Origin of the sequence: Pseudomonas sp. dw_612, assembly GCF_018449725.1 — a bacterium.
Taxonomy (GTDB): Bacteria; Pseudomonadota; Gammaproteobacteria; order Pseudomonadales; family Pseudomonadaceae; genus Aquipseudomonas.
On sequence record NZ_JAAVVC010000003.1, the window covers coordinates 459,837 to 516,075 of the forward strand.

Genomic DNA, 56,239 nt, shown 5'->3' on the forward strand with positions numbered 1-56,239 from the left:
ACTTCTACATCAACAACGATAACCGCGATTCGGCCGCCAAGACCGCTTCCGGCGTTCAGAGCAAGAACGAAGAATGGGGCCAAGGCTTCGACCTTCGCTTCATCTCCGGTTACACCCAAGGCACCGTCGGCTTCGGTATCGATGCTATCGGCCTGCTGGGTATCAAGCTGGATTCGGGTGGCGGCACCAACGGCGCTACTGCTACCTCGTACGGCGGCACTGTTTTCCCAAGCAAATCCAACGGCGAAGCGGTTGATAACTTCTCCAGCCTGGGTCTGACTGCCAAAGCCAAGATCTCCCAGACCGAACTGAAGCTGGGCACTCTGCAGCCAAAGAACCCGGTCATCGTGACCAACGACGGTCGTCTGTTGCCGCAAACCTGGCAGGGTGGCCAGATCACTTCCGGCGAGATCAAAGATTTGACGCTGGTTGGCGGTCAAATCGAAGCGGTTAAAGGTCGTAACTCCAGCAACAACGAGCAACTGTCCATCGGTGGCGCGAACAGCCCTACCATCAGCGGTCGTGACAGCAACAAGTTCATCTACGCCGGTGGTGACTACAAAATCACCAAAGACCTGACTGCCCAGTACTACTACGGCAACCTGGAAGATTTCTACAAGCAACACTTCCTGGGTCTGGTTCACAACTGGGCAATCGGCCCGGGCGTATTGAAGTCTGACCTGCGCTACTTCAATAGCTCCGACGACGGTGCCAACGGCAATACCCCTGCTTACTACAGCTCCGGTAACTACACCGGTACTGCCAGCGGTCGCGGTAAAGTCGACAACAACCTGTACAGCGGCCTGTTCCTGTACACCGTTGCCGGTCACACCTTCGGTGGCGGTTACCAGGTCAGCAACGGTAGCAGCGACTTCCCTTGGTTGAACCAGGGCGACGGTTCGTCGAACTACACCATCACCGACATGCAGATCCAGAAGTTCGGTCGTGCCGGCGAGAAAACCTGGCAAGCACGCTACTCGTATGACTTCGCTAAAGTCGGCCTCCCAGGCCTGACCGCCGGTATGGTTTACCTGCGCGGCGACAACATCGATACCGTTGGTTCCAACGGCCGCGAGAACGGTTCCGGCCGTTCCGAGTGGGAACGCGACCTGACCATCGGTTACGTGGTGCCAGAAGGCCCGCTGAAAAACGTTGGCTTCATGTGGAAAAACGCTACTTGGCGCAACGACATCCCGGGTCAACGCGACCAGGATGAAAACCGCCTGATCCTCAGCTACTCGATCCCGCTGTTGTAATAGCGCGCTCAAGTACACCTGAGTAAAAAAAGCCCCGCCCGGCACCTCGCCGGGCGGGGCTTTTGCGTTTCCGAGGCGGAGTCACCCCCGTAATCCCGCCCCGAAAATTGCCTCTTTTGCAGCTACTCAAGGCCTTCTCGAACCTTGTGGGCGATGTTCGTCTTGATGGCGACTCAGGTCCAGTGAACAGATCTTTAATATTCAATTGTGATCTAAATAAATCGATATTTATTCTTTTTAATTCAATTGGAATGCAGGCACAGTTGAGCTCAACAAGCACTCACCAGGAGCAGCACCATGAGCCTCAGACTTGGCGATATCGCCCCCGATTTCGAACAGGATTCCAGCGCCGGCACCATCCGTTTCCACGAATGGCTGGGCGATAGCTGGGGCGTGTTGTTTTCCCATCCGGCGGACTTCACGCCGGTGTGCACCACCGAATTGGGCTTCACCGCCAAGCTCAAGGATGAATTTTCCAAGCGTGGCGTCAAAGCCATCGCCCTGTCCGTCGACCCGGTGGATTCGCACCACAAGTGGATCGAAGACATCAACGAAACCCAGAACACCCTCGTCAACTTTCCGATCCTGGCCGATGCCGATCGCAAGGTCTCGGACCTCTACGACCTGATTCACCCGAACGCCAACGACACCCTGACCGTGCGCTCGCTGTTCGTGATCGACCCGAACAAGAAGGTTCGACTGACCATCACCTACCCGGCCAGCACCGGTCGCAATTTCCATGAAATCCTGCGGGTGATCGACTCGCTGCAACTCACCGACAACTACAAAGTGGCCACCCCGGCCAACTGGCAGGACGGTGATGAAGTGGTGATCGTGCCGTCGCTCAAGGACGAAGACGAAATCAAGAAACGCTTTCCGAAGGGGTATCGCGCGGTGAAACCTTATCTGCGCCTGACGCCGCAGCCGAACCGTTAAACCATCCAATGCGGCGTGGCTGATGCCGCCTTCGCGAGCAAGCCCGCTCCCACAGTAGACCGCGTACCAATGTGGGAGCGGGCTTGCTCGCGAAGGGGCTCTGGCAGGCACCGCAGAATCAGGATTGAAACGCATCCACAAAGCAGGGGATTTTCAGGCCGTTACGACGGCCTATTTTTTTGCTCGGAATAAGGTATTTCGCATAGATCAACAAAGAATAACCAAATGAATAAATATGATTTATGGATATATAAATCACCTGTTAAGGTCACTCCATCGAAGCGAGATCGCACACTGCGAATCGCCAACACCGCTCAAGGAATTACCTGAATGCTGGTCGTCTCACTCGGTGGCAGCCCCAGTCAACGCTCTCGTTCCGGGGTGCTGCTGGAGCGTTCGCAACGCTGGTTGCAAGAACAAGGGGTGGAAGTGGTGAGTTATCAGGTACGGGACTTCCCGGCCGAAGACTTGCTGCACGCACGTTTTGACAGCCCGAAGGTGATCGACCTGTTGCAACAGATTGAAAACGCCGATGGCCTGCTGATCGCCACGCCGGTCTACAAGGCGTCGTTTTCCGGCGCGTTGAAAACCGTGCTGGACTTGCTGCCTGAGCGCGCTTTGGCCCACAAGGTTGTCTTGCCGATGGCCACTGGGGGCAGCATCGCCCACATGCTGGCGGTGGATTACGCGCTCAAACCGGTGCTGTCGGCGTTGAAAGCCCAGGAAATGCTCCACGGGATTTTCGCCGTGGACAGCCAGATCGCCTACGGCGAAGGCAGTGCCCAGGCGCAATTGGCGCCGGAGCTGGAACAACGACTGAATGAATCGCTGGAGCTGTTTTTCAGCGCCATGGCGCGACGGCCCAAGCCGATCGACCCGCACCTGTTGAACGAACGTTTGTTGAGTGCTCGCTGGAGCATTTGAGCCACATCTGAATTTGAAGTACTCGCCTTACTCAGCCGCTAACGGCCAAGCAGGTGCAGCCAAAACCCAACAGCAAATAGGAGAGCGCTATGCGCACTGTCATTTTGCGTCGTGGTCTGGTCGCTCTGTTTGTGGCGGCTGTGTCCTTCGGCGTTATTTCCCAAGCACAAGCCGAGACTTTGCGCATCGGCTATCAAAAGTACGGCACCCTGGTGCTGCTCAAAGCCAAAGGCACGTTGGAAAAACGCCTCGCCGCCCAAGGCGTGGACGTGCAATGGACTGAATTCCCCGGTGGCCCGCAACTGCTCGAAGGCCTGAACGTAGGCTCGATCGACTTCGGCGTCACCGGCGAAACACCACCGGTCTTCGCTCAAGCGGCTGGCGCCGACCTGCTTTACGTCGCCTACGAACCACCCGCGCCGCACAGCGAAGCGATCCTGGTGCCGAAGGACTCGACGATCAAATCCGTCGCGGACCTCAAGGGCAAGAAAGTCGTCCTGAACAAGGGCTCCAACGTGCACTACCTGCTGGTCCGTGCACTGGAAGACGCCGGCCTCAAATACACCGACATCCAGACCGTGTTCCTGCCACCCGCCGATGCCCGCGCCGCGTTCGAACGTGGCAGCGTCGATGCCTGGGTGATCTGGGACCCGTACCAGGCCGCAGCCGAACAACAACTGCAAGCGCGCACCCTGCGTGATGGCCAAGGCATCGTCGACAACCATCAGTTCTACCTCGCGACCAAGCCTTACGCGCAGAAAAATCCCGAGGTGATCAAGACCCTCGTCGAAGAAGTGCGTGCAGTCGGTGAGTGGTCCAAGGCCAACCCTGAAGACGTGACCAAGCAGGTTTCGCCACTGCTTGGCCTGCCGGCGGACATCACCCTGACCTCGGTAAAACGCCAGGGCTACGGTGCGCTGTTCCTCACGCCTGAAGTGGTCGCCGCCCAACAGAAAATCGCCGACAGCTTCTACCAGCTCAAGCTGATTCCCAAGCCCTTGAGCATCAAAGACGTGATCTGGACGCCACCGGCGGCCGTCGCCAAAGCGCAGTAATTCGAATCCCCAAGGAGACCACTCCATGAGCCTCAATATTTTCTGGTTCCTGCCTACCCACGGCGACGGCCATTACCTTGGCACCGCCGAAGGCGCTCGCGCCGTTGACCACGGATACCTGCAACAGATTGCCCAGGCAGCGGATCGCCTGGGTTTCGGCGGGGTGTTGATCCCCACCGGTCGCTCCTGCGAAGACTCGTGGCTGGTGGCCGCGTCGCTGATCCCGGTGACTCAGCGTCTGAAATTCCTCGTTGCCCTGCGCCCCGGGATCATTTCCCCGACGGTCGCGGCGCGGCAGGCGGCGACCCTGGATCGTTTGTCCGGCGGTCGTGCGCTGTTCAATCTGGTGACCGGCGGTGATCCGGATGAATTGGCCGGCGACGGTTTGTTCCTCAGCCACGAAGAGCGTTATCAGGCTTCGGTGGAATTCACCCGCATCTGGCGCCGCGTGCTGGAAGGCGAAACCGTCGATTACGACGGTCAGCACATCAGCGTAAAAGGCGCGAAGTTGCTCTATCCGCCGATCCAGCAACCGCGTCCACCGTTGTACTTCGGTGGCTCGTCGGAGGCCGCGCAAGACTTGGCCGCCGAACAGGTGGAAATGGTCCTGACCTGGGGCGAACCACCGGCCGCCGTCGCCGAGAAAATTGCACAAGTACGCGCCAAAGCCGCGAAGCTCGGTCGCACCGTGCGCTTCGGTATTCGCTTGCATGTAATCGTCCGCGAAACCAACGAGGAAGCATGGGCCGCGGCGGATCGACTGATCTCCCACGTGGACGATGAAACCATCGCCCGGGCCCAGGCTTCGCTGTCGCGTTTCGATTCGGTCGGCCAGCAACGCATGGCCGCGCTGCACGGTGGCAGTCGCGACAATCTGGAAGTCAGCCCCAACCTGTGGGCCGGTGTCGGCCTGGTGCGCGGCGGTGCCGGTACGGCGCTGGTAGGCGACGGTCCGACCGTGGCCGCGCGCATGAAGGAGTACGCGGACCTGGGCATCGACACGTTTATCTTCTCCGGTTATCCACACCTGGAAGAGGCGTATCGCGTCGCCGAATTGCTGTTCCCGCACATTGACGTGCAGCGTCCGGAACAGCCTCAAGGCGCGAACTTCGTCAGCCCGTTCGGCGAGATGGTGGCCAACGACATTCTTCCCAAAGCCGCGTCCCAGAGCTGAGGCGCCGCCATGAAAAGAATTATCCACAACCTCGCGCCTTGGGCGTTGCCAGTCCTGTTGCTGGCGGTGTGGCAGTTATCGGTGTCGGCGGGTTGGTTGTCGACGCGGATTCTGCCGGCGCCCATCGCGGTGATCGAAGCCGGCGTAAGCCTGGTGCGCAGCGGCGAAATCTGGACTCACCTGGCCATCAGCGGCTGGCGTGCGGCGCTCGGTTTCTCCATCGGTGGCGGCATTGGTCTGGTATTGGGTTTCATCACCGGCCTGTCGAAGTGGGGCGAACGCCTGCTCGACAGTTCGGTGCAGATGATCCGCAACGTGCCGCACCTGGCGCTGATTCCGCTGGTGATCCTGTGGTTCGGCATCGATGAGTCGGCGAAGATTTTTCTGGTGGCACTGGGCACGTTGTTCCCGATCTACCTGAACACCTATCACGGCATCCGCAATGTCGATCCGGCGTTGGTGGAGATGGCGCGCAGTTATGGCTTGTCCGGTTTCAGCCTGTTCCGTCAGGTGATCCTGCCGGGGGCGTTGCCTTCGATTCTGGTCGGTGTGCGTTTCGCCCTGGGCTTTATGTGGCTGACCCTGATCGTGGCCGAAACCATTTCCGCCAGTTCCGGCATCGGCTACCTGGCGATGAACGCCCGGGAGTTCTTGCAGACCGACGTGGTGGTGCTGGCGATTCTGTTGTACGCGGTGCTCGGCAAACTGGCGGACCTCGCGGCCCGTGGACTTGAACGTGTGTGGCTGCGCTGGCATCCCGCGTATCAGGTTGCTAAAGGAGGCGCCGCATGACCGCTCAACAACCTCCACGCCTGCTGCGCGGAATTCCGCTTGCGGTGCGCAAGCTGCAAAAGACCTTTGGTTCGCGGCAAGTGCTGCGCGAGATCGACCTGCACATTCCGGCCGGCCAGTTTGTTGCCGTGGTCGGTCGCAGCGGCTGTGGCAAAAGTACCTTGCTGCGCTTGCTCGCCGGGCTGGACAAACCCACGGGCGGCGAATTGCTTGCCGGTTCCGCGCCGCTGAGCGATGCCCGTGAAGACACGCGATTGATGTTCCAGGAAGCGCGTCTGCTGCCGTGGAAAAAGGTCATCGACAACGTCGGCCTCGGGCTCAAGGGCAACTGGCGGCCGCAAGCTCTGGAAGCGCTGGAGTCGGTAGGCCTGGCGGATCGCGCCAATGAGTGGCCAGCGGCGCTGTCCGGTGGGCAGAAGCAACGTGTGGCCCTGGCCCGCGCGTTGATCCACCAACCGCGTTTGCTGCTGCTGGACGAACCCCTGGGCGCGCTGGATGCCCTGACCCGAATTGAAATGCAGCAACTGATCGAGCGGCTCTGGCAAAAGCACGGCTTCACCGTGTTGCTGGTGACCCACGACGTCAGCGAAGCGGTGGCGATTGCCGATCGGGTGATCCTGATCGAAGAGGGCGAAGTCGGCCTCGACCTGCAAGTGGAACTGCCGCGCCCTCGGGTTCGCGGCTCCCATCGGCTGGCGGCGCTGGAAACCGAAGTCCTCAACCGCGTGCTGTCACTGCCCGGCGAACCGCCGGAACCGGAACCCGTTTCACCACTGCCTACGCAACTGCGTTGGGCGCAATAGAAGCAGCGGCAAGTTGCAAGCTTCAAGCGGCAAGAGGAAGCAGAACGCTTTTACTTGCGGCTTGTAGCTTGCCACTTGCAACTCATTTCGACTCGAGGAGAAATCGCATGACTATCAAAGCCATCAACGTTCGTAACCAGTTCAAAGGCTCGATCAAGGAAATCGTGCTGGGTGACGTGCTGTCGGAAATCGACGTACAAACCGCATCCGGCATCGTCACGTCGGTGATCACCACCCGTTCGGTGAAAGAGCTGGAACTGGTGGTCGGCAGCGAAGTGATCGCCTTCGTGAAATCCACCGAGGTGTCGATCGCCAAGTTGTAAGGGCGTGCATTGCGAACAACCCCGGAGGGTGTGAGCCCTTCGGGGTTTTTTGTGGGTGTGAGTTAGTGAGTCAGTGAGTCCGGCGGTGCGGCATTCGCGAGCAAGCCCGCTCCCACAGGGGATTTGTGCCGAACCCCAATTCTGTGTTCGCTGAAGATCAACTGTGGGAGCGGGCTTGCTCGCGAAGAGGCCAGTAAAGCCAGCAGAGAAATCAGGCTGACAGGCTGCGCTTGGGCAGGTAGGGCGGCAGGTACAGTCCAAGATACGCATCAAACACCCGCATCCCTTCCTCTGCCATGCGCGGCGTGATCTGCCCGTGCTGCTGCACCGAGCGCGCATAGACGCGGTCACCCAATTCCATCGCCAACGCGAACACATCAACGTCCATCGGCAGCCTCGGCAGTTCGAAGTGGTGGTCGAACAGCGTGTGCATCAGGTCGCCCAGCTCAAGGTCGTGTTGACGGTCGGCCTGGGTGACTTCGGTCAGGCCGTGTTGCGCGAGGATCAACTGGCGGGCGGCGGCGTCTTCGTCATAGATATCGAGCATGCGTTGCTCGACCAGCCGCGACAGGTCGCGCCAGTCGCGCAGCGCATCGTGATCGATCGGTTCTTGCAGGCAGGCGCGGAACGCCGCGTGGACATCGGCCGTCAGCCCTTCGAGCAGCGCCGGGACGCTGGCGAAGAAGTGGTAGACCGAGGACGGCGGAATTTCCGCACGCTCGGCGACGCTGTAGATCGACAGGCTGGCCACGCCCTCGGCGGCCAGCAGCGTACGGGCGGCATCGAGGATCGAATCGATTCGCGCCTGGCTGCGTGCGCGGGGTTTGCGTGGGGTGGCGAGTCGGGTCATCGAAGTCTCCTGCGGGGGCAGCGGGCATTGTACGAGGCGGGCATCTATGTTGTCTGCCCGGACGCCTTCGCGAGCAAGCCCGCTCCCACCGTTGATCTTCAGCGAACATAAATTTTGTGTCCGCAGAGAATCCCCTGTGGGAGCGGGCTTGCTCGCGAACCGCCGAAGGCGGCCATAAAAAAACGCCGCCGGCTTCATCAGCCCACGGCGTTCCTTTTTACCGCAACCGCTTAAACGGTATGCAGATACCAGTTGTACTCAAGGTCGGAGATGGAGTGTTCAAACTCTTCCAGCTCACTTTCCTTACAGGCCACGAAGATATCGATGTATTTCGGATCGATGTACTTGGCCATGACTTCGCTGTCGTCCAGCTCACGCAGTGCGTCGCGCAGGTTGTTCGGCAGGCTTTGCTCGTTCTGCTCGTAGGAGTTGCCTTCCACGGGCGCGCCCGGCTCGATCTTGTTGGTCAGGCCGTGATGCACGCCTGCCAGGACCGAAGCCATCAGCAGGTACGGGTTGGCATCGGCACCGGCAACGCGGTGTTCGATACGCACGGCATCGGAAGAACCGGTCGGGACGCGAATCGCCACGGTACGGTTGTCCAGGCCCCAGCACGGCGAGTTCGGCACGTAGAACTGTGCGCCGAATCGACGGTAGGAGTTGACGTTCGGGCAGAGGAAAGCCATCTGCGCCGGTAGGGTCTCGAGCACACCGCCGATCGCGTGACGCAGTGCGGCGTTCTGCTCGGGATCCTCGCTGGCAAAAATATTCTTGCCGTCTCGGTCGAGAATCGAAATGTGGACGTGAAGACCGTTACCCGCCTGGCCTGGATAAGGCTTGGCCATGAAGGTGGTGTCCATCTCATGGTCGTAGGCGATGTTCTTGATCAGGCGTTTGAGCAGTACGGCGTAGTCGCAGGCCTTGATCGGGTCGGCCACGTGGTGCAGGTTCACTTCGAACTGCGCCGGGGCACTTTCCTTGACGATGGCGTCGGCCGGGATGCCTTGCTCTTTCGCACCTTCCAGAATGTCCTGGAGGCAGTCGACGTATTCATCGAGGTCGTCGATCAGGTAGACCTGTGTCGAATGCGGGCGTTTGCCGGAGATCGGCGAGCGTGGCGGTTGTGGGCGGCCGTTCACGTTCTCCTGGTCGATCAGGTAGAACTCCAGTTCGAACGCGGCGCAGATGGTCAGACCCATGTCATCGAACTTGGTAACAACTTGACGCAACACTTCACGGGGATCCGCGAAGAAAGGTTCACCTTCGATTTCGTGCATGGTCATCAGCAATTGCGCGGTAGGGCGCTTCTGCCAAGGCTCATTGCACAGGGTGTCGGGGATTGGATAGCAGATTCGGTCAGCATCGCCGATGTCCAGGCCCAGGCCGGTGCTTTCCACCGTCGAGCCATTGATATCCAGAGCAAATAGAGAGGCCGGCAGGTTGATGCCTTTCTCGTAAACCTTGTGGAGGCTGGTGCGTTCAATGCGCTTGCCGCGCACCACACCATTCATATCCGCAATCAGAAGGTCAACGTACAGAACCTCAGGATGTTCCTTAAGGAACGCGTTCGCTTCGTTAAGCTGAACGGCACGCGGGGGTACCGACATGATGCAACACCTTTGTTGTTAAAAATATCAATCATTGATCTCTTCGGGTTTCAGTCAACCCGAACGGCATGCCGAAGTCAAGCGAGGCCTTTTTTGCCCTAAAAAAGCGCTCGCGAGGCTTTTTTGAGGCACTTTGGGGCGTTTTTATGCCATTGAGCGCTTTGGCGCCCGCGGGTTTGAGCGGGCCGTGTTGTATTTTTTACGGGGGTGTTGTGTAAAAAAATGAACAAGGCTAAGCTCGATTCAAACCCATAACAGCAATAATACCGGGGTGCTTCATGTCTCGCCTGCCGTTAATCGGCGTCGCCGTCTGCTCTGGGCAGAACGGTCTGCATGCTTATCACATCAGTGGCGATCGTTGCGTTCACGCCAAGGCTCATATTGCCAAAGGCGTGCCGTCGACTCTTCCTTCCCCGGTGGCCTCGCTGGCCCCGTCCGATATTCTGGACGGTCTGCACGACATTCTCTTTGCCGACCTTACTCCCACTATAGAACCGTTTCACTTCAGTGGCCCGACCCATGCGTCGAGCCCTGCTCATGATTCTGCACGCCCGACTACGCTCTCCCTGACCACGCCATGGTCGCGGCGGGTGTTTGTGCGCGGCCCTTGCAGTGGCAATCTGTAACACGCGACGCCGACGCGTCAAACAACGCCTGACTTATAAGAGTCAGGAAACTCAGCCCAGAGGCATTTATGAGTAACAACCTCGACCAGCTCACCGATTGGTTGAAAGACCACAAGATCACAGAAGTCGAATGCATGATCGCCGACTTGACCGGGATCACCCGGGGCAAGATTTCGCCGACCAACAAGTTCATTGCCGAAAAAGGCATGCGCCTGCCCGAGAGCGTTCTGTTGCAGACCGTGACCGGCGACTATGTCGAAGACGACATCTATTACGAACTGCTCGACCCGGCCGACATCGACATGATCTGCCGTCCCGACCAGAACGCGGTGTTTCTGGTGCCCTGGTCCATCGAGCCAACCGCTCAGGTGATCCACGACACCTACGACAAGCAAGGCAACCCCATCGAGCTGTCGCCGCGCAACGTGCTCAAGAAGGTCCTCAAACTCTATACCGACAAGGGTTGGCAGCCGATCGTGGCGCCGGAAATGGAGTTCTACCTGACCAAGCGTTGCGAAGACCCGGACTTCCCGCTGCAACCGCCGATTGGCCGCTCCGGTCGCCCGGAAACCGGTCGCCAGTCGTTCTCGATTGAAGCGGCGAACGAATTCGACCCGTTGTTCGAAGACGTCTACGACTGGTGCGAACTGCAGGAACTGGACCTCGACACGCTGATCCACGAGGACGGCACGGCGCAGATGGAAATCAACTTCCGTCACGGCGATGCCTTGTCCCTGGCCGATCAGATCCTGGTGTTCAAGCGCACCATGCGCGAAGCCGCGCTCAAGCACGATGTGGCGGCGACCTTCATGGCCAAACCCATGACCGGTGAGCCGGGCAGCGCGATGCATATTCACCAGAGCATCATCGACATCGAAACCGGCAAGAACGTCTTCTCTAATGAGGACGGGACCATGAGCCAGTTGTTCCTGCACCACATCGGTGGCTTGCAAAAACTGATTCCGGAATTGCTGCCGCTGTTCGCGCCTAACGTCAACTCGTTCCGCCGCTTCCTGCCGGATACCTCTGCACCGGTGAACGTGGAGTGGGGTGAAGAAAACCGTACCGTGGGCCTGCGGGTGCCGGATGCCGGGCCGCAAAACCGTCGGGTGGAAAACCGCCTGCCGGGCGCCGACGCCAACCCGTATCTGGCGATTGCCGCGAGCCTGCTCTGCGGTTACATCGGCATGGTCGAAGGCTTGAACCCGAGTGCACCGGTAGTCGGTCGTGGCTATGAACGCCGCAACCTGCGCCTGCCACTGACCATCGAAGACGCGCTGGATCGCATGGAAAACAGCGCGACTGTCGAGAAATACCTGGGCAAGAAATTCATCACGGGCTACGTCGCGGTCAAGCGGGCCGAGCATGAAAACTTCAAGCGCGTGATCAGTTCGTGGGAGCGGGAATTCCTGCTCTTCGCCGTCTGATGCGCCGGGGCGCGGACGGAATTTTCCGCGCCTCTCACTGCAAAAACAGGAGAATTCGCATGACCAGCAACAACCCGCAAACCCGTGAATGGCAAGCCTTGAGCAGCGATCACCACTTGGCGCCGTTCAGCGATTTCAAACAGCTTAAAGAGAAAGGCCCGCGCATCATCACCAGCGCCAAGGGCGTTTACCTCTGGGACAGCGAAGGCAACAAGATCCTCGACGGCATGGCCGGCCTGTGGTGCGTAGCGATCGGATACGGTCGTGATGAACTGGCCGACGCCGCCGCCAAACAGATGCGTGAACTGCCTTACTACAACCTGTTCTTCCAGACCGCTCACCCACCGGTGCTGGAACTGGCCAAAGCCATCTCCGACATCGCGCCTGAAGGCATGAACCACGTGTTCTTTACCGGCTCCGGCTCGGAAGGCAACGACACCATGCTGCGTATGGTCCGCCACTATTGGGCGATCAAAGGCCAGCCGAAGAAGAAAGTCATCATCAGCCGCAAGAACGGCTATCACGGTTCCACCGTGGCCGGCGCAAGCCTGGGCGGCATGACGTACATGCACGAACAAGGCGACTTGCCGATCCCGGGCATCGTCCACATCGCCCAGCCGTACTGGTTCGGTGAAGGTGGCGACATGAGCCCGGATGAGTTCGGTATCTGGGCCGCCAATCAACTGGAAGAGAAGATTCTGGAAATCGGCGTGGACAACGTCGGTGCCTTTATTGCCGAGCCGATCCAGGGTGCCGGTGGCGTGATTGTTCCGCCCGACAGCTACTGGCCGCGCATCAAGGAAATCCTCGCCAAGTACGACATCCTGTTCGTGGCCGACGAAGTGATCTGCGGTTTCGGCCGTACCGGCGAGTGGTTCGGTTCCGATCACTACGACCTCAAGCCCGACATGATGACCATCGCCAAAGGCCTGACCTCCGGCTACATCCCGATGGGTGGCCTGATCGTGCGCGACGACGTGGTGGCGGTGCTCAACGAGGGCGGGGATTTCAACCACGGTTTCACCTATTCCGGGCACCCGGTGGCCGCTGCGGTGGCGCTGGAAAACATCCGCATCCTGCGCGAAGAAAAAATTATCGAGCGCGTGCATGCCGAAACGGCACCCTATTTGCAAAAGCGTCTGCGGGAACTGAGCGATCACCCGCTGGTGGGGGAAGTGCGCGGAGTAGGCATGTTGGGGGCCATCGAACTGGTCCAGGACAAAGCCACTCGCAAACGTTACGAAGGCAAGGGCGTCGGCATGATTTGCCGCACCTTCTGCTTCGACAACGGCCTGATCATGCGCGCCGTGGGCGACACCATGATCATTTCCCCGCCATTGGTGATTACACCGGCGGAAATCGATGAGTTGGTGACCAAGGCACGCAAGTGTCTGGACCTGACCCTGAGTGCGTTGCAGGGCTAAGTGCTAGGCTCTGGGCGAGGTGTGCGGTCGACACTTCGCCCAGTGCAAATAAAGGATGGGTCTTTCCTTGAAAGCCTGCCTCGGAACTTGCCAGACTACCGGTTGTTCGGATGCCCAGTAACAGGCCGCTGAGCGCGTGGTTAAAAAGAAAAATTGGAGCATTACCCACATGAAGGCATTAGGTATGAAGATAGCTGGCAAGACCCTCCTCGCCATGTCCCTGATGGGCGTGATGGCGGGTGCAGTACAGGCCGATGACAAGGTGCTGCACGTCTACAACTGGTCCGACTACATTGCACCGGACACCATCGCGAACTTCGAGAAAGAGTCCGGGATCAAGGTGGTGTACGACGTTTTCGACAGCAACGAAACCCTGGAGGCCAAGTTGCTGGCAGGCAAGTCCGGCTACGACGTCGTTGTGCCGTCGAACAACTTCCTTGCCAAGCAAATCAAGGCCGGGGTTTACCAGGAGCTGGACAAGTCCAAGCTGACCAACTACGGCAACCTGAACAAATCGCTGCTTAAAGCGGTTTCCGTCAGCGACCCGGACAACAAGCATGCCTTCCCTTACATGTGGGGCTCGATCGGCATCGGTTACAACCCGGAGAAAGTCAAAGCCGCGTTGGGCGTCGACACTATCGATTCCTGGGACACTCTGTTCAAGCCTGAAAACATCGCCAAGCTCAAGGGCTGCGGTGTGAGCTTCCTCGATTCGCCGACCGAAATGATTCCGGTCGCTCTGCATTACCTGGGTCTGCCGACCGACAGCCAGAAGAAAGACGACATCAAGAAAGCCGAAGAACTGTTCCTCAAGATTCGTCCTTCTGTCACTTACTTCCACTCGTCCAAGTACATCTCCGACTTGGCCAACGGCAACATCTGTGTAGCCGTGGGTTACTCGGGTGACGTGCAGCAAGCCAAGTCCCGCGCTGCTGAAGCCGGTGACAAGGTCAAAGTCAGCTACGCCATTCCGAAAGAAGGCGCTGGCAGCTTCTACGACATGGTCGCGATTCCGAAAGACGCGGAAAACGTCGACGGCGCCTACAAGTTCATGAACTACTTGTTGCAGCCGAAAGTGATGGCCGACATCACCAACGCCGTGCGTTTCCCTAACGGTAACGCCGAAGCAACCCAGTACGTGAGCAAGGACATCACCTCGGACCCGGGCATCTACCCGACGGCCGACGTGCAGGCCAAGTTGTATGCGATTGCCGATTTGCCGGCAGCCACCCAGCGTGACCTGACTCGCAGCTGGACCAAGATCAAATCCGGTAAGTAAGAAGTAAACCCTGTAGCCGCTGCCGCAGGCTGCGTTGAGGTCCGAAGGACCTCCGCGATTTGAACAGCACAACTGCTTCGCAGTTGAACGCAGCCTTCGGCAGCTGCTACAGGTATCTGCATAAAAGTTTTGCTGGAATGGTTTATCGAGGGTAAGTTGCGCGCCGGTTTTGTTGCCAGGCAGCCACGGCTGTCATGTAACGCTGGGCAACTTGGGCCCAACTAATTTTAGAGGACCTCCACGTGCCTATTTTTTCTTTATTGCGCAATGCCCTGCTGGTCGGTGCCGGGCTGACGCTTGCCGTCAGTGTCCAGGCCGCCGGTACGGTGCATGTTTATAACTGGTCGGATTACATCGGCTCGACCACCTTGGCCGACTTCCAGAAAGAAACCGGGATCAAACCGGTGTACGACGTGTTCGACTCCAACGAAACCCTGGAAGGCAAGTTGTTGGCCGGGCGTACCGGCTACGACGTGGTCGTGCCGTCCAACCACTTCCTCGGCAAGCAGATCAAGGCGGGCGCGTTCCAGAAGCTCGACCGCAAGTTGCTGACCAACTATGCCAACCTCGACCCGGTGCTGCTCAAGCGCCTGGAACAGAATGATCCGGGCAACCAGTACGCCGTGCCGTACCTGTGGGGCACCAACGGCATCGGTTACAACGTCGACAAGATCAAGCAAGTGTTGGGCGTCGACAAGATCGATTCCTGGAGCGTGTTGTTCGAGCCGGAGAACATCAAGAAACTGCACAGCTGCGGCGTGGCGTTCCTCGATTCGGCCGATGAAATGATGCCGACGGTCCTCAACTACATGGGCCTGAATGCCAACAGCACTAACGAGGATGATTACAAGAAGGCCACCGCCAAGTTGCTCGCGGTACGGCCGTACGTGACCTACTTCCACTCGTCCAAATACATCACCGACCTGGCCAACGGCGACATCTGCATCGCCATCGGTTTCTCCGGCGACATGTTCCAGGCCAAGGCCCGGGCCGCCGAAGCCGGCAAAGGTGTGAACGTGGCTTACACGATTCCGAAAGAGGGTGGCGCGCTGTGGTTCGACATGCTGGCGATTCCGAAGGACTCGGCCAACGTCAAGGAAGCCCACGCCTTCATCAACTATTTGCTCAAACCTGAAGTGATTGCCCAGGTCAGTGATTCGGTCGGCTATGCCAACCCTAACCCTGGCTCGGACAAATTGATGGAGCAATCCATCCGCACGGACGAATCGGTGTATCCACCGCAGGCCGTGCTCGACAAGACCTACGTGTCGGTCGAGCTGCCGCCCAAGATTCAACGTTTGATGACCCGCAGCTGGACCACGGTCAAGACGGGTAAATAGCTGCAAGGCTCAAACTATCCAAGGTTGGCCCACCTCGGGCGAACTGCACTCTTTTTTTCTGGGAGTTTCGTAAATGGCAGTTGCCTCCGGCGCCTATAAGAAAGCCCTCGAGGGCGACCAATCACCGAAACAGGTGTTGGTCAAAATCGACCGGGTCACGAAGAAGTTCGACGAGACGATTGCCGTGGACGACGTGTCCCTGGAAATCAAAAAGGGCGAAATCTTCGCCCTGCTCGGCGGTTCGGGATCGGGCAAATCCACCTTGCTGCGCATGCTCGCAGGGTTCGAACGGCCCACGGAGGGGCGCATTTACCTCGACGGCGTCGACATCACCGAGATGCCGCCGTACGAGCGACCGATCAACATGATGTTCCAGTCCTACGCATTGTTCCCGCACATGACCGTGGCGCAGAACATTGCCTTCGGCCTCAAGCAGGACAAGATTTCGTCGTCGGAAGTCGATGCCCGCGTGACCGAAATGCTCAAACTGGTGCAGATGAGCCAGTACGCCAAGCGCAAGCCGCACCAGTTGTCCGGTGGCCAGCGTCAGCGTGTGGCCCTGGCCCGTTCGCTGGCCAAGCGACCGAAACTGTTGCTGCTCGACGAACCGATGGGTGCGCTGGATAAAAAACTGCGCTCGCAAATGCAGCTGGAGCTGGTCGAGATCATCGAGCGCGTCGGCGTAACCTGCGTCATGGTGACCCACGATCAGGAAGAGGCCATGACCATGGCCGAGCGCATCGCGATCATGCATTTGGGCTGGATCGCCCAGATCGGCAGCCCGATCGACATCTACGAAACCCCGACCAGTCGCCTGGTCTGCGAATTCATCGGCAACGTCAACATCTTCGAAGGTGAAGTGGTCGACGACGCCGAAGGTCACGCGCTGATCACCTGCAAGGATCTGGACCGCAACATCTACGTCGGCCACGGCATCAGCACCTCGGTGCAGGACAAGTCGGTCACCTACGCGATCCGTCCGGAAAAACTGCTGGTCACCGCCGAAATGCCGACCTGCGAATACAACTGGTCCAGCGGCAAGGTGCATGACATCGCCTACCTCGGCGGCCATTCGGTGTTCTACGTCGAATTGCCGAGCGGCAAACTGGTGCAGTCCTTCGTCGCCAACGCCGAGCGCCGTGGCCAGCGTCCGACCTGGGGTGATCAGGTCTACGTGTACTGGGAAGACGACAGCGGCGTGGTACTTCGCTCATGAACATGCGCAAATTCAAACGCCGCCTCAATCGAATAATTCCCGGTGGCCGCCAACTGGTCATCGGGGTTCCGTTCATTTGGCTGTTCATGTTCTTCATGCTGCCGTTCTTCATCGTCTTGAAGATCAGCTTCGCCGAAGCCGACGTGGCCATCCCGCCGTACACTGAGATCTACAGCTTCATCGACCAGAAGCTCCAGGTGCTGCTGAACCTGGGCAACTACGCGATGCTGGGCGACGACGAGTTGTACATCGCCGCGTACCTCGGCTCGTTGAAGATGGCGCTGATCAGCACCGTGCTTTGCCTGCTGATCGGCTACCCGATGGCCTACGCCATTGCCAGTGCCCGTAAAGAGCTGCAAACGGTGCTGGTGCTGCTGATCATGATGCCGACCTGGACCGCGATCCTGATCCGCGTTTACGCGTGGATGGGCATCCTCAGCAACAACGGTCTGCTCAACGGCTTCCTGATGACCATGGGCTGGATCGACGAACCGCTGCAAATCCTCAACACCAACCTCGCGGTCTATATCGGGGTTGTGTACTCATATCTGCCATTCATGATCCTGCCGCTCTACGCCAACCTGGTGAAGCACGACAACAGCCTGCTGGAAGCCGCGTCCGACCTGGGTTCGAGCACCTTCAACAGCTTCTGGAAGATCACCATTCCACTGTCCAAGAACGGCATCGTCGCCGGTTGCATGCTGGTGTTCATTCCGGTGGTGGGCGAGTTCGTGATTCCGGAACTGCTCGGGGGTCCGGAAACCCTGATGATCGGTAAAGTGCTGTGGCAAGAGTTCTTCAACAACCGTGACTGGCCGGTGGCGTCTGCCCTGGCGGTGGTGATGCTGGCGATCCTGATTGTGCCGATCATCCTGTTCAACCGCAGTCAGGCCAAGGAAATGGAGGGTAAAGAATGAAGAACTTCCGTTTCTCCAGCCTGATGCTGGTGTTGGGTCTGCTGTTCATCTACGCGCCGATGCTGATCCTGGTGATCTACTCGTTCAACGCCTCGAAACTGGTGACGGTGTGGGGCGGCTGGTCGATCAAGTGGTACGTCGGCCTGCTCGACAACACGCAACTGATGGGCTCGGTGGTGCGCTCGCTGGAAATCGCCTGCTACACCGCGATTGCGGCGGTGGCGCTGGGCACCTTGGCCGCGTTCGTCCTGACCCGGATCACCCGCTTCAAGGGCCGCACATTGTTCGGTGGCCTGGTCACCGCGCCGTTGGTGATGCCTGAGGTGATCACCGGTCTGTCGCTGTTGCTGCTGTTCGTGGCCATGGCGCAGATGATCGGTTGGCCGCAGGAGCGTGGCATTGTGACGATCTGGATCGCTCACACCACGTTCTGTGCGGCGTATGTGGCGGTGGTGGTGTCGGCGCGTTTGCGAGAGCTGGACCTGTCCATCGAAGAAGCGGCCATGGACCTTGGCGCGCGGCCGTGGAAGGTGTTCTTCCTGATCACCATTCCGATGATCGCGCCTTCGTTGGCGGCGGGCGGGATGATGTCCTTTGCCCTGTCGCTGGATGACCTGGTGTTGGCGAGCTTCGTGTCGGGGCCGGGCTCCACGACCCTGCCGATGGAAGTGTTCTCGGCGGTACGCCTGGGTGTGAAACCTGAGATCAACGCCGTGGCCAGCCTGATTCTGCTGGCGGTGTCGATCGTGACCTTCCTGGTTTGGTTTTTCAGCCGCCGCGCCGAAGAAAGCCGCAAGCGTGCGATTCAACAAGCCATCGAAGAAGGCGCTGCCGATTCCTGGAAGCAACCGGACGTGCGCCGGGCGCAACAGGCGCCGGAAGCGGCTTGAAGTGTCGGGTTGGCCACAAATGTGTGGCTAACCCAAATCCCCTGTGGGAGCGGGCTTGCTCGCGAATGCGGTGTGTCAGTCGACATCTTTATCGACTGACACGGCCCCTTCGCGAGCAAGCCCGCTCCCACATTGGTTTTAGGCAATCCAAGGCGATTTGCGGATGATCTCGACGAAGTTCATCGGCTTGAATCCCGGCTCGCTGTCCACCAGCACATCGGCGTTCACCGTGCCGAATGTGGTGTCGGGCTTGTGCTTGAAGCCATTGGCGAACGCACACAGGATGCATTCCTTGAACCCTTCGCCACGCGGGTGGGCATGCACCACCGCTTCGCGTTGTTCGGTCGGGAACGCGGCGTAATCGATACCCAGCACATCCATTTCCACCCCCGCCGTGACCAGCGCCACGTTCGGCCGCAGGTGTTGCGGCACGCCCGGCGTGGTGTGCAGGGCAATCGACAACCACACCTGTTCGATATCGTCGTCGCTCAACCCGTAAGGCTTGAGAAACGCCTTGGCGGCATTGGCACTGTCGACTTCAAACCGCTCGTTGTCGCTGCGCTGACCTTCCACCAGACCCAGGTCGTGGAACATCGCGCCGACGTAGAGCAATTCCGGGTTGTAGGCCAATTGCTTGCGCTCACCGCTCAAGGCGCCGAACAGAAATACCCGGCGGGAGTGGTGGTACAGCAGGTCGGATTCGACGTCGCGGATGTATTCGGTGGTGGCCTTGGCCAACGCGCTGTCGGGGATTTTGATACCGGCAATGATGCTGCTCATGGTGCTTTCCTCGTGGGGAACGCCGTGGCGGCGCTGAGGGGTAAAGTCTGTTCCGGCACCCGCCAGCGGACAATCGATCCATGGCTGCGATCCCGGCCAATGAGCATGCATATCGCGCCAACCTCGCTTGTTGCGCGTGGATTGGCTAGGGTTGGCAGTGATTTCCCGAAAAGATCGCAGCCCTGTAGCAGCTGTCGAGCGGAGCGAGGCAGCGTTCGGCGACGAAGTCGTCGTGAGATCAGGCTATGCGGTATTTCAGGTAGACCGCATGCTCAGGTTTTACGACGGCTTCGCCGCCGAACGCTGCCTCGCTCCGCTCGACAGCTGCTACAGGGGATCAGTTGCCACAGAGGCGTTTCGAACCATGCAAAAAACCGTCGCCATTGTGGTGTTTTCCGGCGTGCAGTCCCTGGACGTCACCGGTCCCATGGATGTGTTCGCCGAGGCCAATCGTTTTCTCGCGCCGCAGGATCACTATCGGCTGGAAGTGATCGGTGTCGAGCGCGGGGTGATGCCGTGTTCCAACGGTTTGTCATTGAATGCGCATCGGCATTTCAGCGAAGCGCTGGAGGCGTTTGACTTGCTGCTGGTGGCCGGCGGGCCGCAGTTGCCGTTCATGAATTTCGGCGCGACGTTCGACGCCTGGCTGCGGGATGCTTGCGCGCGGGCGCAGCGCTTTGGGTCGATCTGTAATGGCGCGTTCATGCTGGCCCGGGCGGGGTTGCTGGAAGGGCGGACCGTGACCACCCATTGGGGCGATGCGGTGGCATTGGCCGCGTTATGTCCGTCGACTCAGGTCGAGGCCGATCGTTTGTACGTGCAGGACGGCGAGCTCTACACCTCGGCCGGGGTTACGGCGGGGATCGATTTGTCGCTGTATTTGCTGGGGCGCGATCACGGCCCGGAAGTCGCGCTCAGCGTCGCCAAACGTTTGGTGGTGTTTACCCAGCGTTCGGGCGGGCAATCGCAGTTCAGCCCGTTCCTCACGCCCCACGCCGAACCGACCTCGGCGGTGGCGCTGGTGCAGCTCTACGTGCTCGCCAACCTCACCGGCGACTTGACCCTCGCCGACCTGGCCAACGCCGCCAACATGAGCGCGCGCAACTTTTCCCGGGTGTTCGCCAAGGAAGCCAAAGTCACCCCGGCGGAATTCGTCGAGCGGGCGCGGGTGGATGCGGCGCGGGTGCTGCTGGAAAGCACCCGTTCACCGTTGAAGACCGTGGCGTATCAGTGCGGGTTTCGCGATGCCCAGCACATGCGCAGCGTGTTCAACCGCCGGCTGGGCGTGACGCCGCAGCAGTTCAGGCTGAACTTCACTGCGATGGTGTGAGCAACCGTGGACCTTGTGGAAGGACTGCAAATCCATTGTGGGAGCGGGCTTGCTCGCGAAGAGGCCGTGTCAGTCGATAGAGATATCGACTGACTGACCGCATTCGCGAGCAAGCCCGCTCCCACAGGGACTGTGTTTCAACCTTTCAAAGAGTCATACGCCTCCAGCGTACGCAGCGAGTAGATGTACGCCGCGCCAGCATTCAGCGAAATCGCGGTGGCCAAGGTCGCGGCCACTTCTTCACGACTCGCCCCAGCCTTGATCGCCGCGTCGGTGTGCGCTGCGATACAACCATCGCAACGGGTGGTAATCGCCACCGCGATGGAAATCAGTTCGCGGGTCTTGGCATCCAGCACCTCATTTTCCGCAGCGGCTTCGCCGAGGGCCATGTAGGCCTTGACCATTTTCGGGTTGCTCTTGCCCAGTGCGCCAAAGGCTTTCTGGATGGTGGGCAGCAGTTCGGACCAGTTATTGAACATTGCATTAACTCCTGAGCGGGTTGGGTGTACTGTTTCGACACGCTCAGTTTTGCCCTTTGGCGCGGTTCGGGTTTGTTCGATCCGCTCAGTCATTTCCTCGATGCGCTCAAATGAATCCGATCGATAAACTCATTACCCTGGCCAACGTTCGCGGCAGCCTGGACTTGCGCTGCCAGTTCCAGGGCGACTGGGCGCTGGCCCACGAGCAACAGGCGTTGGGGATCGCGCCTTATCACATTGTGTTGGCCGGCGAGTGCCGTGTGGAACTCCCCGACGGCCAGCGCCTGCCCATGCGTGCCGGCGATATCCTGCTGCTGCCCGGCGGCACGCCCCACGTGATCCACAGTCCTGGAAAAACCGTCGCGCCCTCAGCGCAGAAGATCATCCGCGGGGGCGCTTTGCCGGTGCATCGCATCGGCGGTGCGAGCCCTGATTTGGATATGCTCTGCGGCAATTTTCATTACAACCGCGCCTCGCTGCTGTTTGCTTCGCTGCCGCACTACCTGGTGATCCCCAGCGGTGCGCTGCCGGCCAACGGGCCGTTGCCGGCGTTGGTCGCGGTGTTGCGCGGTGAGGCGGAGGGCAATCAGGCCGGGGCGAAGTTCTTGCTCGACGCGTTGTCCCAGGCGTTGTTCACCCTGATGCTGCGGGCACATCTGGCCACACTGGGCCCGGCAAGTGGCACCCTGGCGCTGCTCGGCGACAAACGCCTGGGCCGTGCCTGGCAAGCGATGCTGGCCGATCCGGCCCATGAGTGGACCATCGAAAGCCTGGCCGAAACGGCAAGCATGTCCCGAGCGACCTTCATGCGCGCGTTTGTGAAAGTGGCCGGGGTATCGCCGTGGGTGTTGCTGACACAGGTGCGGATGGAGTTGGCGTTCAGTCTGCTGAGCCAGTCACATTTGGGCTTGAGCGATATTGCGTTGCAGGTGGGGTATCAATCACAAGCGGCGTTCAGCAAGAAATTCAAGGAGATTTATGGGGAGGCGCCGGGGCGGGTGCGGCGGGGCATATGAATTTTTGAAGATCAAAAGATCGCAGCCTGCGGTGGAATGCGATCCCCTGTAGGAGCTGCCGAAGGCTGCGATCTTTTGACTTTAGGGCGCAGCCCGCGCCGGCAACAACTTCAACGTACTCCGCGTATTGGCCGTCACTTCTTCATCACTGAAATGCGCCTGCAAATAAACCCCTTCCACATACGCCTCAGCCTGGTCGTCATAGTGACTGTCGAACGGCACGCCACTCTGGCCGACCGGGTTGATGGTCAGGCTGTGGGCCGGGTCGGCGAAGTCGATCAGCCGTCGGGTCGACGGACCATAAGTCACCGGCCACGGCGCCGGGCCGATCCGGGCCGAGAGGTTGTTCGGTACTTCGTGGGTGCCGGGCGCATCGAATGGGCCCACGTTGAAAATCCGGTCCAACGGCTTCTGCACCCCCAGCGGATGACCGTGAGTCAGCGTATGCACCTTGCCCCACTGCCATTGCGCGAAATCAGTACCGAGGACGGTCTTGAGGTGCGCGATGCTCGCCTGCCACGCCACCTTCACCGTGTCGGCACGGGTTTCCTTGGCCGGGGTGTTGCGGTTGTCCCACCACGGCGAATCGGCGCTGGCGGCCAGGCGCGGCAGCGCGGCGTCGATCACCCGGGTCGAGAGCAAGGTGTCAAAAAAGTCATTGCCCAACTCATCGCGCATCGTCGCGTCGGTCAGGTTGAACAGGAACTGGTTGAACACCGTGGCGCTGATGGAGCTGAGCGGGTAGTCGCCTTGCCACTGGGCCAGTTGTTCCACCAGTTTGCGTTCGGCCGGATCGCTCACTACTTCACGCAATACCGGTAGCAATGGCGCCAGCAAACGCGGGCCGTAGGCGGTGGTGGTGCCCAGTTGCAGCTTCTGGTTGGCCTCGTTGCTCCACTTCACGTTCTTGTCGCTGAGCTGGCGATTGAGCTGCTGACCGCGATCAGCGAGGTTGTAGTAACCGGGAATCTCCATGCCGGTCGGCGAAACCGGCTGGAAGTTGGCCGAGACGATATAGCCCCGCGACGGGTTCTCTTCCTGGGGGTTGGCGCTGAACGGGTAGAAGCCTTCCTTGTCCGCCTGATTGCTGCTGCCGTCGAGAATGAAGCCAGGTTTCACTCCGGCCGGACGCTTGGGCAGCAGGGCCGAGGCCCACCAGCCAATATCGCCCTTGGCATTGGCATAAACGATGTTCAACCCCGGCGCCTGCACCTTGGCCGCCGCTGCGCGGGCCTTGGCCAGGGTGTCGGCGCGGTTGAGCTGATAGAAGCCTTCGAGAATCGGATTCGGTGTTTCGAGAAACGCCCACCACATGGCGACTGGGGTCTTGCCGGCAGCGGTGCCGAGCGCGTCGTTGATGATCGGGCCGTGGGGCGACTGGCGCAGGATCAGCGTGACCGGCGGCTGGCCCTTCACGGCGATCTGCTGCTCGGTGTTGAGCATGTCCACCCATTTGCCGCGATACCAGACCTGGTTCGGATTGTCCGGGTTGACCTTCTCGGCGATCAGGTCCAGGTCGTCGTTCTGGAACATGGTCAGGCTCCAGCCGAAATCCAGGTTGTGGCCAAGAAAGGCAAACGGCACCAGCGCCTGATGGTGACCGTACAACTCGAAACCCGGGGCCGACAGTTGCGCCTCGTACCACACCGACGGCACCGAGAAGCGAATGTGCGGATCACCAGCCAGCAACGGCTTGCCGCTTTTGCTGCGGTTGCCCGAGATGGCCCAGGCGTTGCTGCCTTCGAACTGTGGCAAGCCATTGTCGGCCAGGGCTTGTTCGCTGAGGCGGGCGAGGGCGTTCAGGTCTTGCCAGTCGCCGGCGGTCAGGGCCGGGCCGGGCTTTGGGTGTCCCTTGGCGAGTACGCCTTTGGGCTGCCAGTCGAGGTCGAAGATGTTCAGGTAGTCGGGGCCGAGCTGATCGCGCACATAGGTCAGCAACGGTTCGGTGCGAAACGCCGCGGCAAAACTGTAGGCCATGTAGCCGGCGACGCTGATGCTGTCTTCAGCGGTGAAGGTGCGCTTGTGGATGCCCAGCACGTCGAACTCGATGGGCGCGGCGTGGGTGTCCTGATATTGGTTGATCCCGTCCAGGTAGGCTTGCAGGGCCTTCCACGCCGGTGACTGGCGATCAAGGGCGGCCACATAACTTTCGGCGCGCTCGCGGATGCGCAGACTGCGGAACAGTTTGTCGGTGTCCACCAGTTTCGGCCCGAGGATTTCCGCCAGTTCGCCACGGGCGAGGCGACGCATGGCTTCCATCTGGAACAAACGGTCCTGGGCGTGCACGTAGCCGAGGGCGCGGTAGAGATCGGTTTCGTTTTCGGCACGGATATGCGGCACGCCGCGCTCGTCGTAGCGCACGGTCACCGAACCTTGCAGGTGTTGCAGCTCCACCTGGCCCTGGCGCGTCGGCTGCTTGCTGTAGACATACCCGCCAACCCCGATGGCGAGCACGACGATCAGCAGGGCAAGTACGGTCAGGACGCGTTTCATGGTGACTCCTTGTTCTTCTTCGATTGCCGCCCGTGTGGGCTGCAAACATGTAGCACAGACCTCCTGTGCCGGGCACTGCCGTCCTCGAATAGTCCGGAATGCCTTACTTCACTTCCATCGGCCACGGGCAGTAGCAACCCACCGCCAGCGTATGGGTGGCGCTGACTGCGCGGCCTTCGTTCAGGGCTTGCAGGATCGGCTCGATAAAGCTGTTGCTCGAATTGCAGGTCAGGCCTTCGCTGTACGGCCCGAAATACGCAAGCTTGCCGGCGCGGTCCCAGATCGCTACCGCCGGGCTGGCGGGAATCTGCTCGGAGCCGGGCAGCACGGTGATGGTTTTCAGGCTGCTCAAAGTGCTGGGCAACTGGCCGTGGCTGCCGGGTTTTTGTACCGCATAAAACTCGACGCCTTGCGGTACATAGTGCTCGACCAGTTCGGTGAGGTGCTGTTGATTGCCGACGTTGCACGGGCAGGCCGGGTCCCAGAAATGCACGAGGCGGATGGCGCCGGGGCCGGCGAGGTCGTCGGGCAGGCGCAGCGGATCGCCGGAAAACACCGCCGTGTGTTCGCTGAACGCCCGCAGGTAGCGACCCTGAAACCAGTCGTAAGCCGCCCACAATACGCCGGCGCACACGAGGGCGAGCAGGCTGGCAAGCAGTGTGGTGCGGTAGGCCGAACGCATGGGTTTCAATCCTCGAAGGTCGCCCAGCTTGCCATGCTTGCCGCGACAGATGAATATCGCAGGCCTATAAAGTCCGTTTCACGTTCTGGAATAACCATGCCTGCCACTTTCGACCCCGATCATTTGCGCGCCAGCCTGCGGCCATTGGCTCAGTGGCAGCCGTTGTCGACGGAGGGCCTGGCCTATCAGCAGTTCTATGGACTGGATTTCCCCGGACGCACGTTGCGCCATGGTCTGGGGCGTTTTCAGGTGGATGGTTATGAGGTGGTCAGCCAGGTCTGGTGGCCGGAGCGGGCGAAGGCGACGCTGTTTCTGTTTCACGGTTTCTACGATCACACCGGGTTGTATCGGCATGTGATCGAGTGGGCGCTGGATCAGGGCTTCGTCGTGATCGCCTGCGATTTGCCGGGGCATGGGCTGTCCAGCGGCGAACGCGCGAGCATCAAGGATTTCGCCGAGTACCAAGACACCTTGCAAGGCTTGTTCACCGAGGCGCGGTCCCTGGATTTACCGCAGCCCTGGCACCTGAGCGGGCAGAGCACCGGCGGCGCGATTGTGATCGATCATGTGCTCAGCCAAGGGGCGGACAGTCCGGCCCAGGGGCAGGTGATCCTGTTGTCACCGCTGATTCGACCACGGGCCTGGGGTTGGTCGCAGTTGAGTTATTACCTGCTCAAACCCTTCGTCAAAGGCATCGCCCGGCGCTTCAGCGAGAACTCCAACGACCCGGCGTTCCTGCCGTTCCTGCAGGCCGATCCGCTGCAACCGTTGCGTTTGCCTACGGCGTGGGTGGGGGCGTTGGGGCGCTGGATCAAACGCATTGAGGCGGCGAAGAACAGTCCGCGACGGCCGCTGATCGTGCAGGGGCAGGCGGACATGACGGTGGATTGGGAGCACAACCTTGAGGTGTTGAAGGCCAAGTTTGATCGGCCGCAGGTGTTGATGTTGCCGCAGGCGCGTCATCATTTGGCGAATGAGACGGTGGCGTTGCGGGAGGAGTATTTCGGGTTTTTGAGCAAGCGGATCAAAGGCCGGAATCTTTAGCGCCTGTAAGGGCCTCTTCGCGGGCAAGCCCGCTCCCACATTGGATCTCGGGCGTTCACAAAACCCTGTGGGAGCGGGCTTGCTCGCGAAGGCGATCTATCAGGCGCCAAAAATCACTGGCTCGGGTTCGATGTATTTTGCCCCACCGCCAACCCCGCCCGAATCGCCGCCAGCGCTGCCTGGTAATACGCCTTGCCCTCATCCGACTCGGCAAACGTGGCGAATTCTTCCAGTTCGTTATCCGACAAGTCGCGATACACATACAGCAGCGTGTTGTTGAGGTCGGCGCCAATCTGGTCCATCAAGCGCTGGCGCTGACCGTTTAACATTCCGGGGGCCTGACCGCCACCGAGCAATCCGGGGATCATCGAGCTCAAGCTGTCCGCCGCGACACCGGCAATCGCCAGGGTCACTTCAGCGCCGGCCTCGCGAGCCGGCAACGCCTGGGCCAGGTGACCGATGATCAGCAGGCGGGTGTCGCTGGCTTCAATCTTGGGCAAGCCCTTGGCGTTTTTCGCCAGTTGATCGCGCCGGGTCGCCAGCAATTCGGCGGCGACGATTTTCTTGCCCAGTGGTGTTTGAAAGAACGCGAGGGCCGGTTTCGGGTCGGCGAGGGTCTTGCGCAGTTGCGCTTCGGCGCGCTGGTCCATGGCCTGGGGGGCGAAGCGCTGATTGCTGTTGTTGACCAGAGCTTGAAACACAGCGGGCGGCAGGCTGTTCTGGTAGCGCTGCTGAGCGGCAGAGAGGGCGTCGTTGAAATGCGCGCGTTGATCTGGCCAACCGGCGACCTTGTACAACTGGTCGTGGCCGTCTGCCCAAGCGGGCAAAACACAGAACATCAACAGTGAAAAAAGCAAACGGCGCATAGGGACTCCTGTCGGCAGGCGACTATTCTCCGTGCGGTACAAGAACTTGTCGAGAATTCGTATCAGCCCGCTGCGCGGCTCTGTCGGATTTGCAGGCACAGGAATACTATGCGCGCCATGCAAATACCCTCTGATCACCCGCTGCTGTTACGTATCGTCGACGACTTGGCCGAACGGGGCTGGTCGCAGCAGAATATTTTCCTGCCTCTGGATCTGACCCGGCAGTTGGCGGCTGAGTGCCGTAAACGTGCAACCGAGGGTGAATTGGCCCCGGCGGCGGTGGGGCGCGGGCCGACATCGGAGATTCGTGAAGGGATCCGGGGCGATCACATTCAGTGGCTCGAACCCGGTGAAACAGAGTCCTGCGACCGCTACCTGAGCTTGATGGACAGACTGCGCGAGGCCATGAATCGCGGGTTGTTCCTCGGCCTGGAGGATTTCGAAAGCCACTTCGCCCTGTACCCGCCCGGTGCGTTCTACCTCAAGCACGTGGACCGTTTTCGCGACGATGACCGGCGCATGGTCTCGGCGGTCATCTACCTCAACGACGCCTGGCTGCCCGAACACGGCGGCGACCTGCGCATGTACCTCAAGGACGGCGTCGAACACAACGTGGTACCCACCGGAGGCTGCCTGGTGGTGTTCCTGTCGGGCGAAGTGCCCCACGAAGTCCTGCCCGCCACCCGGGATCGCCTGTCGTTGACCGGTTGGTTCCGCCGTCGCGGTAACGAGCCGTTCTGATCATGCAAAAGATTCTGGTGAGCCGCTGCCTGCTGGGCCATCGCGTACGTTACGACGGCGGGGCGAGTGGACCGTTTGATCTGTTGGACCAATGGCTCGCCGAGGGCCGGGTCGTGCCGTTGTGCCCGGAAGTCGCGGGTGGCTTGCCGACGCCAAGGGCGGCGGCGGAGATTCCGGGTGGGCAGGGTGGTGACGTGCTGGATGGGCAGGCGTCGGTGATCACCACCGAGGGCGAGGACGTCAGCGCGGAGTTTCTGTCGGGGGCTTATCAGGCGTTGGAGTTGGTGCAGAAACACGGCATCCGGATTGCGGTCTTGAAGGCCAACAGCCCGTCGTGCGGGAATTTGCTGACGTATGACGGGAGCTTCAGTGGTGTGAAGATCAGCGGAGAAGGCGTGACGGCGGCGTTGCTCAAGCGCCACGGCGTTCAAGTGTTTAGTGAGCTGGAGTTGATTGAGGCGGCGCTGGCTTTGAGAGCTTTGAGCTGATCCTGAATCCACCCCTCACCCTAACCCTCTCCCCAGAGGGTAGAGGGGACTGACCGAGTTGTCCTTGGAGCTACATCGACCTGAATTACCGAGTTGAACTCAAGTCTTGAAAAAAGCAGGTCTACTGCGATCAAACGCCGAACTCAGGCCTTGAAGACCATGGAGATCGGCTCCCTTTCCCCTCTCCCCTCTGGGGAGAGGGTTGGGGTGAGGGGTGGATCTAAAGGCCTCAAAAATCTCAGGGCTTTGGCTCCACGCTCGTATCCACCCCAAACCACTTCTGCGTCAACGCCTCCAGCCGACCATCCGCCTTGATCCGCTGCAACGCGTTGTCGAGGCTGGCGTGGAACGCCGGGTTACCTTTCTGGAACGGAATCGCCAGGCTCACCGGCTCGCTGGCCTTCGGCGCCTCTTCCTTCAGCGTTTGCACCAGCAGCATCGACTGCGGTGGCTCTTCTTTGTGCGCGATCAATTGCGCATCGGTGTGGCTGTAGGGTTCGCTGAAGTCGAAACGATCCTTCAGATCCGCGGTCATTGCTATGTGGTTGATCGCAACGTCGTACTTGCCGGTTTCAACACCTGGCAGCAGATCGCTGGCGTCTGTAACGACGAAGTCGGCCCGCACATCCAGTTCGTTGGCCAGCAGCTGACCCAGCTCGACCTCGAACCCGGTCAGTTTGCCGTCGTCCTTGAAATTGAAGGGCGGTGTATTAGCCTCAAGAGCAATACGTAATTCGCCACGGTCGTACACGTCGTCAATCAGTTCGGCATGAGCCAAAGGGCTCAAAAGGGGTAGCAGGCAGATCAGGCCAGGCAAAAAACGCATGGTCACTCCTTTGAATTCATTATCGCGATGCTCTGGTTCAGGCTCGCTTTGCTATGGTTGTCGAGGTCCTTCGACAACGAATGGCCGTGAAGTTGTCTCGGCCACGCGGATTTTATGGAAAAACTGGAGAAGAGAATGAAAACGTTTATGTCACGAGCAGCATTGGCTGGCCTGTTGATGGGTGTGTCGGTGCTGGCCAGCGCCGCGACTCCGGCGCCCAAGGGTGCGCAAGTGTTCATCGTATCTCCCGAAGACGGCGCGACTGTCCCGGAAACCTTTACCGTCAAATTCGGTGTCAAGGACGTGGCCCTCGCCCCGGCTGGCGATGTCACCAAAAACACCGGTCATCACCATTTGCTGATTGATGTAAAAGAATTGCCTGCCGCCGGCGCGCCAATTCCGCTGGACGCCAACCACATGCACTTCGGCAAGGCGCAGACCCAGACCGAGATCAAACTGGCCCCGGGCAAGCACACCTTGCAACTGGAACTGGGTGACAGCGGCCATATGCCGTTCGATCCGCCGATCGTGTCGAAGAAGATCACCGTCAACGTTAAATGACAGTGTAGCGCCCATGAAAAAGGAGACCCGAAGGTCTCCTTTTTTTGTCGCTCAAATCGCTATCAGAACAATACGCGGCAACGAATGGTGCCGTTGATGTGCTGCAGTTTCTCCTGAGCGATTTCCGAGTAGTCGGCGTCGACGTCGATCACGACGTAACCGACTTTCTCGTTGGTCTGCAGGAACTGACCGGAGATGTTGATACCGTTTTCGGCGAAGACCTTGTTGATCTCGCTCATCACACCCGGAATGTTCTCGTGGATGTGCAGCAGACGGTGCTTGCCAGGGTGAGCCGGCAGGGCCACTTCCGGGAAGTTCACCGACGACACGGACGTACCGTTGTCGCTGTACTTGACTAGTTTTTCTGCCACTTCCAGACCGATGTTGGCTTGCGCTTCAGCGGTGGAACCACCGATGTGCGGGGTCAGAATCACGTTGTCCAGGCCACGCAGCGGGCTCTCGAACTCTTCGTCGTTGGAGCGCGGCTCCACCGGGAATACGTCGATAGCGGCGCCGATCAGGTGCTTGTCCTTGATCGCGTCTGCCAGGGCTTGCAGTTCAACCACGGTGCCGCGAGCGGCGTTGATCAGGATGCCGCCCTTCTTGATGGCGCGGATTTCCTTCTCGCCGATCATCCACTGGGTGGCTGCGGTTTCCGGAACGTGCAGGGTGACGATGTCGGACATACCGAGCAGATCAGTCAGCTTGCCAACCTGCGTCGCGTTGCCCAATGGCAGCTTGGTCACGGTGTCGTAGAAGAACACCTGCATGCCCAGACCTTCGGCCAGGACCGACAACTGCGTACCGATCGAGCCGTAACCGACGATGCCGAGCTTCTTGCCACGGATTTCAAAGGAATTGGCCGCGCTCTTGATCCAGCCGCCACGGTGGCAGGAAGCGTTTTTCTCAGGGATGCCGCGCAGCAACAGGATCGCTTCGGCCAGTACCAGCTCAGCCACGGAGCGGGTGTTGGAGTACGGCGCGTTGAACACCGCGATACCGCGTTCGCGGGCAGCGTTCAGGTCAACCTGGTTGGTGCCGATGCAGAAACACCCTACAGCCACGAGCTTCTTCGCGTGATCGAAGATCTCTTCGGTCAGTTGAGTGCGAGAGCGAATGCCGATGAAGTGCGCATCAGCGATCTTTTCCTTCAGCTGGGCTTCCGGCAGAGAACCGGTGAGGTACTCGATGCTGGTGTAGCCCGCCGACTTGAGAACGTCGACAGCCGATTGGTGGACGCCTTCGAGAAGAAGGAACTTGATCTTGCTCTTATCGAGAGAAGTCTTGCTCATCTGCGTAAACCTGTATCCCGGAGAAAAATGGCAGGAAATAGCCAGCAGACGCTGACCCGGACGGCAAGAAAGCCGTCACCGCAGAATAGCCCTTGGGCACTACCCTGCGGGGTCGGTATGCTAGCATACGCACCCCGCTAAACACTCATTCCTGCGACGTGAAGCGTTCTCAGGATGACCATGAATTGTTCGAGAGTTCTGTCGATGACCAATCCTGCCCTGATTGAAGAGCTGAAGACCCTGGTTGAGCCTGGCAAGGTACTGACCGATGCCGACTCCCTGAATGCTTACGGTAAGGATTGGACCAAGCATTTCGCCCCGGCCCCCACGGCCATCGTGTTCCCCAAGACCACCGAGCAGGTCCAGGCCATCGTGCGCTGGGCCAACGAGCACAAGGTTGCCTTGGTGCCGTCCGGCGGTCGTACCGGGTTGTCCGCCGCTGCCGTGGCCGCGAATGGCGAAGTGGTTGTGTCGTTCGACTACATGAACCAGATTCTCGACGTGAACCTCACTGACCGCACCGCCGTTTGTCAGCCGGGCGTGGTCACCGAGCATTTGCAGAACGTCGCCGAAGAAAAAGGCCTGTACTACCCGGTGGACTTCGCTTCGGCCGGTTCCAGTCAGATTGGCGGCAATATCGGCACCAATGCCGGCGGGATCAAGGTGATTCGCTACGGCATGACCCGCAACTGGGTGGCTGGCATGAAAGTCGTCACCGGCAAGGGCGATGTGCTGGAACTGAACCGCGACCTGATCAAGAACGCCACCGGTTACGACCTGCGTCAGCTGTTCATCGGCGCGGAAGGCACCCTCGGTTTTGTGGTCGAAGCGACCATGCGCCTGGACCGCGCGCCGAAAAACCTCACAGCGATGGTCCTCGGCACCGCCGATTTCGACTCGATCATGCCGGTATTGCACGCGTTCCAGAGCAAACTGGACCTGACCGCGTTCGAATTCTTCTCCGATAAAGCCTTGGCCAAGGTCATGGGCCGTGGCGACGTGCCGGCGCCGTTCGAGTCCGATTGCCCGTTCTACGCGCTGCTGGAATTCGAAGCGACCACCGAAGAAGTGGCCAACCATGCCCTCGAAACCTTCGAGCACTGCGTCGAGCAGGGCTGGGTGCTGGACGGCGTAATGAGCCAGAGCGAAACCCAACTGCAAAACCTGTGGAAGCTGCGCGAGTACATTTCCGAAACCATTTCCCACTGGACGCCATACAAGAACGACATTTCGGTCACCGTTTCGAAAGTCCCGGCGTTCCTGAAGGAAATCGACGCGATCGTCGGCGAACACTACCCGGATTTCGAAATCGTCTGGTTCGGCCACATCGGCGACGGCAACCTGCATTTGAACATCCTCAAACCGGAAAACCTGAGCAAGGACGAGTTCTTCGCCAAGTGCGCGACCGTCAACAAGTGGGTGTTCGAAACCGTCGAGAAGTACAACGGTTCGATTTCCGCCGAACACGGCGTGGGCATGACCAAGCGTGACTACTTGACCTACAGCCGCTCGCCGGTCGAGATCGAGTACATGAAAGCCGTCAAAGCGGTATTCGACCCGAACGGCATCATGAACCCGGGCAAAATTTTCGCTGTTTGAATCAACGAGCAGGAGTCGGTAATGAGCTATCAGCACCAGTATGTCGACGGTACGCGGATTCACTTCCCGCTGGGAAAAGTGGTGTGCATCGGCCGTAACTATGCCGAACACGCCAAGGAACTGGACAATCCGGTCCCTACCGAGCCACTGCTGTTCATCAAGCCGGGCAGTTGTGTGGTGCCGCTGGAAGGCGGTTTTGCCATTCCGACCGAACGTGGTTCGGTGCACTACGAAGCGGAAATCGCTGTGTTGATCGGCAAGCCACTGTCGACCAAGCCGAGCCGTGAAGAAGTACTGGATGCCATCTCCGGCTTCGCCCCGGCCCTGGACCTGACCCTGCGCGACAAGCAGGCCGAGCTGAAATCCAAAGGCCTGCCGTGGGAAATCGCCAAGTCCTTCGACGGCGCGGCGGTGATTGCGCCGTTCGTGGTCGGCAGCACCTTCGCCGACCTGACCGACATCGGCATCCGCCTGACCATCAACGGCGAAGTGCGCCAGGATGGCAACAGCAAGGACATGCTCAACCCGATCGTGCCGATGATCCAGTACATGGCCGGCTGCTTCTCGCTGCAGGCCGGGGACGTGATCCTGACCGGCACGCCAGTGGGCGTTGGCCCGCTGAATGTCGGTGACGACATCGTGCTGGAATTGACCGGCGCCAGCAGCTTCACCAGCAGCGTTCGCTGATTCACACAAAACCCTGTGGGAGCGGGCTTGCTCGCGAAAGCGGCGTGTCATTCGACGATGATGTTGACTGAACCACCGCATTCGCGAGCAAGCCCGCTCCCACATTGGTTTTGGGGATGCCCTGAAAAGGGCTTTCCCGCCATTTCCCGTTTTTTTCACATCCTGTCTGGATAATTCCGCGGTTCCTGGCGTCTGAGCCTGCCCGTTTGTGCTATTACCCTTAGCCTGAATTTCTGGAACGCATCCCCTGATGGCAACGCAACCGCTCCCGACTCTGCACACCTCTCGTCGTCCACGTTTTCTCCTGCGCTGGTATTACTGGCTGTTGCTGGCGGTTGTGGCGGGTTATGGCCTGGCGTTTGCGATGCATTGGGACGATCGCGGCGTGCTCTGGGTCCTGGAGCGTTTCGAAAGCCCGGCCGAGCGCCAGCAAAGTGTCTGGCTGCCGGATTACCGTGCGGTGATCGATGCCAAGCCGCTGTCGGGGATGGAAAAGGATGAAGCCTCGGACCTGGCCTACGATCCGCAGAGCAAAACCCTGTTTTCGGTCATGGGCAAGAATCCGTTCCTGGCCGAACTGACGCTGCAAGGCGACGTGTTGCGCAAGATGCCGCTGGTGGGCTGGAGCAATCCGGAAGGCGTGACCGTCATGGGCAATGGTCTGTTGGCGATTACCGATGAGCGCCAGCACATGCTCTCCATCGTCAAGGTCGATGCCGACACCCGCGAACTGAACATCAACAACTTCCCTAAATATGATCTGGGTCCGTCGAAAGACCAGAATAAAGCGTTCGAAGCCATCGTCTGGGATCCGCGCAATCAGCAACTGCTGCTCGGCGAAGAGCGCCCGCCGGCATTGTTCAGCTGGAAAAGCGATGGCAGCCAGACCCTCAAGGGCGATAAACAGAAACTGGCCAGTAACGAACTGGACATCCGCAACCTGTCGGCCCTGGCCATCGACCCGCGTACCGGTCATACCCTGGTGCTGTCCGCCGACTCGCACCTGCTGCTGGAGCTGGACGAGAAGGGCGAGCAGGTCAGCTTCATGACCCTGCTGGGCGGTTTCAACGGCCTGAAAAACACCATTCCCCGCGCCGAAGGCGTGACCATGGACGAAGCTGGCACGCTGTACATGGTCAGCGAGCCGAATCTGTTTTATCGCTTCGAAAAACAGAAATAGCCTACAGCTTGAGGCTGGCGCGCGGTCACTCGTTCGGGTAAACCTGCTGGACCGCGGTCGAAGGCTTTAAGCTTGAATTCAGATGGCCGTGGTATTTCATCCGCCCGCCCTGTTTTCGAGCTTGCCTGAATGCGTCGACTTGCCCGCCCCAAACCCCTGATTTTGACCCTGTCGGTGATTGCGTTGATCGCGCTCGTCGCGCTGGGCCAGTATCTGCGTCTGTTCGAGCGAGCCTGGTTCAATCTGCACACGCTATGGCAGCCGGCCAGTGAGCATTCCATTGGCTTGGATCAATATCGGGTGGTGATCGAGGCGCACGTGATCGACGGGCTCGACGATGACGTTTCGGCACTGACCTATGATCCGGTGCGTAAAAGCCTGTTCACCGTGACCAACAAGAATTCCGAGCTGATCGAACTGTCTCTGGACGGCAAGATCTTGCGGCGCGTCTCGTTAGTCGGTTTCGGCGACCCGGAGGCCGTGGAGTTCATCAGCGCCGACACCTACGTGATCAGCGATGAACGCCAGCAGCGGTTGATCAAGATTCACCTGGAGGAAGGTACGACGTTCCTCGACGCCGCAGACGCCGAGCAGATGACCCTCGGCGTGCACATGAGCAGCAACAAGGGGTTTGAAGGGTTGGCGTACGACTCGGTGGGCAAGCGGCTGTTTGTCGCCAAGGAGCGCGACCCGATGCTGATCTACGAAGTGCAGGGCTTCCCGCATTACAACCCGGAGAAATCCTACGCCGTACACGTCGTCAACAATCCCAAGCGCGATGCCGGGATGTTTGTTCGGGACTTGTCGAGCCTGCAATACGACGAGCGCAGCGGCCACTTGATGGCGTTGTCCGATGAGTCGCGGCTGATCATGGAGCTGGATGTGGACGGGCGACCGCTGAGCACGATGTCCCTGAACAAGGGGAGCCAGGGCCTGCAAAAGACCGTGCCGCAAGCGGAAGGGATTGCGATGGACGACGATGGCACGTTGTACCTCGTCAGTGAGCCGAACCTGTTCTACACCTTCAAAAAGCCCACACAAAACTAACCAACACCCCAAAACAACTGTGGTAGCGGGCTTGCTCGCGAAGGCGGTGTGTCATCAAACAATGATGCTGACTGACACACCGCCTTCGCGAGCAAGCCCGCTCCCACAGGTTTATCTGTGTGGCGGGCTACTCGGCGCGCAGGGTTTTGACGCCTTCACTCGTTCCCAACAACAGCAAATCCGCCGGACGCGCCGCGAACAAACCGTTGGTGACCACGCCGACGATCGCATTGATCTGCGTCTCCAGCTCCACCGGGTTGGTGATCTGCATGTTGAACACGTCGAGGATGATGTTGCCGTTGTCGGTCAGCACGCCCTCGCGGTAAACCGGGTCGCCGCCCAGTTTCACCAATTCGCGGGCCACGTGGCTGCGGGCCATCGGGATCACTTCCACCGGCAGCGGGAACGCGCCGAGCACCGGCACCAGTTTGCTGCCGTCGGCGATGCAGATGAAGGTCTTGGCCACGGCCGCGACGATTTTCTCGCGGGTCAGGGCCGCGCCGCCGCCCTTGATCAGGTTCAGGTGCTCGTCGCTTTCATCGGCGCCGTCGACGTAGAACTCCAGGTCGCTGACGGTGTTCAGTTCATACACCGGAATCCCGTGGCCCTTGAGGCGCGCGGCGGTGGCTTCGGAGCTGGCGACGGCGCCATCGAACGCGCCCTTGTGCTTGGCCAGTGCATCGATGAAGCAGTTGGCGGTGGAGCCGGTGCCGACGCCGACGACGCTCTTGTCATCGAGTTTCGGAAGGATGAAGTCGACGGCGGCCTGGGCCACTGCCTGTTTGAGTTGATCCTGAGTCATGCGGGCTCCGAAGCGGGCAAGGGGGGAACGGAAAGGCCGGCATTATAGGCTTCGGGGCGGGGAAGGTCATTGCCCGATTGGCAGGTGGCGACAGTTACCTCACCCATAACCCTAACCGTGACGATGACCTGTAGGAGCGAGGCTTGCCCGCGAAGAGGCCGTCACATCCAGCATGAATGTTGGCATTTGGATCGCGTTCGCGGGCAAGCCTCGCTCCTACAAGTGTGGTCGCCCGCCCAACAGCCGGGTTAGACTCCTTGGCCCTGCCCAACCCGCTCAGTGATGCTTTCCGATGCTCGAACAGTACGTCAAAAAGATCCTCACCTCGCGCGTTTATGACGTTGCCGTAGAAACCCCGTTGCAGACTGCTCGCCAGCTCTCCGAGCGGCTGGGCAACAGTATTTGGCTCAAGCGCGAAGACTTGCAGCCGGTGTTCTCGTTCAAGATTCGCGGCGCTTACAACAAGCTGACCCAGTTGAGCGATGAAGAACGCGCGCGCGGCGTGGTGACCGCCTCGGCGGGCAATCATGCGCAGGGCCTCGCCCTGGCGGCCAAGGTGTTGGGGGTGAAAGCGACCATCGTCATGCCCAAGACCACGCCTGAAATCAAAGTCGAAGGCGTGCGTTCCCGTGGCGGCAAAGTGGTGTTGCACGGCGATTCGTTCCCGGAAGCCCTGGCCTACTCGCTGAAACTGGTCGACGAAAAAGGCTACGTCTACATCCATCCGTACGACGATCCCCACACCATTGCCGGGCAGGGCACGGTCGCGATGGAGATCCTGCGCCAACACCCAGGCCGTCTCGATGCGATTTTCGTCCCGGTGGGCGGCGGTGGCCTGATCGCCGGCATCGCGGCGTATGTGAAATACCTGCGCCCGGAAATCAAGATCATTGGCGTCGAGCCGGACGATTCCAATTGCCTGCAAGCCGCCATGGCCGCCGGCGAACGGGTGATTCTGCCGACCGTGGGCATCTTCGCCGACGGCGTGGCCGTGGCGCAGATCGGTCAGCACACCTTTGATATCTGCAAAGACTACGTCGATGAAGTGATCACCGTCAGCACCGACGAAATCTGCGCGGCGATCAAGGATATCTACGACGATACCCGCTCGATCACCGAGCCTGCCGGTGCCTTGGGCGTGGCCGGGATCAAGAAGTACGTGGACCTGAATGGCGTCACCGGCCAGACCTTCGTGGCTATCGACTCCGGTGCCAACGTCAACTTCGATCGCCTGCGCCACGTTGCCGAACGCGCCGAACTGGGCGAGGGCCGCGAAGCCATCATCGCCGTGACCATCCCCGAGAAACCGGGCAGCTTCAAGGCGTTCTGCGAGGCCATCGGCAAGCGCCAGATCACCGAATTCAACTACCGCTACAACACCGGCAGCGAAGCGCACATCTTCGTGGGCGTGCAGACGCATCCGGATAACGACCCGCGCAGTGCGCTGATCGCCAGCCTGAGCGAGCAAGGTTTCCCGGTGCTCGACCTGACCGACAACGAACTGGCCAAGTTGCACATTCGCCATATGGTCGGTGGGCGCGCGGCGCAGGTGGTCGATGAAGTGATTTTGCGTTTCGAATTCCCGGAGCGTCCGGGGGCGCTGTTCAACTTCCTCAACAAACTGGGCGGGCGCTGGAACATCTCGATGTTCCACTACCGCAACCACGGCGCGGCGGATGGCCGTGTGGTCGCCGGCCTGCAAGTGCCCCACGACGAACGTCACCTGGTGCCTGCGGCCCTGGAAGAAATCGGCTACCCGTACTGGGATGAAAGCGACAACCCGGCCTACAAACTGTTTCTCGGCTGAGCGGCTACGCTGATGGGCACGTCATAAGGAAATCGAACCATGGAAACGTTAACTGCCCTGAAAATGGCGCATGTGGTGGCGACGGTGTTGCTGCTGGCCAGTGCGCTGGGCCTCGGGATCTGGGTTTGGCGCGCGCGGCGTCATGGCGATGCGACGGCAGGCAGTCGTACGCTGCAACGGCCACGGGTGTTCGTCTGGCTATTGATGGGTCTGGCATTGCTGAGCATGCCGTTTACCGGCTGGTGGATGGTGCATCTGGTGGGGTGGCCGCTGGGGCAGACGTGGATTCTGGCGTCGAGCGTGCTCTACACCGTGGCGGCGCTGGCGTGGTTCTGGTTGCTGGTGCGGCTGAACAAGCTGCGCACGGCGCCGGGTGGCGTGGGGAAATTCACCTTTGCCTTGGCGTTGTTCAGTTTTGTCTGTTTTATCGCGATTGCGGGGTTGATGGGCGCCAAGCCGGTTTAGCGCGAAATCTGTGTAGCAGCTGCCGAGGTACGAGGCTGCGTTGCGTGTCCGCAGGACCGCCCCCGGGGGCCGCTGCGCAGCCCAACGCAGCCTCGTACCTCGGCAGCTGCTACAGGCGATATCAATCGCGCAGAGACATCACCGGCCAACCACGCTTCTCGGCTTCGGCGCGCAAGTTAGGATCAGGGTCCACGGCCACCGGATTCGCCACCTGCTCCAGCAACGGCAAATCATTTATCGAATCGCTGTAGAAATAACTGTCTTCCAACGAATACCCGGTCTCTTCCAGCCAACGATTCAGCCGCGTGACCTTGCCTTCCTTGAAGCACGGAATGTCGGTGCTGCGCCCGCTGTAGCGGCCGTCGACCATTTCGCATTCGGTGGCGATCAGGGTTTCAACGCCCAGGCGCTGGGCAATAGGCCCGGTAACGAAGCGGTTGGTGGCGGTGATGATCACCAGTTTGTCGCCGGCGTCGCGGTGTTTGGCCAGCAGTTCGATGGCCTTGGGCAGCACGATCGGTTCGATGCAATCGCGCATGTAGTCCAGATGCCATTGATCCAGGGTGGCCATCTCGGTACGGCCGAGGATTTCCAGGCAGAAGTTCAGGTACTCGGCCTGATCGAGCTTGCCCGCCAGGTAATCCTGATAGAACCCGTCGTTGCGCGCCTTGTACGTCACGGCATCGAGAAAGCCGCGTTCGCACAGGTAATCGCCCCAGGCGTGGTCACTGTCACCGCCCAAAAGCGTGTTGTCCAAGTCGAATAAAGCCAGGCGCATTGCAGTTACTCGCTGAAAAGTCTGTAGAAAGGCGTCCAGAATACGTACTTTTCACAAGAGTGCACATAAGGTAGGCCGGCTCGTTGCTGCGCTCACAACCTTTGTGGAACAATGCGGCGACATGCGTTTGCGAGGTTGTTGCCGTGATCGACCCCGATGGTTTCCGCCCCAATGTCGGGATCATTCTCACGAATGATGCCGGCCAGGTGCTATGGGCTCGCCGTATCAATCAAGATGCCTGGCAGTTTCCACAGGGAGGGATCAACCCCCAGGAGACGCCGGAAGACGCCTTGTACCGCGAGTTGAACGAAGAAGTCGGCCTGGAGCGCGAAGATGTTGAAATTCTCGCCTGCACCCGGGGCTGGTTGCGCTATCGTTTGCCGCAACGTCTGGTCCGTACCCACAGCCAACCGCTGTGCATCGGCCAGAAACAGAAATGGTTTCTCCTGCGCCTGATCTCCAATGAGCAGCGGGTGCGGATGGATTTGACCGGTAAACCGGAATTCGATGGCTGGCGCTGGGTCAGCTATTGGTATCCGTTGGGCCAGGTGGTGACATTCAAGCGCGAGGTGTATCGACGCGCTCTCAAAGAGCTTGCCCCGCGCCTTTTAGCGCGCGACTGACGACGGAGTTCGACCCCGAGCCATGCTCAATACGCTGCGCAAGATCGTCCAGGAAGTTAACTCCGCCAAGGATCTCAAGGCGGCGTTGGGGATTATTGTGTTGCGCGTCAAAGAGGCCATGGGCAGCCAGGTCTGCTCGGTCTACCTGCTTGACCCGGAAACCAACCGCTTTGTGCTGATGGCCACCGAGGGCTTGAACAAGCGCTCGATCGGCAAAGTCAGCATGGCACCCAACGAAGGTCTGGTTGGCCTGGTCGGCACGCGTGAAGAACCCCTGAACCTCGAAAACGCCGCGGATCACCCGCGCTACCGTTACTTCGCCGAGACCGGTGAAGAACGCTACGCCTCATTCCTCGGGGCGCCGATCATTCACCACCGTCGCGTCGTCGGCGTGTTGGTCATTCAGCAAAAAGAACGCCGCCAGTTCGATGAAGGTGAAGAAGCCTTCCTCGTGACCATGAGCGCGCAACTGGCGGGCGTGATCGCTCACGCCGAGGCCACCGGTTCGATCCGTGGCCTGGGCCGCCAGGGCAAAGGCATCCAGGAAGCCAAGTTCGTCGGCGTGCCGGGTTCGCCGGGTGCGGCGGTCGGTACGGCGGTGGTTATGCTGCCGCCCGCCGATCTGGACGTGGTGCCGGACAAGACCATCACCGACATCGACAACGAACTCGGGCTGTTCAAGACCGCCATCGAAGGCGTGCGCGCCGACATGCGTGCCTTGTCCGCCAAGCTCGCGACCCAGTTGCGCCCGGAAGAGCGCGCGCTGTTCGACGTCTACCTGATGATGCTCGACGATGCCTCGCTGGGCAGCGAAATCACCACCGTGATCAAGACCGGCCAGTGGGCCCAGGGCGCGTTGCGCCAGGTGGTCACTGAGCACGTCAACCGTTTCGAATTGATGGACGACGCCTACCTGCGTGAGCGCGCCTCGGACGTCAAGGACCTCGGTCGACGCCTGCTGGCTTACTTGCAGGAAGAGCGTCAGCAGACCCTGGTCTACCCCGACAACACCATTCTGATCAGCGAAGAACTGACGCCGGCGATGCTCGGCGAGGTGCCGGAAGGCAAGCTGGTGGGCCTGGTGTCGGTACTTGGTTCCGGTAACTCCCACGTCGCGATCCTGGCCCGGGCCATGGGCATCCCGACGGTGATGGGCCTGGTCGACCTGCCATATTCCAAGGTCGACGGCATCCAGATGATCGTCGACGGCTACCACGGCGAGGTCTACACCAACCCGAGTGACGTGCTGCGCAAGCAGTTCGCCGAAGTGGTCGAGGAAGAGAAACAACTGTCCCTCGGGCTGGATAAGCTGCGGGACTTGCCGTGCGTGACCCTCGATGGCCACCGTATGCCGCTGTGGGTCAACACCGGCCTGCTGGCGGACGTGGCGCGGGCGCAGAAGCGTGGCGCCGAAGGCGTGGGCCTGTACCGCACCGAAGTGCCGTTCATGATCAACCAGCGCTTCCCGAGCGAAAAAGAGCAACTGGCGATCTATCGTGAGCAGCTCGCCGCGTTTCACCCGCAACCGGTGACCATGCGCAGCCTGGACATCGGCGGCGACAAGTCGCTGTCGTACTTCCCGATCAAGGAAGACAACCCGTTCCTCGGCTGGCGCGGTATTCGCGTCACCCTCGACCACCCGGAAATCTTCCTGGTCCAGACCCGCGCGATGCTCAAGGCCAGCGAAGGCTTGAACAATCTGCGGATCCTGCTGCCGATGATCTCCGGCATCCACGAACTCGAAGAAGCCCTGCACCTGATTCACCGGGCCTGGGGCGAAGTCCGCGACGAAGGCACCGACGTGCCGATGCCGCCGATTGGCGTGATGATCGAGATTCCGGCAGCGGTGTATCAGACCAAGGAACTGGCGCGGCAAGTGGACTTCCTGTCGGTCGGTTCCAACGACCTGACCCAGTACCTGCTGGCCGTGGACCGCAACAACCCTCGGGTGGCCGACCTCTACGACTACCTGCACCCGGCGGTGCTTCAGGCTTTGCAGAACGTGGTGCGTGACGCCCATGCCGAAGGCAAACCGGTGAGCATCTGCGGCGAAATGGCCGGTGACCCGGCCGCGGCGGTGCTGTTGATGGCGATGGGCTTCGACAGCCTGTCGATGAACGCCACCAACTTGCCGAAGGTGAAGTGGATGCTGCGCCAGATCAACCTGAGCAAGGCCAAGGAATTGCTCGCTGAGTTGATGACCATCGACAACCCGCAGGTTATCCACAGCTCGCTGCAGTTGGCGCTGAAGAACCTTGGGTTGGCGCGGATGATCAATCCGGCTTCGGTCAAGACCCTCTAAAAGGCGGATGGCCTCTTCGCGGGCAAGCCTCGCTCCTACAGTTATGCGTTGTTCGCGGATATTGCGTACGACGCGAACCCGGTAGGAGCGAGGCTTGCCCGCGAAGGCGTCCTCACATACGCCAAAAATCTAAACCCTGATCTCCACTTCCCCCAGATGCCCGCCATAGGGCCCGAAACTGCGCTCCACCATCACCCTCGACCCATCCGCAGAAACAATCAACGCCGTACTCGCCCTTGTCCCGTAAGTCGGACTGGCAATAAACACACTCGACAACAACGTCTCGGTCGCCAATCCCACCCCGGTGTCCGGCAGCTCCGTTAACGGCGCCGTCTGCGAATCGCCCAAAATGGCCAACAACGCCTCGGGCCGAGGATCGTCCAGCAGTTCACTCAACGCAGCCTTGGCCTTGAGCACTTTCGGCCACGGCGTATCCAGCCCCGCGTTCGACAACCCATACACGCCGGGTGCCAGCATCACCGCCTCGGTGTCCCGGGCATTGAAGTGCCACAGCTCGTTGGAATTGCCGACCAGCAGGTTAAACCCGGCATATTCCCGCGAACGGCTGACAACATCGCCTAAATAGTCATCAATCGACATCTCTCCGCTGAGAAAACCTGCGACCAGTTCACCCCGAGACCTGGGTGACGGCGGCTGATGAGGATCACGAATATTGGTCAGCGCCGCAAAGCGCCCGTTGGCGCTGACACCGATCCAGGTGCCGCCCGCTTCCAGGTCCCGACCGGCATGGACGTGCGGCGCGTGGGGCCATTGCGCCAAGGGCTGGGTAGGCCGGGCATAGAACTCGTCGCGGTTGGCCGCCACGATCAGCGGCTGGGCGTGGCCCGGGCGCCAAGCAAAGACAATCAGGCACATTAAGGTGGTCCCAGTGTGTTTTTGCTCACTCTACGCAGACATCGCCCGTCGATCCATCGCCTTACGTAGTGGAGCCCGAGGCCATGCATCCGTTACCATGCCGCACCTATTTTTGGGGATGCGCGGGGATACGGTCGTGGAATTTCTGCTCTATCTGGCGCTGGGCGCCTGTGCGGGCGTGCTGGCCGGGCTGTTCGGGGTGGGCGGCGGGATCATCATCGTCCCGGTGCTGGTGTTCAGTTTCAAACTGCAGGGCTTCGATCCGTCGATCCTCACCCACCTGGCGGTCGGCACCTCCCTGGCGACGATCATTTTTACCTCGGTGAATGCGATCCGCGAGCATCATCGCCGCGGTGCCGTACGCTGGCCGATTTTTGCCTGGATGACCCTCGGCATTCTCATTGGCGCCGGTTTCGGCGCGCTGACCGCCGAGGCGATCTCCGGCCCGCATTTGCAGAAGATCATCGGCGTATTCGCGCTGATCGTCGCCGTTCAGCTCGCTTTGGATTTCAAACCCAAGGCCAGCCGAACAGTGCCGGGCAAAGTCGGTCTGACCGTGGCGGGCAGTGTGATTGGCTGGGCGTCGGCGATTTTCGGGATTGGCGGCGGCTCGCTGACCGTGCCGTTCCTGACCTGGCGCAGCGTGCCGATGCAACAAGCGGTGGCGACTTCGTCGGCCTGCGGCTTGCCAATTGCCGTGTCCAGTGCATTATTTTTCATGATTCTGGGCTGGCACGATCCGCTGCTGCCGGCCCATAGTCTTGGTTTTGTTTATTTGCCGGCGTTGCTGGGGATCGCCCTGACCAGCATGTTCTTCGCCCGTTTCGGCGCGCGACTGGCGCACAATCTGTCTCCGCGCTTGCTCAAAAGACTGTTCGCCGCTTTGCTGTTCTGCGTCGGGCTGAATTTCCTGCTCTGACGCACCGCACAATCCTGGCTTAATCCTGAGGTGGCAGCGTCCCCCGGGAATTTTGAAGGTTTCAACTCTAACGAGGAGTCGCAATGCTGCCTTACCCGCAGATCGACCCGGTGGCCCTGGCCATCGGTCCGCTGAAAATCCACTGGTACGGTCTGATGTACCTGATCGGCATCGGCGGCGCCTGGCTGCTGGCGTCCCGTCGGCTGAACCGCTTCGACCCGACCTGGACCAAGGAGAAACTCTCCGACATGGTCTTCTGGATGTCGATGGGGGTCATCGTCGGTGGCCGCCTGGGCTATGTGTTGTTCTACGATCTGAGTGCGTACCTGGCCAACCCGACCCTGATTTTCGAGGTGTGGAAGGGCGGCATGTCGTTCCACGGCGGGTTTATCGGCGTGATGCTGGCGGCGTTGTGGTTCGGTAAAAAGAACAACAAGTCGTTCTTCCAGTTGATGGACTTCGTTGCACCGATGGTGCCGATCGGCCTGGGCGCCGGGCGTATCGGCAACTTCATCAACGCTGAGTTGTGGGGCAAGCCGACCGACGTGGCGTGGGCGATGGTTTTCCCGGCGTTCAGCGACCCGGCGCAGTTGCCGCGTCACCCGTCGCAGCTGTATCAATTTGCGCTGGAAGGTGTGGCGCTGTTCCTGATCCTCTGGTTGTTCTCGCGCAAGCCGCGGCCGACCATGGCGGTGTCCGGGATGTTCACGCTGTTCTACGGCATCTTCCGTTTCATCGTCGAATTCGTCCGCGTGCCGGACGCGCAACTGGGCTATCTGGCCTGGGGCTGGCTGACCATGGGTCAGGTGCTGTGCGTACCGATGGTGCTCGCCGGTCTGTTCCTGATCTGGCTGGCGTATCATCGCGCCCCGGCGGCGCCAGCGGCGGCGGTATAAATTCGAATCCCGGGGGCGACGGCTCCCGGGTTCAAGGACACAGGTAACTCATGAAGCAATATCTCGATCTGGTGGCCCACGTCATCAAGAACGGCACCAAACAGGCCAACCGCACCGGCGTCAACACCATCAGCTTCCCTGGCGCGATGCTGCGTTATGACCTGAAGGAAGGCTTTCCGGCGATCACCACCCGCAAAATGGCCTTCAAATCGGCCATCGGCGAAATGTGCGGTTTCCTGCGGGGCGTGAACAACGCCGCCGAATTCCGCGCGCTGGGCTGCAAGGTCTGGGACCAGAACGCCAACGAAAACGCGCAGTGGCTGGCCAACCCGTTCCGTCAGGGTGAAGACGACCTCGGCGAAATTTACGGCGTGCAATGGCGCAAATGGCCGGCGTACAAGCAGATTCCGGTCAGCAACCCGGCCGCCATCGAGCAGACCTTGAAGCAGGGCTACCGCCAGATTGCCGAAGGCGAAGAAGACGGCCAGGCCTACGTGGTGTTGTACAAGGCGATCGACCAGATCCGCCAATGCGTCGACACCATCATCAAAGACCCGGGCAGCCGCCGCATCCTGTTCCACGGCTGGAACGTCGCGCAACTCGATGAAATGGCCCTGCCGCCGTGCCACTTGCTGTACCAGTTCCACCCGAATGTCGAGACCAAAGAGATTTCTTTGACCCTCTACATCCGCTCCAACGACCTGGGCCTGGGCACGCCGTTCAACCTCACCGAAGGCGCCGCGCTGCTGAGCCTGATCGGGCGCCTGACCGGCTACACGCCGCGCTGGTTCACCTATTTCATCGGTGATGCCCACGTCTACGAAAACCACCTGGACATGCTCAATGAACAGCTCACCCGCGAGCCGTTCCCGATGCCGAAACTGGTGATCAGTGATCGAGTGCCGGCGTTTGCCGAGACGGGCGTGTACCAGCCGGAATGGCTGGAGTTGATCGAGCCGAGCGACTTTTCGCTTGAGGGTTATCAGCACCATGCACCGATGACGGCGCCGATGGCGGTTTAAAGCCTCGCGCCGATCCCCTGTAGGAGCTGCCGAAGGCTGCGATCTTTTGATCTTGATTTTCGGCGGCTTTGGCATTGCCAAGATCAAAAGATCGCAGCCTTCGGCAGCTCCTACAGGTTTTTTGGGGGGGGTTAATGGCCGTGGCTGCGTCCTACATGTGAATGCTCAACCTCTGTCGCAACAACCCCGCCACTCACTTCCAAGCGCTGCAAAATCCCGCATTGATCGATATCCGGCCCTTCGCCGCAGCGTTGGCGCAGGTCGAGCAGTTGTGTCTGCAAGGCCAGTAAACCGTCGATCCGGGCCTTTACGTGATGGATGTGTTCGTCGATCAGCGCGTTGACGCTTTCGCACTGGTCCTGCGGGCTGTCGCGCAGGGTCAGCAGGCTGCGGATTTCTTCGAGGGTCATGTCGAGAGTGCGGCAGTTGCGGATAAACGTCAGGCGTTCGGCGTGGGCCTGGGTGTAGACGCGGTAGTTGCCATCGCTGCGGGCCGGCTCTGGCAGCAGGTTTTCGCGCTCGTAATAGCGGATGGTTTCCACCGCGCAGTCAGTCAGTTTGGCCAGTTCTCCGATCTTCATCGCGACAATCTCCAAAAGGTTGCTTGACCCTATAGTGGCTACAGGGTCTTTACTTGGCAACAGGCACCTTTCCTGGACGCGACCCGATGAGCGATTCCCTTCACATTCACAAACCCGAAGACGGGCATGATCACGATCACAGCCACAAGCTGCAGCCTGTGCAGAAGAAGCACGACCATGGCGGCCATGGGGATTCCTGCTGTTCCTCAAAAGTGGCGGCACCGTCGCTGATCAAGTTGAGTGAAACCCCAACGGCAGGCGCACGGCTGAGCAATTTCCGCATCGACGCGATGGACTGCCCGACCGAACAGACGCTGATTCAGAACAAACTCGGAAAATTGACCGGCGTCCAGCAGCTGGAGTTCAACCTGATCAACCGGGTGTTGGGCGTGACCCACGACCTGCCAAATACTGCGCCTATCATCGAAGCGATCAAGTCACTGGGCATGGTCGCCGAGCCGATGGAGCAGGGCGTCGAAACGCCAGCGCCAGTTCCCGAGAAAAAACACTGGTGGCCACTGGCGCTGTCCGGCGTGGGTGCATTGGCGGCTGAAGTCATCCACTTCACCAACGCCGCGCCGAACTGGGTCGTGGCGATCATCGCACTGATTTCGATCCTCAGCGGCGGCTTGACCACGTACAAGAAAGGCTGGATCGCCCTCAAGAACCTCAACTTGAACATCAACGCGTTGATGAGCATCGCGGTAACCGGCGCGATCCTGATCGGCCAATGGCCGGAAGCGGCGATGGTGATGTTCCTGTTCACCGTGGCTGAGTTGATCGAAGCCAAATCCCTGGACCGTGCGCGCAACGCCATCGGCGGGCTGATGCAGATGACCCCGGAACAGGCCACGGTGCAGCAGGCCGATGGCAGTTGGGTCGAACAAGACGTCAAAGGCATCGAACTGGGTGCGAGAGTTCGCGTCCGTCCGGGCGAGCGCATCGGCCTCGACGGTGAAGTCGTATCGGGCACGTCCACCATCGATCAGGCGCCGATCACCGGCGAAAGCCTGCCGATCGAGAAAACGGTGGGCGATAAAGTCTTCGCCGGCACCATCAACCAGGCCGGCTCGCTGGAATACAGCGTGACCGCTGCGGCCAACAACTCGACCCTGGCGCGGATTATCCACGCCGTGGAACAAGCTCAGGGCGCACGGGCACCGACCCAACGTTTCGTGGACCAGTTTTCGAAAATCTACACCCCGGCGGTGTTCGTCCTCGCGTTGGTCGTGGCGGTGATTCCGCCGCTGTTCATGGGGGCCGTATGGTTCGACTGGATCTACCGGGCGCTGGTATTGCTGGTGGTGGCTTGTCCGTGTGCGCTGGTGATTTCCACGCCGGTGACCATCGTCAGCGGCCTCGCGGCGGCGGCGCGCAAAGGGATTCTGGTCAAGGGCGGTGTTTATCTGGAGGGCGGTTACAAGCTGGATTACCTGGCCTTGGACAAGACCGGCACCATCACCCACGGCAAACCGGTGCAGACCGACTACCTGTCCCTCGACCCGACTGCTGATGAAACAGCACCCGCCATTGCGGCAGCGTTGGCCGGTCGTTCCGATCACCCGGTGTCGCTGGCCATCGCCAACGCGGCTGTGGATAAACAATTCGCGCCGCTGGCTGTGGATAACTTCGAAGCCCTGGCCGGTCGTGGTGTGCGCGGCGAGGTCAACGGTAAGGTCTACCACTTGGGCAACCATCGTCTGGTGGAAGAGCTGAACCTTTGTTCGCCGGAGCTGGAAGAGAAGCTGTTCGCCCTGGAAAAGCAGGGCAAATCCGTGGTGCTGCTGCTCGACGCGTCCGGCCCGTTGGCGCTGTTCGCCGTGGCCGATACGGTCAAGGAATCCAGCCGCGAAGCGATCCAACAACTCCACGACCTGGGCATCAAAACCCTGATGCTCACTGGCGACAACGTCCACACCGCCCAGGCGATTGCCGCACAAGTCGGCATCGACGAGGCCAAGGGCGACCTGCTGCCGACTGACAAGCTGCAAGCCATCGAAGCCCTTTATGCGAAAGGCCATAACGTCGGCATGGTCGGCGACGGTATCAACGACGCTCCGGCGCTGGCGCGGGCGGAAATCGGTTTCGCCATGGCCGCAGCGGGCACCGATACGGCCATCGAGACCGCCGATGTCGCCCTGATGGATGACGATCTACGCAAGATTCCGACCTTTATTCGCCTGTCGCGGCAGACATCGAGCATCCTGAAACAGAACATCGCCCTCGCTTTGGTCATCAAGGTGATCTTTCTTGGGGTAACCTTCGCCGGGATCGCCACCATGTGGATGGCGGTGTTCGCCGACATGGGCGTGAGCCTGTTGGTGGTGTTCAACGGTTTGCGCCTGTTGCGCAAATAAGGATGAGGATCGGGTGTGCTGAGTGCCGAGCTGAAGGCGTTTTACATGGTGGCCCGCCTGGGCAGCATTACCCTGGCGGCGAAGAAGCTTGGCCTGAGCCAGCCCACCGTGACGACTCAGATTCGCAACCTGGAAAGCCAGTATTCGGTTGAGCTGTTCTACCGTGGCGGCCGCCGCCTCAGCGTCAGCGACGAAGGCGCGCGGCTGCTGCCGATGGTCAAGACGCTGTTGCAGCAGGAAGCCGACATCGAGTTTTTCCTGCGCAACAGCGGCCAGGTCCAGGGCACGCTGCGCATCGCCGCCACGGCACCGTATTACATTCTCGACCTGGTGAAGACCTTCCGCGAGCGTTTGCCCCAGGTGGAAGTGTCGGTGGAAATCGGCAACTCCCAGCAAGTGCTTGAAGCGCTGGAGGATTACCGGGTGGATGTCGCCGCGTCTTCGCAGTTGCTCGACGATGCGCGGCTGATCCGCAGGGTGCTCGGCAGCGATCCGCTGGTGCTGGCGGTGCATCGTAATCATCCGTTGGCGGTGCACGATCACGTGCCGCTCAGTGCATTGGCCGGGCATACCTTGTTGATGCGCGAGTCGGGCTCGACCACGCGGCGGCTGACTGAAGAATTGCTGGCCAGTGCGGGGGTGAGTTTCGGGCCGTTGCTGGAGATTGGCAGTCGTGAGTCGATTCGCGAAGCGGTGCTGCGCAATATCGGGATCAGCATTATTGCGCGGCAGGAAGTGCCCCATGATCCGCAATTGCGGGTGCTGACCATCGAAAATGCGCCGCAGATTCCGGAGTACTTGTACTGCCTCAAGGAAAGAAAGGGCGCTCGGTTGCCGGCGGCGTTTCTGGGGTTGGCGCAGGAAATGGCGCCAGCCTGACATCTGCGTTACCTGTGCTGGCCTCTTCGCGAGCAAGCCCGCTCCCACAGGGGAGCGCATTCCAAAATGTGGGAGCGGGCTTGCTCGCGAAGGCGTCAGTTCAGGCACCATCTGACCCCAACCCAAATCCCCGAATACCACTATCAGCCGTTTTTGCCTCCCTGCCACATGACGGACGCATTACAAACCTAGGATGACCCTCATCTGCTTGATGAGGTCTGTCCATGAACCACTCGATCGCAACTGCCCTGACCAACCCCGGCGCACCCATGAAAGTGCGCGGCGTGCAGAAACGCTTCGGCGCGTTCACCGCGCTGGATAACGTTTCCCTCGATGTGGCGGCCGGTGAGCTGGTGTGTCTGCTGGGCCCGTCGGGTTGTGGCAAAACCACCTTGCTGCGCTGCATCGCCGGGCTGGAGAAACAGGACAGCGGCGAGTTGTACCTCGGCGATCGCGACGTTTCCCACCTGGCGCCGCAAGCCCGGGACTACGGAATCCTGTTCCAGTCCTACGCGCTGTTTCCCAATCTGACCGTCGAAGCGAACATTGCCTACGGCCTCGCGGGCAGTGGTCGCGATGAAGTGCGCAAGCGTGTCGGTCAGATGCTGGAACTGGTCGGCCTGCTCGGCAGTGAGAAAAAGTACCCCGGCCAGTTGTCTGGCGGCCAACAACAGCGGGTGGCCCTGGCCCGCGCCCTGGCCCCGGCGCCTTCATTGTTGCTGCTGGACGAACCGATGTCGGCCCTCGACGCCCGGGTTCGCGAGCATCTGTGCACCGAACTGCGCCAATTGCAGCGCAACCTCGGCGTTACCACGTTGATGGTCACGCACAATCAGGACGAAGCGATGCTGATGGCCGACCGCATCGCCGTGATGAACAACGGCAAGGTCGAGCAGTACGCCACGCCGCAGGAAATCTACGACCGCCCGGCCACGCCATTCGTGGCGGAGTTTGTCGGCCAGGGCAATTGGTTGCCGTTCCGCCGCAGCAGCGACAGTCATGCCCAGGTCGGCGGCATGAACATGCGCTTGGCCGATGGCTGCGCCAAAACCGCATCCGGCCGGTTGTTCTGCCGCCCGGAGGCGATCAACGTCAACCCGCCGGTGCACGAAGAAAACCTGTTCCCGGCCAAGGTTCGCGAAATCACTTTCCTTGGCAATCGTTGCCGCATGAGCTTCGAACTCGATCAACTGCCGGGTCATCCGTTGCTGGCTGAGTTGGCGCCGGAAGCCATGCCGCGCCTCGGCGCCCAGCAGATCATGGTCGCCTTGCCACCGCGCAGCCTGCAGGTGTTTGCCTGATGAGCGCGAACCTCGCGCTGCCGATACCGCACAAGCAGGCTCGGCAGACCTCTCGCGCTGAAATCGGCGACCGGGTGTTCGTGATCGGCGGCAAAGTGCTGTTGCTGGTGTTGTTGGGCGTCGCGGTGTTGATGCCGTTGCTGGCGATCTTCTGGCGCGGTTTCAGCGCCGAAGCCGGGCAGGGCGGCGGTCTGGTGGCTGCCCGTGAACTGGTGACCAGCGAAAATTTCCACTGGCTGCTTGGCAACAGCCTGAAAGTTTCCCTCAGCGTCGCAGCCATCGTCGTACCGCTGGCCTACCTGTTTGCCTACGCCTTGCAACGCACATTGATTCCGGGCAAAGGGATCTGGCGTGGGATGTCGCTGTTGCCGCTGATGGCGCCATCGATGTTGCCGGGGATCGCGCTGGTTTACCTGTTCGGCAACCAGGGCATGTTGCGCGGACTGCTCTCGGACAATATCTACGGCTTCTGGGGCATTGTTCTGGGTGAGGTGATCTACACCTTCCCACACGCCTTGATGATTCTTCTGTCGGCGCTTTCGTTAGCGGATGCGCGACTGTTCGATGCCGCCTCCAGCATGGGCGCCAGTCCGGCAAAAGCCTTTCGCAGTATCACTTGGCCGGCGACTCGTCAGGCGGTGTTTGCTGCGTTCTGTCTGGTATTCACGTTGACCATCACTGACTTCGGCGTGCCCGTGGTGGTCGGTGGCGACTATCAAGTGCTGGCGCTGGAAGCCTATAAAGCCGTGGTCGGCCAGCAACAGTTCGGTCGCGGCGCGTTGATCGGCATGGTCCTGCTGCTGCCGGCACTGGTCAGCTTCGGGGTCGATGCGTGGCTGCGCCGACGTCATGGCGATTCCATGAGCGGCCGGGCACAAGTGTTCAACCCGGCGCCATCGAAGCTACGGGACGCTTGCTACCTGGCGATTGTGCTGCTGATCTGCGCGGTGTTGCTGCTGGTGTTCGGCATGGCGGTGTTCTCGTCGCTGGTGAAATTCTGGCCGTACAACCTGTCGCTGTCGCTCAACCATTACCAGTTCAACGAAACGGCGGGCGGCGGCTGGCTGGCCTACGGCAACAGCGTGAAGATGGCGTTGTGCACGGCGTTGATCGGCAGCGTGCTGATCTTCACCGGCGCCTACTTGATGGAAAAAACCAAGGGCCAGCGCGGACTCAATCTGACCTTGCGCATGCTCAGTTTCGTGCCGATGGCGGTGCCGGGCCTGGTGCTGGGCCTGGGTTACGTTTTCTTCTTCAACCTCAACGGCAATCCGCTGCATGTGCTCTACGGGACCATGACCCTGCTGGTGGTCTGCACCATTGCTCACTATTTGACCACCGCTCAAATGACCGCCACCACCGCGCTGCGCCAGCTCGACGCCGAGTTCGAAGCCGCCGCGCTGTCGCTCAAGGCGCCGCTGTATCGGCATTACCTGCGGGTCACCGTGCCGATCTGCCTGCCGGCGCTGCTGGACATCGTGCGCTACCTGTTCGTCTCGGCCATGACCACTGTTTCGGCGGCGATCTTCCTCTACAGCCCCGACACCATTCTCGCGGCGGTGGCGGTGCTGAACATGGACGACGCCGGCAACGTTGGCGGCGCGGCGGCGATGTCGACCCTGATTCTGTTCACCTCGGCGGGCGTGTCCCTGCTGCTGGCCTGGGCTTCGCGCGGTTTGCTGCACCGCTCCCAGGCCTGGCGGCAGACCGCGCCTGGCAACTGATTTGTTCCACCCTCTCAACTCAACAGGAAATCGATCATGTTCAAGCCTTTGGCCCTGGCCGCTGCTGTCCTCACCGCTTTCAGCCTGAACGCCTTCGCGGCGAAAACCGAGTTGACGGTGTACACCGCCCTCGAAGCCGAGCAACTGAAGACCTACAAGGACGCCTTCGAAAAGGCCAACCCGGACATCGAGATCAAGTGGGTGCGTGACTCCACCGGGATCGTCACCGCCAAGCTGCTGGCCGAGAAAGAACGCCCACAAGCCGATGTGGTATGGGGCCTGGCAGCGTCGAGCCTGGCGATCCTCGATCAGCAAGGCATGCTGCAAAGCTACGCGCCGAAGGACCTGGGCAAGATCGGCGGCAACTACCGCGACGCCGCGAACCCGCCAGCCTGGGTCGGCATGGACGTGTGGGCCGCGACCATCTGCTTCAACACCGTCGAAGCCGAGAAGCAGGGCCTGAGCAAACCCGTGAGCTGGCAGGACCTGACCAAGCCTGAGTACAAAGGCAAGATCGTCATGCCCAACCCGGCCTCGTCTGGCACCGGTTTCCTCGACGTCAGCGCCTGGCTGCAAACCTTCGGCGAGAAGCAGGGCTGGGCCTACATGGATGGCCTGCACCAGAACATCGGCCAGTACGTTCACTCCGGTTCCAAACCCTGCAAACTCGCGGCCTCCGGTGAGTTCCCGATTGGTATTTCCTTCGAATACCCGGCGGTGCAGTTGAAACGCCAGGGCGCGCCGCTGGACATCATCCTGCCGAAAGAAGGTTTGGGCTGGGAGATCGAAGCCACCGCCGTGATCAAGGGCACGCCCCACGAAGACGCAGCCAAGAAACTAGCTGACTTCTCGGCCAGCCCGGCGGCGATGGAGCTTTATAAAGAGAACTTCGCGGTTCTCGCTCAGCCTGGTATCGCCAAGCCGCAGACCGAATTGCCGGCGGATTACGAGCAGCGCTTGATCAAGAACGACTTTGCCTGGGCCTCGAAGAATCGTGACGAGATCTTGACCGAGTGGCGCAAGCGGTATGACGGCAAGTCCGAGAAAGTGGTTGCCAAGTAAATCTTCGTAGGCTGATCGGGCCTCTTCGCGAGCAAGCCCGCTCCCACATTGGATCAGTGGGTTGGTGAAGATTTGTGAATCACCACAAACCCCTGTGGGAGCGGGCTTGCTCGCGAAAGCGGTCTGTCATTCAGGACAGTTTTCAATGACTCAACACAACGACATGCTCATCGTCGGCGCCGGGATCCTCGGCCTGTCCCACGCCTACGCCGCCGCCAGACGCGGCCTCAAGGTCACGGTTTTCGAGCGCAGCGAAACGCCTTTGGGCGCCTCGGTGCGCAACTTCGGTCAGGCCTTGGTCACCGGCCAGCCACCGGGCCCGATGCTCGAACTGGCCAAGGCCAGCCGCGACATCTGGGGCCATTGGGCCAACGTCGCCGGCCTGCAACTCAAGCGCAACGGCTCGTACCTGTTCGCCCGCACCGAAGCCGAAGAACACCTGCTGCAAGCCTTTTGTAACGGCCGCGCCGTGGAGCACAACTACAACGTCGAACTGCTGCGCGGTGCTGCGTTGCGGGATATGTACGGTGGTCAGTTCAGCCATCACCGCGCCGCGTTGCACGGCATGGACGATCAGCAACTGTATTCCCGCGAAGCGATTCCGCAGTTGATCAACTACCTGCGCCGAGAGTTGGGCGTCGAGTTCCACTTTTCCACCCTGGTGCGCGACATTGAGCCCGGCCGTTTGCACAGCACCGCCGGCCGCTTCAGTGCCGAGCAGATCATCGTCTGCTCCGGCCATGATTATCAAACCTTGCTGGCCGAGCCGATTGCCGCGCTCAACCCGCAAATCTGCCGCCTGCAAATGCTCCGCGCCCGGCCGCAGATCGATCTGAATCTGCAACACGCGTTGCTCACCGGATTGAGTTGCGTGCACTACGGCGCATTTGCCGACCTGCCGGAAGCCGCCGCGGTGCAGGCGCAGATTCTGCGTGACGAACCTCATTTGCACGAAAACGGCATTCACTTGCTGATCAGCCCGACGCCGTATGGTGAGTTGATCATCGGCGACTCCCACCATTACGGCCGCGATCCGTCACCGTTCAACGCCGAGCAAGTGGACGACTGGATGATCGAACTGGCTGAACAAACCTTGGGCTGCGGGATTCAGGTAATCGAGCGTTGGCAGGGTGTCTACGGCTCGAAGGGGCCGGGACCGTTCTCGTTCCTGCGTCCGCAACCCGGCGTGAGCGTGGCACTGATGCACACCGGCGTAGGCATGAGCGTCGGGCCGGCGATGGCCGAGCGCAACGTTGCGCTGTTATTGGGAGAAGCGTGATGGCGAGTGTGGAGCGAGTGGTCGACGAGGTGTTCGCCCTGTACGAGCGCTTTGGCGACAGCGATTACATCGGCGAGCCGGTGTCGCAGATCGAGCACATGTCCCAGGCCGCCGAACGGGCCATGGCCGAAGGCTTCGACGATGAAGTGGTGTTGGCAGCGTTCTTTCATGACATCGGGCATATCTGCGCCGAGAACGCCGAGAACATGGACGGTTTCGGCGTGGTCAGCCATGAGCGTCTCGGTGCGGATTATTTGCGGCGCGCCGGGTTCAGCGAACGCATGGCGCGGCTGGTGGAATACCACGTACAGGCCAAGCGGTATCTGACGCTCAAAGAGCCGGGGTACTACGAGCGGTTGAGCGAAGCCAGTCGCCGGACGTTGGAGTATCAGGGCGGGGTGATGACGGTGGCGGAGGCTGAGGCGTTCGAGCGGGACCCTTTGTGTAAGGTCAGTTTGCGCATGCGGCAGTGGGATGAGCTGGCCAAGGAGATGTGGGTGCCGGTGATGGATCTGGGCATCCTGAAGGAAAAGGCGTTGCGGTTGTTGGTGGCGTAGGACCACCAGACCGAGTCGCTGCCTTCGCGAGCAAGCCCGCTCCCACATTTGGAATGCAT

General features: G+C 60.3%; 53 protein-coding genes (1 of these 53 running past the window's edge). 40 read left to right on the top strand and 13 right to left on the bottom strand.

Annotated elements, in window-relative coordinates; all coding sequences use genetic code 11:
• From HB680_RS07770 to HB680_RS07805, 8 genes are all read left to right on the top strand, one after another.
• Window positions 1–1,256: the 3' portion of an OprD family porin gene (locus tag HB680_RS07770; RefSeq protein WP_213937927.1), read on the top strand. 106 nt of this gene lie to the left of the window's left edge; only the last 1,256 of its 1,362 coding nucleotides appear in the window; its start codon lies beyond the left edge, outside the window; the stop codon is at window positions 1,254–1,256.
• Between the two features lie 297 nt (window positions 1,257–1,553).
• Window positions 1,554–2,192 carry a peroxiredoxin gene (locus tag HB680_RS07775; protein WP_213937928.1) on the top strand — a complete coding sequence of 213 codons (639 nt, stop codon included), beginning with the start codon at window positions 1,554–1,556 and terminating at the stop codon, window positions 2,190–2,192.
• Between the two features lie 330 nt (window positions 2,193–2,522).
• Window positions 2,523–3,116 (top strand): NADPH-dependent FMN reductase, encoded by a 594-nt coding sequence (gene ssuE / locus HB680_RS07780; protein ID WP_054044585.1) that lies wholly within the window; start codon window positions 2,523–2,525, stop codon window positions 3,114–3,116.
• Between the two features lie 89 nt (window positions 3,117–3,205).
• Window positions 3,206–4,171, top strand: coding sequence for a sulfonate ABC transporter substrate-binding protein (locus tag HB680_RS07785; RefSeq protein ID WP_054044583.1), 966 nt, complete (start codon window positions 3,206–3,208; stop codon window positions 4,169–4,171).
• A 25-nt stretch (window positions 4,172–4,196) separates the two neighbouring features.
• A complete protein-coding gene (gene ssuD, locus HB680_RS07790; RefSeq protein WP_054044581.1) occupies window positions 4,197–5,345 on the top strand; it encodes an FMNH2-dependent alkanesulfonate monooxygenase in 1,149 nt (382 codons plus the stop codon).
• A gap of 9 nt (window positions 5,346–5,354) precedes the next feature.
• Window positions 5,355–6,137 (top strand): aliphatic sulfonate ABC transporter permease SsuC, encoded by a 783-nt coding sequence (ssuC, locus tag HB680_RS07795; RefSeq protein ID WP_054044580.1) that lies wholly within the window; start codon window positions 5,355–5,357, stop codon window positions 6,135–6,137.
• Window positions 6,134–6,940 carry an aliphatic sulfonates ABC transporter ATP-binding protein gene (gene ssuB / locus HB680_RS07800; RefSeq protein ID WP_213937929.1) on the top strand — a complete coding sequence of 269 codons (807 nt, stop codon included), beginning with the start codon at window positions 6,134–6,136 and terminating at the stop codon, window positions 6,938–6,940. The genes ssuC and ssuB overlap by 4 nt, the downstream gene beginning before the upstream one ends.
• A 107-nt stretch (window positions 6,941–7,047) precedes the next feature.
• On the top strand, window positions 7,048–7,263 hold the full coding sequence (locus HB680_RS07805) for a TOBE domain-containing protein (RefSeq protein ID WP_003229256.1): 216 nt from the start codon (window positions 7,048–7,050) through the stop codon (window positions 7,261–7,263).
• A gap of 211 nt (window positions 7,264–7,474) precedes the next feature.
• Here HB680_RS07805 and HB680_RS07810 read toward each other — a convergent pair whose 3' ends face one another.
• A complete protein-coding gene (locus HB680_RS07810; protein ID WP_213937930.1) occupies window positions 7,475–8,113 on the bottom strand; it encodes a TetR/AcrR family transcriptional regulator in 639 nt (212 codons plus the stop codon).
• A 230-nt stretch (window positions 8,114–8,343) separates the two neighbouring features.
• The gene (locus HB680_RS07815; protein WP_123404014.1) at window positions 8,344–9,720 is read right to left on the bottom strand and encodes a glutamine synthetase family protein; all 1,377 of its coding nucleotides are present in this window, start codon (window positions 9,718–9,720) and stop codon (window positions 8,344–8,346) included.
• 278 nt (window positions 9,721–9,998) lie between these two features.
• Between HB680_RS07815 and HB680_RS07820 the strand changes: the two genes are divergently transcribed.
• From HB680_RS07820 to HB680_RS07855, 8 genes are all read left to right on the top strand, one after another.
• Complete coding sequence (locus HB680_RS07820; RefSeq protein WP_256735472.1) at window positions 9,999–10,346, top strand: gamma-glutamyl-gamma-aminobutyrate hydrolase family protein; 348 nt, start codon at window positions 9,999–10,001, stop codon at window positions 10,344–10,346.
• A gap of 68 nt (window positions 10,347–10,414) precedes the next feature.
• Window positions 10,415–11,773, top strand: a complete 1,359-nt coding sequence (locus HB680_RS07825) for a glutamine synthetase family protein (protein WP_213937931.1) — start codon at window positions 10,415–10,417, stop codon at window positions 11,771–11,773.
• Between the two features lie 59 nt (window positions 11,774–11,832).
• Window positions 11,833–13,197 (top strand): aspartate aminotransferase family protein, encoded by a 1,365-nt coding sequence (locus HB680_RS07830; protein ID WP_213937932.1) that lies wholly within the window; start codon window positions 11,833–11,835, stop codon window positions 13,195–13,197.
• Window positions 13,198–13,381: 184 nt separating this feature from the next.
• The gene (locus HB680_RS07835) at window positions 13,382–14,476 is read left to right on the top strand and encodes a polyamine ABC transporter substrate-binding protein (RefSeq protein WP_213937933.1); all 1,095 of its coding nucleotides are present in this window, start codon (window positions 13,382–13,384) and stop codon (window positions 14,474–14,476) included.
• 242 nt (window positions 14,477–14,718) lie between these two features.
• Window positions 14,719–15,816 (top strand): extracellular solute-binding protein, encoded by a 1,098-nt coding sequence (locus tag HB680_RS07840; protein ID WP_213937934.1) that lies wholly within the window; start codon window positions 14,719–14,721, stop codon window positions 15,814–15,816.
• A 73-nt stretch (window positions 15,817–15,889) separates the two neighbouring features.
• The gene (gene potA, locus HB680_RS07845; protein WP_213937935.1) at window positions 15,890–17,032 is read left to right on the top strand and encodes a polyamine ABC transporter ATP-binding protein; all 1,143 of its coding nucleotides are present in this window, start codon (window positions 15,890–15,892) and stop codon (window positions 17,030–17,032) included.
• Between the two features lie 35 nt (window positions 17,033–17,067).
• Window positions 17,068–17,949: an ABC transporter permease subunit gene (locus HB680_RS07850; RefSeq protein ID WP_177331485.1), complete on the top strand. Its 882-nt coding sequence runs from the start codon at window positions 17,068–17,070 to the stop codon at window positions 17,947–17,949.
• Window positions 17,946–18,839, top strand: a complete 894-nt coding sequence (locus HB680_RS07855; RefSeq protein ID WP_054044560.1) for an ABC transporter permease subunit — start codon at window positions 17,946–17,948, stop codon at window positions 18,837–18,839. Before HB680_RS07850 ends, HB680_RS07855 begins: the two co-directional genes overlap by 4 nt.
• 138 nt (window positions 18,840–18,977) lie before the next feature.
• Here HB680_RS07855 and HB680_RS07860 read toward each other — a convergent pair whose 3' ends face one another.
• Window positions 18,978–19,619, bottom strand: a complete 642-nt coding sequence (locus HB680_RS07860) for an HD domain-containing protein (RefSeq protein ID WP_213937936.1) — start codon at window positions 19,617–19,619, stop codon at window positions 18,978–18,980.
• Window positions 19,620–19,983: 364 nt separating this feature from the next.
• Between HB680_RS07860 and HB680_RS07865 the strand changes: the two genes are divergently transcribed.
• On the top strand, window positions 19,984–20,949 hold the full coding sequence (locus HB680_RS07865; protein ID WP_213937937.1) for a DJ-1/PfpI family protein: 966 nt from the start codon (window positions 19,984–19,986) through the stop codon (window positions 20,947–20,949).
• Between the two features lie 137 nt (window positions 20,950–21,086).
• Here HB680_RS07865 and HB680_RS07870 read toward each other — a convergent pair whose 3' ends face one another.
• A complete protein-coding gene (locus tag HB680_RS07870) occupies window positions 21,087–21,428 on the bottom strand; it encodes a carboxymuconolactone decarboxylase family protein (RefSeq protein WP_054044554.1) in 342 nt (113 codons plus the stop codon).
• 110 nt (window positions 21,429–21,538) lie between these two features.
• On the opposite strand from HB680_RS07870, the gene HB680_RS07875 reads away from it, so the two are divergent.
• Window positions 21,539–22,444, top strand: coding sequence for an AraC family transcriptional regulator (locus tag HB680_RS07875; RefSeq protein WP_213937938.1), 906 nt, complete (start codon window positions 21,539–21,541; stop codon window positions 22,442–22,444).
• A gap of 81 nt (window positions 22,445–22,525) precedes the next feature.
• Here the strand turns inward: HB680_RS07875 and HB680_RS07880 are convergent, their stop codons facing one another.
• Both HB680_RS07880 and HB680_RS07885 read right to left on the bottom strand, forming a co-directional pair.
• On the bottom strand, window positions 22,526–24,937 hold the full coding sequence (locus tag HB680_RS07880) for a penicillin acylase family protein (RefSeq protein ID WP_213937939.1): 2,412 nt from the start codon (window positions 24,935–24,937) through the stop codon (window positions 22,526–22,528).
• A 103-nt stretch (window positions 24,938–25,040) separates the two neighbouring features.
• A complete protein-coding gene (locus tag HB680_RS07885; RefSeq protein WP_213937940.1) occupies window positions 25,041–25,619 on the bottom strand; it encodes a DUF6436 domain-containing protein in 579 nt (192 codons plus the stop codon).
• A gap of 96 nt (window positions 25,620–25,715) precedes the next feature.
• Here HB680_RS07885 and HB680_RS07890 point away from each other — a divergent pair, with 96 nt between their 5' ends.
• A complete protein-coding gene (locus HB680_RS07890) occupies window positions 25,716–26,663 on the top strand; it encodes an alpha/beta hydrolase (protein WP_213937941.1) in 948 nt (315 codons plus the stop codon).
• A gap of 113 nt (window positions 26,664–26,776) precedes the next feature.
• Here HB680_RS07890 and HB680_RS07895 read toward each other — a convergent pair whose 3' ends face one another.
• Complete coding sequence (locus HB680_RS07895) at window positions 26,777–27,529, bottom strand: DUF2059 domain-containing protein (protein WP_213937942.1); 753 nt, start codon at window positions 27,527–27,529, stop codon at window positions 26,777–26,779.
• A gap of 108 nt (window positions 27,530–27,637) precedes the next feature.
• Here HB680_RS07895 and HB680_RS07900 point away from each other — a divergent pair, with 108 nt between their 5' ends.
• Both HB680_RS07900 and HB680_RS07905 read left to right on the top strand, forming a co-directional pair.
• Window positions 27,638–28,270, top strand: a complete 633-nt coding sequence (locus tag HB680_RS07900; RefSeq protein WP_213937943.1) for a 2OG-Fe(II) oxygenase — start codon at window positions 27,638–27,640, stop codon at window positions 28,268–28,270.
• A 2-nt stretch (window positions 28,271–28,272) separates the two neighbouring features.
• Window positions 28,273–28,758, top strand: coding sequence for a DUF523 domain-containing protein (locus HB680_RS07905; RefSeq protein ID WP_213937944.1), 486 nt, complete (start codon window positions 28,273–28,275; stop codon window positions 28,756–28,758).
• A 238-nt stretch (window positions 28,759–28,996) separates the two neighbouring features.
• Here HB680_RS07905 and HB680_RS07910 read toward each other — a convergent pair whose 3' ends face one another.
• Complete coding sequence (locus HB680_RS07910) at window positions 28,997–29,584, bottom strand: transporter substrate-binding domain-containing protein (protein ID WP_213937945.1); 588 nt, start codon at window positions 29,582–29,584, stop codon at window positions 28,997–28,999.
• A 135-nt stretch (window positions 29,585–29,719) separates the two neighbouring features.
• On the opposite strand from HB680_RS07910, the gene HB680_RS07915 reads away from it, so the two are divergent.
• On the top strand, window positions 29,720–30,145 hold the full coding sequence (locus tag HB680_RS07915) for a DUF4399 domain-containing protein (protein WP_213937946.1): 426 nt from the start codon (window positions 29,720–29,722) through the stop codon (window positions 30,143–30,145).
• A 62-nt stretch (window positions 30,146–30,207) separates the two neighbouring features.
• Here the strand turns inward: HB680_RS07915 and serA are convergent, their stop codons facing one another.
• Window positions 30,208–31,437 (bottom strand): phosphoglycerate dehydrogenase, encoded by a 1,230-nt coding sequence (gene serA / locus HB680_RS07920; protein WP_213937947.1) that lies wholly within the window; start codon window positions 31,435–31,437, stop codon window positions 30,208–30,210.
• A gap of 204 nt (window positions 31,438–31,641) precedes the next feature.
• Between serA and HB680_RS07925 the strand changes: the two genes are divergently transcribed.
• From HB680_RS07925 to HB680_RS07940, 4 genes are all read left to right on the top strand, one after another.
• Window positions 31,642–33,036 carry an FAD-binding oxidoreductase gene (locus HB680_RS07925; RefSeq protein WP_213937948.1) on the top strand — a complete coding sequence of 465 codons (1,395 nt, stop codon included), beginning with the start codon at window positions 31,642–31,644 and terminating at the stop codon, window positions 33,034–33,036.
• A 21-nt stretch (window positions 33,037–33,057) separates the two neighbouring features.
• Window positions 33,058–33,723, top strand: a complete 666-nt coding sequence (locus HB680_RS07930; protein WP_213937949.1) for a fumarylacetoacetate hydrolase family protein — start codon at window positions 33,058–33,060, stop codon at window positions 33,721–33,723.
• Between the two features lie 250 nt (window positions 33,724–33,973).
• Window positions 33,974–34,903, top strand: coding sequence for an SdiA-regulated domain-containing protein (locus HB680_RS07935; RefSeq protein WP_213937950.1), 930 nt, complete (start codon window positions 33,974–33,976; stop codon window positions 34,901–34,903).
• Window positions 34,904–35,032: 129 nt separating this feature from the next.
• On the top strand, window positions 35,033–35,950 hold the full coding sequence (locus HB680_RS07940; protein ID WP_213937951.1) for an SdiA-regulated domain-containing protein: 918 nt from the start codon (window positions 35,033–35,035) through the stop codon (window positions 35,948–35,950).
• A 127-nt stretch (window positions 35,951–36,077) separates the two neighbouring features.
• On the opposite strand, the gene rpiA is transcribed toward HB680_RS07940, so the two are convergent.
• Window positions 36,078–36,752 (bottom strand): ribose-5-phosphate isomerase RpiA, encoded by a 675-nt coding sequence (gene rpiA / locus HB680_RS07945; RefSeq protein WP_123404076.1) that lies wholly within the window; start codon window positions 36,750–36,752, stop codon window positions 36,078–36,080.
• A gap of 292 nt (window positions 36,753–37,044) precedes the next feature.
• On the opposite strand from rpiA, the gene ilvA reads away from it, so the two are divergent.
• A complete protein-coding gene (gene ilvA / locus HB680_RS07950) occupies window positions 37,045–38,559 on the top strand; it encodes a threonine ammonia-lyase, biosynthetic (protein ID WP_213937952.1) in 1,515 nt (504 codons plus the stop codon).
• 39 nt (window positions 38,560–38,598) lie between these two features.
• Entirely contained in the window at window positions 38,599–39,024 is a 426-nt protein-coding gene (locus HB680_RS07955) for a DUF2269 domain-containing protein (protein WP_213937953.1), read from the top strand.
• Window positions 39,025–39,145: 121 nt separating this feature from the next.
• On the opposite strand, the gene HB680_RS07960 is transcribed toward HB680_RS07955, so the two are convergent.
• On the bottom strand, window positions 39,146–39,802 hold the full coding sequence (locus HB680_RS07960; protein ID WP_213937954.1) for an HAD family hydrolase: 657 nt from the start codon (window positions 39,800–39,802) through the stop codon (window positions 39,146–39,148).
• A 143-nt stretch (window positions 39,803–39,945) separates the two neighbouring features.
• Here HB680_RS07960 and HB680_RS07965 point away from each other — a divergent pair, with 143 nt between their 5' ends.
• A complete protein-coding gene (locus HB680_RS07965; RefSeq protein ID WP_007897732.1) occupies window positions 39,946–40,425 on the top strand; it encodes an RNA pyrophosphohydrolase in 480 nt (159 codons plus the stop codon).
• A 22-nt stretch (window positions 40,426–40,447) separates the two neighbouring features.
• Complete coding sequence (gene ptsP / locus HB680_RS07970) at window positions 40,448–42,727, top strand: phosphoenolpyruvate--protein phosphotransferase (protein ID WP_213937955.1); 2,280 nt, start codon at window positions 40,448–40,450, stop codon at window positions 42,725–42,727.
• A 129-nt stretch (window positions 42,728–42,856) separates the two neighbouring features.
• Here the strand turns inward: ptsP and HB680_RS07975 are convergent, their stop codons facing one another.
• Entirely contained in the window at window positions 42,857–43,603 is a 747-nt protein-coding gene (locus tag HB680_RS07975) for an NRDE family protein (protein ID WP_213937956.1), read from the bottom strand.
• 136 nt (window positions 43,604–43,739) lie between these two features.
• Between HB680_RS07975 and HB680_RS07980 the strand changes: the two genes are divergently transcribed.
• From HB680_RS07980 to HB680_RS07990, 3 genes are all read left to right on the top strand, one after another.
• Complete coding sequence (locus tag HB680_RS07980) at window positions 43,740–44,522, top strand: sulfite exporter TauE/SafE family protein (protein ID WP_054044506.1); 783 nt, start codon at window positions 43,740–43,742, stop codon at window positions 44,520–44,522.
• An 83-nt stretch (window positions 44,523–44,605) separates the two neighbouring features.
• The gene (gene lgt / locus HB680_RS07985) at window positions 44,606–45,418 is read left to right on the top strand and encodes a prolipoprotein diacylglyceryl transferase (RefSeq protein ID WP_213937957.1); all 813 of its coding nucleotides are present in this window, start codon (window positions 44,606–44,608) and stop codon (window positions 45,416–45,418) included.
• A gap of 50 nt (window positions 45,419–45,468) precedes the next feature.
• Window positions 45,469–46,440: a thymidylate synthase gene (locus tag HB680_RS07990; RefSeq protein WP_213937958.1), complete on the top strand. Its 972-nt coding sequence runs from the start codon at window positions 45,469–45,471 to the stop codon at window positions 46,438–46,440.
• Window positions 46,441–46,571: 131 nt separating this feature from the next.
• Here HB680_RS07990 and cadR read toward each other — a convergent pair whose 3' ends face one another.
• Window positions 46,572–47,021 carry a Cd(II)/Pb(II)-responsive transcriptional regulator gene (cadR, locus tag HB680_RS07995; RefSeq protein ID WP_213937959.1) on the bottom strand — a complete coding sequence of 150 codons (450 nt, stop codon included), beginning with the start codon at window positions 47,019–47,021 and terminating at the stop codon, window positions 46,572–46,574.
• An 86-nt stretch (window positions 47,022–47,107) separates the two neighbouring features.
• Between cadR and HB680_RS08000 the strand changes: the two genes are divergently transcribed.
• The 7 genes from HB680_RS08000 (at window position 47,108) to HB680_RS08030 (ending at window position 56,180) form a co-directional block, all read left to right on the top strand.
• Window positions 47,108–49,378, top strand: a complete 2,271-nt coding sequence (locus HB680_RS08000) for a heavy metal translocating P-type ATPase (RefSeq protein ID WP_213937960.1) — start codon at window positions 47,108–47,110, stop codon at window positions 49,376–49,378.
• A 15-nt stretch (window positions 49,379–49,393) separates the two neighbouring features.
• Window positions 49,394–50,257 (top strand): LysR family transcriptional regulator, encoded by an 864-nt coding sequence (locus HB680_RS08005; RefSeq protein ID WP_008026094.1) that lies wholly within the window; start codon window positions 49,394–49,396, stop codon window positions 50,255–50,257.
• Window positions 50,258–50,481: 224 nt separating this feature from the next.
• Window positions 50,482–51,558 carry a putative 2-aminoethylphosphonate ABC transporter ATP-binding protein gene (locus tag HB680_RS08010; RefSeq protein ID WP_213937961.1) on the top strand — a complete coding sequence of 359 codons (1,077 nt, stop codon included), beginning with the start codon at window positions 50,482–50,484 and terminating at the stop codon, window positions 51,556–51,558.
• Entirely contained in the window at window positions 51,558–53,282 is a 1,725-nt protein-coding gene (locus tag HB680_RS08015; RefSeq protein WP_213937962.1) for a putative 2-aminoethylphosphonate ABC transporter permease subunit, read from the top strand. The genes HB680_RS08010 and HB680_RS08015 overlap by 1 nt, the downstream gene beginning before the upstream one ends.
• A gap of 36 nt (window positions 53,283–53,318) precedes the next feature.
• On the top strand, window positions 53,319–54,344 hold the full coding sequence (locus HB680_RS08020; RefSeq protein WP_213937963.1) for a putative 2-aminoethylphosphonate ABC transporter substrate-binding protein: 1,026 nt from the start codon (window positions 53,319–53,321) through the stop codon (window positions 54,342–54,344).
• A gap of 145 nt (window positions 54,345–54,489) precedes the next feature.
• Complete coding sequence (locus HB680_RS08025) at window positions 54,490–55,623, top strand: TIGR03364 family FAD-dependent oxidoreductase (RefSeq protein WP_213937964.1); 1,134 nt, start codon at window positions 54,490–54,492, stop codon at window positions 55,621–55,623.
• Window positions 55,623–56,180: a phosphonate degradation HD-domain oxygenase gene (locus tag HB680_RS08030; protein WP_213937965.1), complete on the top strand. Its 558-nt coding sequence runs from the start codon at window positions 55,623–55,625 to the stop codon at window positions 56,178–56,180. Before HB680_RS08025 ends, HB680_RS08030 begins: the two co-directional genes overlap by 1 nt.
• The last annotated feature ends 59 nt before the right edge of the window (window positions 56,181–56,239 follow it).

Bases quoted from the DNA above. Each gene is read 5' to 3' on its own strand.
- HB680_RS07775 (WP_213937928.1), top strand. From the start codon at position 1,554: ATGAGCCTCAGACTTGGCGATATCGCCCCCGATTTCGAACAGGATTCC.
- ssuE (WP_054044585.1), top strand. From the start codon at position 2,523: ATGCTGGTCGTCTCACTCGGTGGCAGCCCCAGTCAACGCTCTCGTTCC.
- HB680_RS07785 (WP_054044583.1), top strand. From the start codon at position 3,206: ATGCGCACTGTCATTTTGCGTCGTGGTCTGGTCGCTCTGTTTGTGGCG.
- ssuD (WP_054044581.1), top strand. From the start codon at position 4,197: ATGAGCCTCAATATTTTCTGGTTCCTGCCTACCCACGGCGACGGCCAT.
- ssuC (WP_054044580.1), top strand. From the start codon at position 5,355: ATGAAAAGAATTATCCACAACCTCGCGCCTTGGGCGTTGCCAGTCCTG.
- ssuB (WP_213937929.1), top strand. From the start codon at position 6,134: ATGACCGCTCAACAACCTCCACGCCTGCTGCGCGGAATTCCGCTTGCG.
- HB680_RS07805 (WP_003229256.1), top strand. From the start codon at position 7,048: ATGACTATCAAAGCCATCAACGTTCGTAACCAGTTCAAAGGCTCGATC.
- HB680_RS07810 (WP_213937930.1), bottom strand. From the start codon at position 8,113: ATGACCCGACTCGCCACCCCACGCAAACCCCGCGCACGCAGCCAGGCG.
- HB680_RS07815 (WP_123404014.1), bottom strand. From the start codon at position 9,720: ATGTCGGTACCCCCGCGTGCCGTTCAGCTTAACGAAGCGAACGCGTTC.
- HB680_RS07820 (WP_256735472.1), top strand. From the start codon at position 9,999: ATGTCTCGCCTGCCGTTAATCGGCGTCGCCGTCTGCTCTGGGCAGAAC.
- HB680_RS07825 (WP_213937931.1), top strand. From the start codon at position 10,415: ATGAGTAACAACCTCGACCAGCTCACCGATTGGTTGAAAGACCACAAG.
- HB680_RS07830 (WP_213937932.1), top strand. From the start codon at position 11,833: ATGACCAGCAACAACCCGCAAACCCGTGAATGGCAAGCCTTGAGCAGC.
- HB680_RS07835 (WP_213937933.1), top strand. From the start codon at position 13,382: ATGAAGATAGCTGGCAAGACCCTCCTCGCCATGTCCCTGATGGGCGTG.
- potA (WP_213937935.1), top strand. From the start codon at position 15,890: ATGGCAGTTGCCTCCGGCGCCTATAAGAAAGCCCTCGAGGGCGACCAA.
- HB680_RS07855 (WP_054044560.1), top strand. From the start codon at position 17,946: ATGAAGAACTTCCGTTTCTCCAGCCTGATGCTGGTGTTGGGTCTGCTG.
- HB680_RS07860 (WP_213937936.1), bottom strand. From the start codon at position 19,619: ATGAGCAGCATCATTGCCGGTATCAAAATCCCCGACAGCGCGTTGGCC.
- HB680_RS07865 (WP_213937937.1), top strand. From the start codon at position 19,984: ATGCAAAAAACCGTCGCCATTGTGGTGTTTTCCGGCGTGCAGTCCCTG.
- HB680_RS07870 (WP_054044554.1), bottom strand. From the start codon at position 21,428: ATGTTCAATAACTGGTCCGAACTGCTGCCCACCATCCAGAAAGCCTTT.
- HB680_RS07875 (WP_213937938.1), top strand. From the start codon at position 21,539: ATGAATCCGATCGATAAACTCATTACCCTGGCCAACGTTCGCGGCAGC.
- HB680_RS07880 (WP_213937939.1), bottom strand. From the start codon at position 24,937: ATGAAACGCGTCCTGACCGTACTTGCCCTGCTGATCGTCGTGCTCGCC.
- HB680_RS07885 (WP_213937940.1), bottom strand. From the start codon at position 25,619: ATGCGTTCGGCCTACCGCACCACACTGCTTGCCAGCCTGCTCGCCCTC.
- HB680_RS07890 (WP_213937941.1), top strand. From the start codon at position 25,716: ATGCCTGCCACTTTCGACCCCGATCATTTGCGCGCCAGCCTGCGGCCA.
- HB680_RS07895 (WP_213937942.1), bottom strand. From the start codon at position 27,529: ATGCGCCGTTTGCTTTTTTCACTGTTGATGTTCTGTGTTTTGCCCGCT.
- HB680_RS07900 (WP_213937943.1), top strand. From the start codon at position 27,638: ATGCGCGCCATGCAAATACCCTCTGATCACCCGCTGCTGTTACGTATC.
- HB680_RS07905 (WP_213937944.1), top strand. From the start codon at position 28,273: ATGCAAAAGATTCTGGTGAGCCGCTGCCTGCTGGGCCATCGCGTACGT.
- HB680_RS07910 (WP_213937945.1), bottom strand. From the start codon at position 29,584: ATGCGTTTTTTGCCTGGCCTGATCTGCCTGCTACCCCTTTTGAGCCCT.
- HB680_RS07915 (WP_213937946.1), top strand. From the start codon at position 29,720: ATGAAAACGTTTATGTCACGAGCAGCATTGGCTGGCCTGTTGATGGGT.
- serA (WP_213937947.1), bottom strand. From the start codon at position 31,437: ATGAGCAAGACTTCTCTCGATAAGAGCAAGATCAAGTTCCTTCTTCTC.
- HB680_RS07925 (WP_213937948.1), top strand. From the start codon at position 31,642: ATGACCAATCCTGCCCTGATTGAAGAGCTGAAGACCCTGGTTGAGCCT.
- HB680_RS07930 (WP_213937949.1), top strand. From the start codon at position 33,058: ATGAGCTATCAGCACCAGTATGTCGACGGTACGCGGATTCACTTCCCG.
- HB680_RS07935 (WP_213937950.1), top strand. From the start codon at position 33,974: ATGGCAACGCAACCGCTCCCGACTCTGCACACCTCTCGTCGTCCACGT.
- HB680_RS07940 (WP_213937951.1), top strand. From the start codon at position 35,033: ATGCGTCGACTTGCCCGCCCCAAACCCCTGATTTTGACCCTGTCGGTG.
- rpiA (WP_123404076.1), bottom strand. From the start codon at position 36,752: ATGACTCAGGATCAACTCAAACAGGCAGTGGCCCAGGCCGCCGTCGAC.
- ilvA (WP_213937952.1), top strand. From the start codon at position 37,045: ATGCTCGAACAGTACGTCAAAAAGATCCTCACCTCGCGCGTTTATGAC.
- HB680_RS07955 (WP_213937953.1), top strand. From the start codon at position 38,599: ATGGAAACGTTAACTGCCCTGAAAATGGCGCATGTGGTGGCGACGGTG.
- HB680_RS07960 (WP_213937954.1), bottom strand. From the start codon at position 39,802: ATGCGCCTGGCTTTATTCGACTTGGACAACACGCTTTTGGGCGGTGAC.
- ptsP (WP_213937955.1), top strand. From the start codon at position 40,448: ATGCTCAATACGCTGCGCAAGATCGTCCAGGAAGTTAACTCCGCCAAG.
- HB680_RS07975 (WP_213937956.1), bottom strand. From the start codon at position 43,603: ATGTGCCTGATTGTCTTTGCTTGGCGCCCGGGCCACGCCCAGCCGCTG.
- lgt (WP_213937957.1), top strand. From the start codon at position 44,606: ATGCTGCCTTACCCGCAGATCGACCCGGTGGCCCTGGCCATCGGTCCG.
- HB680_RS07990 (WP_213937958.1), top strand. From the start codon at position 45,469: ATGAAGCAATATCTCGATCTGGTGGCCCACGTCATCAAGAACGGCACC.
- cadR (WP_213937959.1), bottom strand. From the start codon at position 47,021: ATGAAGATCGGAGAACTGGCCAAACTGACTGACTGCGCGGTGGAAACC.
- HB680_RS08000 (WP_213937960.1), top strand. From the start codon at position 47,108: ATGAGCGATTCCCTTCACATTCACAAACCCGAAGACGGGCATGATCAC.
- HB680_RS08010 (WP_213937961.1), top strand. From the start codon at position 50,482: ATGAACCACTCGATCGCAACTGCCCTGACCAACCCCGGCGCACCCATG.
- HB680_RS08015 (WP_213937962.1), top strand. From the start codon at position 51,558: ATGAGCGCGAACCTCGCGCTGCCGATACCGCACAAGCAGGCTCGGCAG.
- HB680_RS08020 (WP_213937963.1), top strand. From the start codon at position 53,319: ATGTTCAAGCCTTTGGCCCTGGCCGCTGCTGTCCTCACCGCTTTCAGC.
- HB680_RS08025 (WP_213937964.1), top strand. From the start codon at position 54,490: ATGACTCAACACAACGACATGCTCATCGTCGGCGCCGGGATCCTCGGC.
- HB680_RS08030 (WP_213937965.1), top strand. From the start codon at position 55,623: ATGGCGAGTGTGGAGCGAGTGGTCGACGAGGTGTTCGCCCTGTACGAG.